This is a genomic window from Mycobacterium sp. 1274761.0, assembly GCF_001668615.1.
Lineage (GTDB): Bacteria > Actinomycetota > Actinomycetes > Mycobacteriales > Mycobacteriaceae > Mycobacterium.
The window spans coordinates 1-56,790 of sequence record NZ_LZMC01000112.1 but is presented as its reverse complement, the minus strand read 5'-3'; the positions used below and the strand labels follow the sequence as shown (position 1 = coordinate 56,790).

General features: G+C 66.7%; 56 protein-coding genes and 1 pseudogene (1 of these 57 only partly in view). 20 read left to right on the top strand and 37 right to left on the bottom strand.

Annotation, left to right across the window (positions count from 1 at the left end):
- The 4 genes from A5651_RS24065 to A5651_RS24050 all read right to left on the bottom strand — a co-directional run.
- Positions 1–18 carry the start of an amino acid adenylation domain-containing protein gene (locus A5651_RS24065; protein ID WP_231988809.1) on the bottom strand. The gene continues 2,829 nt to the left of window position 1, outside the view, so only the first 18 of its 2,847 coding nucleotides appear in the window; the start codon lies at positions 16–18; the stop codon falls past the left edge of the window.
- 269 nt (positions 19–287) lie between these two features.
- Entirely contained in the window at positions 288–845 is a 558-nt protein-coding gene (locus A5651_RS24060) for a hypothetical protein (RefSeq protein WP_066987171.1), read from the bottom strand.
- Between the two features lie 48 nt (positions 846–893).
- Complete coding sequence (locus tag A5651_RS24055) at positions 894–2,225, bottom strand: MFS transporter (protein WP_066987303.1); 1,332 nt, start codon at positions 2,223–2,225, stop codon at positions 894–896.
- 87 nt (positions 2,226–2,312) lie between these two features.
- Complete coding sequence (locus A5651_RS24050) at positions 2,313–3,125, bottom strand: class I SAM-dependent methyltransferase (RefSeq protein WP_082943949.1); 813 nt, start codon at positions 3,123–3,125, stop codon at positions 2,313–2,315.
- 91 nt (positions 3,126–3,216) lie between these two features.
- Here A5651_RS24050 and A5651_RS26485 point away from each other — a divergent pair.
- Positions 3,217–4,585: pseudogene (locus A5651_RS26485) on the top strand (DUF222 domain-containing protein).
- Positions 4,586–4,589: 4 nt separating this feature from the next.
- On the opposite strand, the gene A5651_RS24040 reads toward A5651_RS26485, so the two are convergent.
- Genes A5651_RS24040 through A5651_RS24010 form a run of 7 tightly spaced genes read right to left on the bottom strand, consistent with a single transcriptional unit; the run spans position 4,590 to position 10,810 of the window.
- Entirely contained in the window at positions 4,590–4,937 is a 348-nt protein-coding gene (locus A5651_RS24040) for a metal-sulfur cluster assembly factor (RefSeq protein WP_066987165.1), read from the bottom strand.
- Positions 4,915–5,409 (bottom strand): Fe-S cluster assembly sulfur transfer protein SufU, encoded by a 495-nt coding sequence (gene sufU, locus A5651_RS24035; RefSeq protein WP_369804000.1) that lies wholly within the window; start codon positions 5,407–5,409, stop codon positions 4,915–4,917. Before sufU ends, A5651_RS24040 begins: the two co-directional genes overlap by 23 nt.
- Before the next feature lie 16 nt (positions 5,410–5,425).
- Positions 5,426–6,679, bottom strand: a complete 1,254-nt coding sequence (locus tag A5651_RS24030) for a cysteine desulfurase (RefSeq protein ID WP_066987159.1) — start codon at positions 6,677–6,679, stop codon at positions 5,426–5,428.
- Positions 6,680–6,715: 36 nt separating this feature from the next.
- On the bottom strand, positions 6,716–7,495 hold the full coding sequence (gene sufC, locus A5651_RS24025; protein ID WP_066987156.1) for a Fe-S cluster assembly ATPase SufC: 780 nt from the start codon (positions 7,493–7,495) through the stop codon (positions 6,716–6,718).
- On the bottom strand, positions 7,492–8,670 hold the full coding sequence (gene sufD / locus A5651_RS24020; protein ID WP_066987153.1) for a Fe-S cluster assembly protein SufD: 1,179 nt from the start codon (positions 8,668–8,670) through the stop codon (positions 7,492–7,494). Before sufD ends, sufC begins: the two co-directional genes overlap by 4 nt.
- The gene (gene sufB / locus A5651_RS24015; RefSeq protein ID WP_066987150.1) at positions 8,670–10,097 is read right to left on the bottom strand and encodes a Fe-S cluster assembly protein SufB; all 1,428 of its coding nucleotides are present in this window, start codon (positions 10,095–10,097) and stop codon (positions 8,670–8,672) included. The genes sufD and sufB overlap by 1 nt, the downstream gene beginning before the upstream one ends.
- Positions 10,094–10,810, bottom strand: a complete 717-nt coding sequence (locus A5651_RS24010; RefSeq protein WP_066987147.1) for a metalloregulator ArsR/SmtB family transcription factor — start codon at positions 10,808–10,810, stop codon at positions 10,094–10,096. Before A5651_RS24010 ends, sufB begins: the two co-directional genes overlap by 4 nt.
- A gap of 179 nt (positions 10,811–10,989) precedes the next feature.
- On the opposite strand from A5651_RS24010, the gene A5651_RS24005 reads away from it, so the two are divergent.
- The 5 genes from A5651_RS24005 to A5651_RS23985 are packed head-to-tail and all read left to right on the top strand — an operon-like array spanning position 10,990 to position 16,441.
- Positions 10,990–11,997: an NADP-dependent oxidoreductase gene (locus A5651_RS24005; protein WP_066987144.1), complete on the top strand. Its 1,008-nt coding sequence runs from the start codon at positions 10,990–10,992 to the stop codon at positions 11,995–11,997.
- 17 nt (positions 11,998–12,014) lie between these two features.
- Entirely contained in the window at positions 12,015–13,736 is a 1,722-nt protein-coding gene (gene mptB / locus A5651_RS24000) for a polyprenol phosphomannose-dependent alpha 1,6 mannosyltransferase MptB (protein ID WP_066987141.1), read from the top strand.
- Positions 13,733–14,662, top strand: coding sequence for an ABC transporter ATP-binding protein (locus A5651_RS23995; RefSeq protein WP_066987138.1), 930 nt, complete (start codon positions 13,733–13,735; stop codon positions 14,660–14,662). The genes mptB and A5651_RS23995 overlap by 4 nt, the downstream gene beginning before the upstream one ends.
- A complete protein-coding gene (locus A5651_RS23990) occupies positions 14,659–15,435 on the top strand; it encodes an ABC transporter permease (protein ID WP_066987135.1) in 777 nt (258 codons plus the stop codon). The genes A5651_RS23995 and A5651_RS23990 overlap by 4 nt, the downstream gene beginning before the upstream one ends.
- A 49-nt stretch (positions 15,436–15,484) precedes the next feature.
- Complete coding sequence (locus tag A5651_RS23985; RefSeq protein ID WP_066987132.1) at positions 15,485–16,441, top strand: heme A synthase; 957 nt, start codon at positions 15,485–15,487, stop codon at positions 16,439–16,441.
- Here A5651_RS23985 and A5651_RS23980 read toward each other — a convergent pair.
- Positions 16,391–17,329 carry a RimK family alpha-L-glutamate ligase gene (locus A5651_RS23980; protein ID WP_066987299.1) on the bottom strand — a complete coding sequence of 313 codons (939 nt, stop codon included), beginning with the start codon at positions 17,327–17,329 and terminating at the stop codon, positions 16,391–16,393. The genes A5651_RS23985 and A5651_RS23980 overlap by 51 nt on opposite strands.
- A gap of 21 nt (positions 17,330–17,350) precedes the next feature.
- On the opposite strand from A5651_RS23980, the gene A5651_RS23975 reads away from it, so the two are divergent.
- The gene (locus A5651_RS23975; protein WP_066987129.1) at positions 17,351–18,322 is read left to right on the top strand and encodes a quinone oxidoreductase; all 972 of its coding nucleotides are present in this window, start codon (positions 17,351–17,353) and stop codon (positions 18,320–18,322) included.
- 69 nt (positions 18,323–18,391) lie between these two features.
- Here the strand turns inward: A5651_RS23975 and A5651_RS23970 are convergent, their stop codons facing one another.
- Positions 18,392–19,300 carry a heme o synthase gene (locus A5651_RS23970; protein WP_197496750.1) on the bottom strand — a complete coding sequence of 303 codons (909 nt, stop codon included), beginning with the start codon at positions 19,298–19,300 and terminating at the stop codon, positions 18,392–18,394.
- 232 nt (positions 19,301–19,532) lie between these two features.
- Between A5651_RS23970 and tkt the strand changes: the two genes are divergently transcribed.
- The 5 genes from tkt (at position 19,533) to pgl (ending at position 26,059) form a co-directional block, all read left to right on the top strand.
- Positions 19,533–21,626 carry a transketolase gene (gene tkt, locus A5651_RS23965; protein ID WP_066987124.1) on the top strand — a complete coding sequence of 698 codons (2,094 nt, stop codon included), beginning with the start codon at positions 19,533–19,535 and terminating at the stop codon, positions 21,624–21,626.
- Between the two features lie 18 nt (positions 21,627–21,644).
- Positions 21,645–22,763 (top strand): transaldolase, encoded by a 1,119-nt coding sequence (gene tal / locus A5651_RS23960; RefSeq protein WP_066987121.1) that lies wholly within the window; start codon positions 21,645–21,647, stop codon positions 22,761–22,763.
- The gene (gene zwf / locus A5651_RS23955) at positions 22,760–24,325 is read left to right on the top strand and encodes a glucose-6-phosphate dehydrogenase (RefSeq protein WP_066987119.1); all 1,566 of its coding nucleotides are present in this window, start codon (positions 22,760–22,762) and stop codon (positions 24,323–24,325) included. Before tal ends, zwf begins: the two co-directional genes overlap by 4 nt.
- Positions 24,326–24,407: 82 nt before the next feature.
- Positions 24,408–25,319, top strand: a complete 912-nt coding sequence (gene opcA, locus A5651_RS23950) for a glucose-6-phosphate dehydrogenase assembly protein OpcA (protein WP_066987116.1) — start codon at positions 24,408–24,410, stop codon at positions 25,317–25,319.
- A complete protein-coding gene (pgl, locus tag A5651_RS23945; RefSeq protein WP_066987113.1) occupies positions 25,316–26,059 on the top strand; it encodes a 6-phosphogluconolactonase in 744 nt (247 codons plus the stop codon). Before opcA ends, pgl begins: the two co-directional genes overlap by 4 nt.
- Before the next feature lie 3 nt (positions 26,060–26,062).
- On the opposite strand, the gene A5651_RS26270 is transcribed toward pgl, so the two are convergent.
- Positions 26,063–26,185, bottom strand: coding sequence for a hypothetical protein (locus A5651_RS26270; protein ID WP_255361849.1), 123 nt, complete (start codon positions 26,183–26,185; stop codon positions 26,063–26,065).
- A 58-nt stretch (positions 26,186–26,243) separates the two neighbouring features.
- Between A5651_RS26270 and A5651_RS23940 the strand changes: the two genes are divergently transcribed.
- Positions 26,244–26,621 carry an ATPase gene (locus A5651_RS23940; protein WP_066987296.1) on the top strand — a complete coding sequence of 126 codons (378 nt, stop codon included), beginning with the start codon at positions 26,244–26,246 and terminating at the stop codon, positions 26,619–26,621.
- Between the two features lie 3 nt (positions 26,622–26,624).
- Here A5651_RS23940 and ppc read toward each other — a convergent pair whose 3' ends face one another.
- The 12 genes from ppc to uvrC form a co-directional block, all read right to left on the bottom strand.
- On the bottom strand, positions 26,625–29,420 hold the full coding sequence (gene ppc / locus A5651_RS23935; RefSeq protein ID WP_066987110.1) for a phosphoenolpyruvate carboxylase: 2,796 nt from the start codon (positions 29,418–29,420) through the stop codon (positions 26,625–26,627).
- 52 nt (positions 29,421–29,472) lie between these two features.
- Entirely contained in the window at positions 29,473–30,003 is a 531-nt protein-coding gene (locus tag A5651_RS23930; protein WP_231988806.1) for a hypothetical protein, read from the bottom strand.
- A gap of 72 nt (positions 30,004–30,075) precedes the next feature.
- Positions 30,076–30,309 carry a preprotein translocase subunit SecG gene (gene secG, locus A5651_RS23925; protein ID WP_066987107.1) on the bottom strand — a complete coding sequence of 78 codons (234 nt, stop codon included), beginning with the start codon at positions 30,307–30,309 and terminating at the stop codon, positions 30,076–30,078.
- A gap of 30 nt (positions 30,310–30,339) precedes the next feature.
- Positions 30,340–31,125, bottom strand: coding sequence for a triose-phosphate isomerase (tpiA, locus tag A5651_RS23920; protein ID WP_066987104.1), 786 nt, complete (start codon positions 31,123–31,125; stop codon positions 30,340–30,342).
- A gap of 19 nt (positions 31,126–31,144) precedes the next feature.
- Positions 31,145–32,374, bottom strand: coding sequence for a phosphoglycerate kinase (gene pgk / locus A5651_RS23915; RefSeq protein ID WP_066987101.1), 1,230 nt, complete (start codon positions 32,372–32,374; stop codon positions 31,145–31,147).
- A gap of 4 nt (positions 32,375–32,378) precedes the next feature.
- The gene (gap, locus tag A5651_RS23910) at positions 32,379–33,401 is read right to left on the bottom strand and encodes a type I glyceraldehyde-3-phosphate dehydrogenase (RefSeq protein WP_066987098.1); all 1,023 of its coding nucleotides are present in this window, start codon (positions 33,399–33,401) and stop codon (positions 32,379–32,381) included.
- A 72-nt stretch (positions 33,402–33,473) separates the two neighbouring features.
- Positions 33,474–34,187 (bottom strand): ABC transporter substrate-binding protein, encoded by a 714-nt coding sequence (locus A5651_RS23905; protein WP_066987095.1) that lies wholly within the window; start codon positions 34,185–34,187, stop codon positions 33,474–33,476.
- Positions 34,188–34,191: 4 nt separating this feature from the next.
- Entirely contained in the window at positions 34,192–36,840 is a 2,649-nt protein-coding gene (locus tag A5651_RS23900) for an adenylate/guanylate cyclase domain-containing protein (RefSeq protein ID WP_231988805.1), read from the bottom strand.
- A 39-nt stretch (positions 36,841–36,879) separates the two neighbouring features.
- Entirely contained in the window at positions 36,880–37,857 is a 978-nt protein-coding gene (whiA, locus tag A5651_RS23895; protein ID WP_066987092.1) for a DNA-binding protein WhiA, read from the bottom strand.
- Entirely contained in the window at positions 37,854–38,885 is a 1,032-nt protein-coding gene (gene yvcK / locus A5651_RS23890) for a uridine diphosphate-N-acetylglucosamine-binding protein YvcK (protein WP_066987089.1), read from the bottom strand. Before yvcK ends, whiA begins: the two co-directional genes overlap by 4 nt.
- A gap of 113 nt (positions 38,886–38,998) precedes the next feature.
- Entirely contained in the window at positions 38,999–39,928 is a 930-nt protein-coding gene (rapZ, locus tag A5651_RS23885) for an RNase adapter RapZ (protein WP_066987086.1), read from the bottom strand.
- Positions 39,925–41,907, bottom strand: coding sequence for an excinuclease ABC subunit UvrC (gene uvrC, locus A5651_RS23880; protein ID WP_066987082.1), 1,983 nt, complete (start codon positions 41,905–41,907; stop codon positions 39,925–39,927). Before uvrC ends, rapZ begins: the two co-directional genes overlap by 4 nt.
- Positions 41,908–41,939: 32 nt before the next feature.
- Between uvrC and A5651_RS23875 the strand changes: the two genes are divergently transcribed.
- Positions 41,940–43,841, top strand: coding sequence for a gamma-glutamyltransferase family protein (locus tag A5651_RS23875; RefSeq protein ID WP_082943945.1), 1,902 nt, complete (start codon positions 41,940–41,942; stop codon positions 43,839–43,841).
- 2 nt (positions 43,842–43,843) lie between these two features.
- Positions 43,844–44,305 carry a GNAT family N-acetyltransferase gene (locus tag A5651_RS23870; protein ID WP_066987287.1) on the top strand — a complete coding sequence of 154 codons (462 nt, stop codon included), beginning with the start codon at positions 43,844–43,846 and terminating at the stop codon, positions 44,303–44,305.
- Here the strand turns inward: A5651_RS23870 and A5651_RS23865 are convergent.
- The 6 genes from A5651_RS23865 to A5651_RS23840 all read right to left on the bottom strand — a co-directional run bounded on the left by A5651_RS23865 (position 44,292) and on the right by A5651_RS23840 (position 47,901).
- Complete coding sequence (locus tag A5651_RS23865; RefSeq protein WP_066987079.1) at positions 44,292–44,747, bottom strand: PH domain-containing protein; 456 nt, start codon at positions 44,745–44,747, stop codon at positions 44,292–44,294. The two genes, A5651_RS23870 and A5651_RS23865, sit on opposite strands and share 14 nt — an antisense overlap.
- Complete coding sequence (gene ribH / locus A5651_RS23860) at positions 44,744–45,226, bottom strand: 6,7-dimethyl-8-ribityllumazine synthase (RefSeq protein WP_066987077.1); 483 nt, start codon at positions 45,224–45,226, stop codon at positions 44,744–44,746. The genes A5651_RS23865 and ribH overlap by 4 nt, the downstream gene beginning before the upstream one ends.
- A complete protein-coding gene (locus A5651_RS23855; protein ID WP_066987074.1) occupies positions 45,223–46,494 on the bottom strand; it encodes a bifunctional 3,4-dihydroxy-2-butanone-4-phosphate synthase/GTP cyclohydrolase II in 1,272 nt (423 codons plus the stop codon). Before A5651_RS23855 ends, ribH begins: the two co-directional genes overlap by 4 nt.
- Before the next feature lie 90 nt (positions 46,495–46,584).
- Entirely contained in the window at positions 46,585–46,857 is a 273-nt protein-coding gene (locus A5651_RS23850) for a hypothetical protein (protein WP_066987071.1), read from the bottom strand.
- A 77-nt stretch (positions 46,858–46,934) separates the two neighbouring features.
- A complete protein-coding gene (locus A5651_RS23845; RefSeq protein WP_066987068.1) occupies positions 46,935–47,243 on the bottom strand; it encodes a hypothetical protein in 309 nt (102 codons plus the stop codon).
- A gap of 67 nt (positions 47,244–47,310) precedes the next feature.
- On the bottom strand, positions 47,311–47,901 hold the full coding sequence (locus A5651_RS23840; RefSeq protein ID WP_066987281.1) for a riboflavin synthase: 591 nt from the start codon (positions 47,899–47,901) through the stop codon (positions 47,311–47,313).
- 40 nt (positions 47,902–47,941) lie between these two features.
- On the opposite strand from A5651_RS23840, the gene A5651_RS23835 reads away from it, so the two are divergent.
- Together A5651_RS23835 and A5651_RS23830 are read left to right on the top strand one after the other, a co-directional pair.
- Complete coding sequence (locus A5651_RS23835; protein ID WP_066987065.1) at positions 47,942–48,655, top strand: LppX_LprAFG lipoprotein; 714 nt, start codon at positions 47,942–47,944, stop codon at positions 48,653–48,655.
- Positions 48,655–50,256 carry an MFS transporter gene (locus A5651_RS23830; protein WP_066987062.1) on the top strand — a complete coding sequence of 534 codons (1,602 nt, stop codon included), beginning with the start codon at positions 48,655–48,657 and terminating at the stop codon, positions 50,254–50,256. The genes A5651_RS23835 and A5651_RS23830 overlap by 1 nt, the downstream gene beginning before the upstream one ends.
- Before the next feature lie 4 nt (positions 50,257–50,260).
- Here the strand turns inward: A5651_RS23830 and A5651_RS25585 are convergent, their stop codons facing one another.
- A complete protein-coding gene (locus A5651_RS25585) occupies positions 50,261–50,428 on the bottom strand; it encodes a hypothetical protein (protein ID WP_156663144.1) in 168 nt (55 codons plus the stop codon).
- A 236-nt stretch (positions 50,429–50,664) separates the two neighbouring features.
- Between A5651_RS25585 and A5651_RS23825 the strand changes: the two genes are divergently transcribed.
- From A5651_RS23825 to A5651_RS23815, 3 genes are all read left to right on the top strand, one after another.
- Positions 50,665–51,225, top strand: a complete 561-nt coding sequence (locus A5651_RS23825; RefSeq protein WP_197496745.1) for a type 1 glutamine amidotransferase domain-containing protein — start codon at positions 50,665–50,667, stop codon at positions 51,223–51,225.
- Positions 51,226–51,290: 65 nt separating this feature from the next.
- Positions 51,291–52,340, top strand: coding sequence for an ABC transporter permease (locus A5651_RS23820; protein ID WP_066987059.1), 1,050 nt, complete (start codon positions 51,291–51,293; stop codon positions 52,338–52,340).
- A 3-nt stretch (positions 52,341–52,343) separates the two neighbouring features.
- Positions 52,344–53,354 carry an ATP-binding cassette domain-containing protein gene (locus A5651_RS23815; RefSeq protein ID WP_066987056.1) on the top strand — a complete coding sequence of 337 codons (1,011 nt, stop codon included), beginning with the start codon at positions 52,344–52,346 and terminating at the stop codon, positions 53,352–53,354.
- Here the strand turns inward: A5651_RS23815 and ribD are convergent.
- The 4 genes from ribD to A5651_RS23795 form a co-directional block, all read right to left on the bottom strand.
- Positions 53,335–54,336, bottom strand: a complete 1,002-nt coding sequence (ribD, locus tag A5651_RS23810; RefSeq protein WP_066987053.1) for a bifunctional diaminohydroxyphosphoribosylaminopyrimidine deaminase/5-amino-6-(5-phosphoribosylamino)uracil reductase RibD — start codon at positions 54,334–54,336, stop codon at positions 53,335–53,337. The genes A5651_RS23815 and ribD overlap by 20 nt on opposite strands.
- Positions 54,333–55,010 carry a ribulose-phosphate 3-epimerase gene (gene rpe, locus A5651_RS23805; protein WP_066987276.1) on the bottom strand — a complete coding sequence of 226 codons (678 nt, stop codon included), beginning with the start codon at positions 55,008–55,010 and terminating at the stop codon, positions 54,333–54,335. The genes ribD and rpe overlap by 4 nt, the downstream gene beginning before the upstream one ends.
- A 5-nt stretch (positions 55,011–55,015) precedes the next feature.
- A complete protein-coding gene (locus tag A5651_RS23800) occupies positions 55,016–56,389 on the bottom strand; it encodes an RsmB/NOP family class I SAM-dependent RNA methyltransferase (protein WP_066987050.1) in 1,374 nt (457 codons plus the stop codon).
- Positions 56,386–56,790: methionyl-tRNA formyltransferase (locus tag A5651_RS23795; RefSeq protein WP_369803998.1), on the bottom strand; the 405-nt coding region annotated here is incomplete at its 5' end. The genes A5651_RS23795 and A5651_RS23800, both read right to left, overlap by 4 nt.

Here is a 56,790-nt window from a genome sequence, read left to right as displayed (position 1 = left end):
GCGCGCAGTCTCAGTCAAGTCCGAAGTCAGCCTTCCGGTGTCGTCCACGCAGTTCAGCGGCATACTAAGCCGGGGTTGTTAGCTCAGGCTGCCCTAACTTGCAGAGGTTACCGCACATCGCCGCAGCGGACATGCCCTACCTAGGATCGTCTGCGCGGATGATCCGATTACGGCGCGGCGTCGAGCAACACCGTCTTCGACTCGAGATACGGCAGGAGCCCTTCACAGCAGTCGGCCGGCTGCGCTGCGGCACAACAACTTCGATGTTTGCGCTCATGGTTGGATTCTCACTTACCTTCGGGTTCCCGATCGCGCGAGATCTCCACCGCGCGGTCGGCGTTGGCGAGCAGCTGCCGTTGCCGCCTCGGCCACCAGAACATGTCCAACACCAGCAGCGCCAGGTAGACGGCCGAGGCGACGGTGTTACCCCACGAACCGAAGGTGGCGTCCCATACCGCCGAGGCAATTGCGACGACGAGCACGAACCAGAACAGCCACCGCAGCGGGCGGGCCTCCTCCGCGGCCGTGTGCAAGCCGTCGCGGTACTCGCCGAGCGCAGGTGACAGCCTGGCATCGTCGACGGCGTGCCCGTTGCGGGCGGCCGCGACCACCCGCTCACGTTCGCTGCCGCTCAGACTCGCGGCGCTCGGCCAGTACCGCGCCATGCGTCGCGACATCCACACGCCGGAGGACACTGACAGCATCACGAACACGATGACGGTGGCCAACAGAAATCCCGAATCGAGCCACGCGAGGATGGCCAGGAACCCGCCGACGCCGACGCCGAGAATCAGCCCGCGAAGGGCTGGGCCGTATCGCCACACCGGCGCGGGCACCGTGACCATGACTCGATTGTGCGACGCCCGCCCCCGGGCCGATGTGTTATCGGCGCATTAGATTTCGTGTTGAGGCCTTGGCCGTAGCAACAGCGTCGCGACCACACTGATCAGCGCGGTGGCCACCAGGTAGCTGCACGCGAGCCAGGGCGCCTTGTTCGCCGCGGCGATCAAGGCGGTCAGGATCAGCGGGGTCAGGCCGGAAGCGTAGACACCAGAGAGCTGGTACACGGTGGACAGCCCGGTGTAGCGGATACGCGCCGGGTACAGCGACGCGTACAGCGTGCCCTGCGCGCCGTAGAACCATGCGTGAATCACGCCGAACACCAACAGCATTCCGATCGCATAGGCTGAGATGTTCTTGGTGTTGAACAGGGCAAAGACCGGAAACACCGCCACCGCGTAGGCCGCGATCCCGCTGGCGTACACCGCACGTGCTCCGAACCGGTCAGCCAAAAGACCCGACACCGGAAGCAGCGCCGCCATCACCAGCGCCGCCGCCGTCACTGCGGTCAGCACCGGCACGCGCTCGAGATGCAGTGTGCCTGTGGCATACGAGATCGCGAACACACCCCAGGTGTTGAACGCCGCCCCTTCACCCCAGCGCGACAGCAGACCCAGCACCGTAGCGCGCAAGTGCGGTGGCCGGAATACCTCTTTGAGCGGCACGGCCGCCCTGTCGCCGTCGGACTGGAGTTTCTCGAACGCGGGCGTCTCGGTGGCTTTCAGCCGGACGACGACGCCGAAGACGACCAGCAGAATGCTGATCAAGAATGCTATGCGCCAGCCGTAGGACTCGAAGGCGTCCTCGGGCAGCGCGATCTGCAGCAGAGCGAAGACACCGGTACCCAGCGCAAGCCCGAGGGCAAGGCCAACCTGCGGGATACTACCCGCGAAACCCCTTCTGCGCGAAGGGCTGTGCTCGACCGCAAGCAGGATGGCCCCGGCCCATTCGCCACCAAGCGCGAAGCCCTGAACGATGCGCAGCACCAGCAGCAGGATCGGGGCGAGCACGCCGATCTGGGCTGCGGTCGGCAGCAGACCCATCAGCGCGGTGGCCCCGCCCATCAGGAACATCGTCAGAGCAAGCGTCTTCTTGCGGCCGATCCGGTCGCCGACATGGCCGAAGACGAAGCCGCCGATCGGCCGAACGACGAAGCCGACGGCAAAGGTTGCGAACGACAGCAGCGTTCCCACATACGAACTCTGACTGGGAAAGAAGGCATGGCTGAAGACGAGGCTGGCGGCCGTCGCGTAGAGGAAGAAGTCGTACCACTCGATGGTGGTGCCGACGAGGCTCGCCAGCAGCGCCGTGCGGACCTTCGGATCGAAACGGGCGCCGCGGGTTTGGGCTGCCGGCTCGACTTCGCTCGAGGTGAGTTCGGGAATCGCCACGATGAGCCACCATCCCCGACGGTCGGGGCGCCGAATAGGTTTGCGCGCGTCATGAGCAGAACCGCGTGTCGGAACCCGGCGCTAGGGCTTGCGCGCCCACACAGCCGGATGCGGTCCGGATATCAGTACTGGATCTGGGCCGAGGTCACTCCTGACCCTTTCGGCGAACGCGTCGACATCGGTCTCTTCTTCGGTTGCGACGCCGTGGGCAACTAGCAATGGTGAGAGATTCGCGACCAAAGTCGTCTCGTGCTGCCATACGGTTTCGCCGGTGTACACCGCACCCGTCACCTCGTGCGGAGGTCGCGGTTCAAGGCCGATCGATCGCAGTAGCGACGGCAGGCGCGTCCCCATATGTGCTTGGTGTCCAAGCACATCGAAGGCCGCATCCATCCATCCCATGAGCGTGTCGACCGACGGGCTGCGGGGCCACATGAGCACCTGATTGGTCGGATTGTGTTCGTACTCCATGAAGGCCATGACACCGCCCGAGTTGAGGCGGGCGGCGAGCGCACGCAGCACGCTCTCGACGTCAAGCTGGTACATCAACACCAGCCGGCCGACGATCGCGTCGAAGGGCCCGTCGGGCGGGGACGAGAGGTCCGCGATTTCGAATCGGACGTGCGTCAGGCCAAGGTCCTCGACGCGGCGGTTGGCGGCTTCGACCTGAGCGGCATCCCGGTCGATACCCAGAACGCGACCAGACGAAGTAACCAGGTCGGCAACGATGATCGAAACATCACCTCCACCTGACCCGCAGTCGAGAACACGCATCCCCGGTCCGATACCTGCGGCTCGAAACATCCGTTCCGTGGCCGGGCGAAGCGCGTCACCCTGGCTTGCGAGCCGTTGGCGTTCGCGGTCGGTACTTCCCCAGGCATAGTCGTTGGCCACGAAACGGATGGTGGCACACCGGCCCTGAACAGCGCTGTCGTTCTGTCAGAGTCCCTGCGTAGTATTAGAACACCTGTTCGATACTTTGGGAGTGACGGTGCTCGACGTCGGAGATGTCCAGGACAGGCTGGCCGCCCTGCAGGCCGCGGTGGCCTGCCTTGCCGAGCTGTCGTGGGATCAGGCGCCGGCCGAGGCTGCCGATGCAGTGCTCGCCGGGGTGGAATCGGTGCAGCGGACGCTGTCGACGGTGGGCTATGGCGCTATCAACCGGCTGCGCAGCGATCCCGCCCTGGCCCGCGGCCGACGGCTGCGCGATCACCTGGCCAACTCCCTGCACTTGTCGGCCACCGAGGCCGGTCACCGAATCGCCTGCGCCGCCGACCTCGCCGGCGATCACCCGGCCCTGCTAGAGGCCGCCGCCGCGTCACGCTACGGGTTGATCGGCGCCGAACACGTACGCATCATCCGCGACACCATCGCCAAACTGCCCGACAACGCAGTAGAGGCCGACCGCGCCCGCTTCGACCTGGAACTCACCGGCATTGCCGTCGCCGAACGACCCGAAGTGCTGCGACGCCAAGCCGCCCTACTGCTGGCCGAGCACGACGCCACCCACGACGACCCCGTCACCCGCGCGCCGACGCGCTGCCCGAGCCGAACTCGTCCTGGGACCCCAGGACCCCGATGGCATGCGCCGCGGACGGTTCTGCCTGGACCCCGAGGCCGGCGCCTACCTGGAAATCCTGCTGGCCAAATTGGCCCGACCCGGCATGTGCAACGCCGACGACCCGTTGCCCGCCGTCGACGGTGACCCTGATCCCCTCGCCGCCGCCGGCGACACCCGCAGCACCGCCCGGCGCAACCACGACGCCCTCAAAGCCGCCATGCGTGCCCTGCTGGCCTCCGGCGAACTCGGCCTGCACCGCGGCCTCCCGGTCACCGCCATCATCACCATGACCCTCGACCAACTCGAAACGGCATCCGGGCTGGCCGTCACCGGCGGCGGATCAACTGTGCCGATGGAAGTCGCCATCGCCATGGCGGCCCACGCCCACCACTACCTCTACATCTACGACGAAAATTGCGGCCGACCCCTGTTTCTCGGCCGCAGCCAGCGGCTGGCCTCAGCCGACCAACGCATTGTGCTGCACGCCATCGACGCCGGCTGCACCGTCCCAGGCTGTGATCAATCGGCCTACTACTGCGAGGTCCACCATCTCCACGACTGGGCACTCGGCGGCACCACCGACATCGACCGGCTCACCCTCACCTGCCAAGACGGCAACCAATCCGCCGGCCCCAGCGATGAACAATGGCAAGCCCGCCGCCGCTACGACGAACAAACCCTCGGCCAGACCGTCTGGCACCCACCCAAATCCGTCGACCCAACCCGGCAACCCAGGACCAATTGGCTGCACCGACGACCCAAACGACCCAAACCGGAGCCGGACGCCGCGTGAGGAGTTAGACGGTGAAACCGAGTGCGCGCAGTTGCTCGCGGCCGTCTTCGGTGATCTTGTCCGGCCCCCACGGCGGATTCCACACCCAGTTGATCTTGATCTCGTTCACCAGCCCAGCGCCCACCAGCGCCTGCCGCGACTGATCCTCGATCACGTCGGTCAGCGGGCAGGCCGCCGATGTCAACGTCATGTCGATCAGGGCCACCTTGCCGGTGTCGGCCTCCTCGACGTTCAGGTCATAGACGAGGCCGAGGTCGACGACGTTGATGCCGAGCTCCGGGTCGACGACGTCGCGCATCGCCTCCTCGAGATCGGCGAGGAATTCCTCGTTAGGCACTGCGGTGTCGCTCATCTGGCGTCTCCTCACTGGCTTGCGCCACTGCTCCATTTGATGCGCTGGCCTCCGCCACCGCGGCCTTGAAAGCTGTCCAGCCCAGCAGCGCACATTTGATCCGCGCCGGATACTTGGCCACCCCGGCGAAGGCGATTCCGTCGCCGAGTACGTCCTCATCGCCCTCGACGTTTCCGCGGGACGAGATCATTTCGTTGAATGCCGCGACGGTCTTGAGCGCGTCGCCCACGGTCTGACCGATGACCAGGTCCGCGAGCACCGACGTCGCGGCCTGGCTGATCGAGCAGCCCTGCCCGTCATAGGACACGTCGACAACCTTCTCGCTGTCGTCGGACAGCGCGACCCGCAGCGTGACCTCGTCACCGCATGTCGGGTTGACGTGGTGCACCTCGGCGCCGAACGGCTCCCGCAGCCCGCGATGGTGCGGATGCTTGTAGTGGTCCAGGATCACCTCCTGGTACATCTGCTCCATTCTCACGGACGTCGCCTCAGTCCCTGCCGAAGAATTCGACTGCGCGCTGCACGCCTGCCACCAGCCGGTCGACCTCGTCGGGCGTGTTGTACACGGCGAACGAGGCGCGAGCCGTCGCCGCGATCCCGAACTTGCGGTGCAGCGGCCACGCGCAATGGTGTCCCACGCGGACCGCAACGCCTTCGTCGTCGAGGATCTGACCGACGTCGTGTGCGTGGATGCCGTCCACGACGAAGCTGACCGGCGAGCCGCGACCCGCCAAGGTCGTGGGGCCGACGATCCGGACACTAGGCACGGTGGCCAGACCCTCCAATGTGGCTCCAACCAGGTCGGCCTCGTGTGCTGCGACCGCCTCCATGCCGATGGCGCCCAGATATCGTGCTGCGGCGGCCAGTCCGACGACCTGCGACGTCATCGGCGTGCCGGCCTCGAACCGTTGCGGTGCGGGCGCGAACGTTGTCTCGTCCATCGTGACGGTTTCGATCATCGAACCGCCGGTGATGAACGGCGGCATCGCATCCAACAGCTCCTGGCGTCCGTACAGCACACCGATACCGTTGGGGCCCAACATCTTATGTCCTGAGAACGCGGCATAGTCGACGCCGAGGGCGTGGAAGTCGACAGCCTCATGCGGCACTGACTGGCAGGCGTCGAGAACGGTCAGCGCGCCGACTGCCTGCGCCCGGTCGACCAGCTGGGCCACCGGCGCAACGGCACCGGTGACATTGGAATGATGGCTAAACGCCACGACCTTGACGTGGGTGTCCAGCTCGAGCGAATCGAGGTCGATCCGCCCATCTGCGTCGACCGAATACCACTTCAGGGTCGCACCGGTGCGGCGGGCCAACTCCTGCCACGGCACCAGGTTGGCGTGATGTTCCAGCTCGGTGGTGACGATGACGTCGCCCGGACCGACCGCACGGTCAAACCGCTTGTCCCCCAACGTATACGCGACAAGGTTGATCGCCTCGGTGGCGTTCTTGGTGAACACCAACTCGGTCGCGTCGGCTCCGACGAAGGTGGCGATGTCGGCGCGGCCCATCTCGTAGGCGTCGGTGGACTCCTCCATCAGCTGATGCGCGCCGCGGTGCACCGCGCCGTTGGAGGTGACCAGGAAGTCGCGTTCGGCGTCGAGCACCTGCAGTGGACGCTGAGACGTCGCACCCGAATCGAGGTAGGCGAGCTGTTTGCCGCCGCGCATGACCCTCTTCAGGATCGGGAAGTCTGCCCGGATCCTGTCCAGGTCAAGCGGATTCACCGAGGTGGTCATACGATCACGCTCCCTCTCCGGCCTCCCCTACGACCCCTATGACGATGAAGCTGCCGCCTGCTGCTGGGTGAACCGCACGTAGCCGTTCTCTTCCAATTCGTCGGCCAACTCGGCTCCGCCCGACTCGACGATGCGGCCGTTGACGAAGACGTGCACGAACTGGGGCTGGATGTAGCGCAGGATGCGGGTGTAGTGCGTGATCAGCAGCACGCCGCCGTTCTCGGCTTCGGCGTAGCGGTTCACGCCCTCGCTGACGACGCGCAGTGCGTCGACGTCCAGACCCGAGTCGGTCTCGTCGAGAATCGCGATCTTCGGCTTCAGCAGCGACAGCTGCAGAATCTCGTGACGCTTCTTTTCGCCACCCGAGAAGCCTTCGTTGACACTGCGTTCGGAGAAGGAGGGTTCGATCTCGAGGTCTTCCATCGCGGACTTGACCTCTTTGACCCAGTGCCGCAGCTTCGGAGCCTCGCCCCGCACCGCCGTCGCGGCCGTGCGCAGGAAGTTCGACATCGAGACCCCCGGCACCTCGACGGGGTACTGCATCGCGAGGAACAAGCCGGCGCGGGCGCGCTCGTCGACCGTCATCTCCAGTACATCCTGGCCGTCGAGCGTGATAGAGCCCGAGGTGACCTTGTACTTCGGATGGCCCGCAATGGCATACGACAGCGTCGACTTGCCGGATCCGTTGGGGCCCATCAGAGCGTGGGTCTCTCCCGAGTTCACCGTCAGGTCGACACCCTTGAGGATCGGAATCTCTTCTGCGGCTTCGGTGGCTGCGACGCTGACGTGCAGGTCCCTGATTTCCAGTGTGGTCATTGTGTTCCTTGAAGGGTCTCGGTCAATTCGAGTTCGTGTTCGATGGCGTCGGTCAGCCGCTCGCGGACGGCGGGCACGGTGATCTTCTGGATGATCTCGCCGAAGAAGCCCCGCACGATGAGGCGACGGGCCTGGTCTTCCGGGATGCCGCGCGCCTGAAGGTAGAAAAGCTGCTCGTCATCGAATCGGCCGGTGGCACTGGCGTGTCCGGCCCCGGCGATCTCGCCGGTTTCGATCTCGAGGTTGGGCACCGAGTCGGCGCGCGCTCCGTCGGTGAGCACCAGATTGCGGTTGGTCTCAAAGGTGTCGGTGCCGGTTGCCGCCGCACGGATCAGCACGTCGCCGATCCACACCGTGTGCGTGTCCGGTCGCGAGGAATCCGGATCGCCTTGCAGCGCACCTTTGTACGTCACGTGCGATCGGCAGTTCGGCTCCGCGTGGTCGACCAGAAGCCGGGACTCGAAGTGCTGCCCGTCGTCGGCGAAATACAGCCCGAGCAGTTCGGCGTCACCGCCCGGCGCGCAGAAGCGGACCCGTCCCGTCATCCGCACGACGTCACCGCCGAGGGTGACCGCGGCGTGCCGAAACACCGCGTCCTTGCCGAGCGATGCGTGGTGCATGCTGACGTTGACCGTGTCATCGTCCCAGTCGGCGATCGACACCACCTTCAGCGTCGCCGCATCGCCGACGACGAATTCGATGTTGTCGGCGTAGGTTCCGCCACCGCGCTGGTCGATGACGACGATGGCCTCGCCGAGTTCTTCGACCCGCACCTGCAGGTGCCCGAAGGCCGTCACACCTGCGCCAGGCCCGGTCACGGCGATCTCGATCGGCGCCTCACAGGCGGCACCCTTGGCGACGGTGACGATGGTCGCGGTATCGAACGCTGAAAACGCCTGCGCGGCAATGCGGTCGGCGGGTGCACCGGCCTGGCCCAGCCGCTCGTCGCCTCGACCGACCGTCTCGGCGGTCACGCCGTCGCAGTTCGAAACCTCGATGCGCGCAGTTCCGGTAGCGGTCGCGGATCCGTCGTGCAGGCCCCGCAGCCGCTTCAGCGGCGTGAAGCGCCAGAGTTCGTCGCGGCCGCCAGGTACCTCGAAGGCGTCGACGTCAAAGGAAGTGAACAGCTCGCCCTTATTGGTGCCCTCGACGGCTGTTGTCAGGTTTTGAACCACTAGCCGACAGCACCTTCCATCTGCAGCTCGATCAGGCGGTTGAGCTCCAGGGCGTACTCCATCGGCAGTTCCTTGGCGATCGGCTCGACGAAGCCTCGCACCACCATCGCCATCGCCTCGTCTTCGCTGAGGCCGCGGCTCATCAGGTAGAACAGCTGGTCCTCGCTGACCTTGGAGACGGTGGCCTCGTGGCCCATCGTGACGTCGTCCTCGCGGATGTCGACGTAAGGGTAGGTGTCGCTGCGGCTGATCGTATCGACAAGCAGCGCATCACATTTCACGCTGGAGCGCGATCCGTGCGCACCCTTGTTGACCTGGACCAGGCCGCGGTAGGAGGCGCGACCACCGCCACGTGCCACCGACTTCGACACGATGTTGCTCGACGTGTTCGGCGCCAGGTGCAGCATCTTGGCGCCCGTGTCCTGGTGCTGACCCTCACCGGCGAACGCCACCGACAGCACCTCGCCCTTGGCGTGCTCACCGGTCATCCACACCGCGGGGTACTTCATCGTGACCTTCGACCCGATGTTGCCGTCGACCCACTCCATGGTGGCGCCGGCCTCGGCACGGGCCCGCTTGGTGACGAGGTTGTAGACGTTGTTCGACCAGTTCTGGATGGTCGTGTACCGGCAACGGCCGCCGGGCTTCACGATGATCTCGACGACTGCCGAGTGCAGCGAATCGCTCTTGTAGATGGGTGCTGTGCAGCCCTCGACGTAGTGCACGTAGGCGCCCTCGTCGACGATGATCAGCGTCCGCTCGAACTGGCCCATATTCTCGGTGTTGATCCGGAAGTAGGCCTGTAGCGGGATGTCGACGTGCACGCCCGGCGGCACGTAGATGAACGAACCCCCCGACCACACAGCGGTATTCAGCGCGGAGAACTTGTTGTCGCCGGCGGGGATCACCGTGCCGAAGTACTGCTTGAACAGCTCCGGATGCTCGCGCAGGCCGGAGTCGGTATCCAGGAAGATGACGCCCTGGCTCTCGAGGTCTTCGCGGATCTGGTGATAGACGACTTCGGACTCGTACTGGGCCGCCACGCCTGCGACCAGGCGCTGCTTTTCGGCTTCGGGGATGCCGAGCTTGTCGTAGGTGTTGCGGATGTCCTCGGGCAGATCCTCCCAGGAGGCGGCCTGCTTCTCCGTCGAGCGCACGAAGTACTTGATGTTGTCGAAGTCGATGCCTTCTAAGTTCGAGCCCCAGTTCGGCATCGGCTTCTTGGTGAAGGTGCGAAGAGCCCTCAGCCGGCTCTCGAGCATCCACTCCGGCTCGTTCTTCTTGGCGGAGATGTCGCGGACCACCGCTTCGGAGAGACCACGCTGCGCGCTGGCGCCGGCTTCGTCGGAATCGGCCCAGCCATAGCCGTACCGACCCAGCGACTCAATGGTCTGATCCTGGGTCAGGACTTCGGGCGTGGTCGTCATGTCGACGCTCCTTGCGTGCTCGTGGCGGCTTCGGCGCGCCGGGCTGTGCGCCGAATTCTTGGCATGTCGAGAGGCACGTGCGTCGTGCACGCACAGTCTCCGTTGACGATCGTGGCGAGGCGTTGCACGTGGGTGCCGAGCACCTCGGCGAAGGCTTCCCGTTCGGCCTCGCACAGCTCCGGGAATTCCTCGGCGACGTGCGACACCGGGCAGTGATGCTGGCACAGCTCAATGCCGTGGATGGGACCGCTCACCTGGGTGGTGGTAGCGGCGTAGCCAGCCTCGGTCAGCGCACCTGCGACGCGATCGACAGTGGATTCAACGTCATCGGATCCCTCGGTTACTCCCGACAGGATGGTGTCGATGCGGCGACGCGCGAAGGTCCGCACGGCGTCGTCGCCGCCGATTTCGCGCAGCTGCCGCATGGCCGCAGCGGCCAGGTCGTCATAGGCATGGCCCATCTTCGCGCGCCCTGCGGCGGTCAGCCGGTAGCGGCGGGCGGGCCTGCCTCGGCCGTTGTGCTGCCAGGTGGCGGCCGCGCTGGACTGGGCTTCACCGGCCTCCAGCAGCGCGTCGAGGTGCCTGCGTACGCCCGCGGCGGAGATGCCGAGGCGTTCGCCGATCTCACCTGCGGTGATGGGTCCGGATTCCAGCAGAAGCTGGACGATTGCGCCACGGGTGTGGCGATCGCTGGCTTCCGGACCGAATTTCACAACACTATTGTGACGGAATTAAGAAAGCGGGTAAAGCAAGGCCACCCTTATGTGGGCAACGTCCTACGGCCAGCGATTCGGCCGAAGCGCTCAGATTTGTACGGTTTTCCGGGCCGGATTCTGTACAGGGATGAGCGCTCGCGCTCGGCAAGCCTTGGCGAGAGTCCTACCATCAGCACGTGAGCGAGCAGAACCGGCGCATTGTCCTGGCCCAACGTCCCTCGGGACTCGTGGACGCCGACACGACCCGGCTGGAGACCGAGCAGGTGCCCGAGCTGAGCGACGGCGAAGCCCTGGTCAGGGTCCGATACCTGTCCATCGACCCGACGATCCGCACCTGGATGGACGACGTTCCGAGCTACCTGCCGCCGATCCAGATCGGCGAGGTCATCCGCAGCGGCGGCGTCGGCGAGGTCGTCGTGAGCCGCACCGACGCCTACCAACCGGGGCAGTTGGTGTTCGGCATGACGGGCTGGCAGGACTACGTGATCATCGACGCGGGCGCACAGGCGATGCAGGTGCTGCCGGAGGGCGTGTCGCCCGGTCTCGCCATCGGGATCCTCGGCGTCACAGGCATGACGGCCTACTTCGGAATGACCGACGTCGGACAGGTGAAGGACGGCGACGTCGTGGTGGTCTCCGGCGCGGCCGGGGCCACCGGTTCGGCCGCGGGCCAGATCGCCAAGATCAAGGGCGCCAAGAAGGTCGTCGGCATCGCCGGCGGACCGGAGAAGTGCCGCTACATCGTCGACGAACTCGGCTTCGACGAGGCGATCGACTACAAGAACGAGAACGTCGCCGCGCGGCTGCGCGAAGCCTGCCCCGGCGGCGTCGACCTGTATTTCGACAACGTCGGCGGGTCGATCCTCAACGACTGCCTGGCGAACCTCGCGATGCGCGGCCGAGTCGTGTTGTGCGGTGCCATCTCGACCTACACCAGCGACGCGCCGCCGCCGGGGCCCAGCAATTATCTCAACCTCCTGGTGCGCCGCGGACGTATGGAGGGCTTCATCATCCTCGACTACCTCGACCGGTTCCCCGCCGCGCAAACCGAGATGGCTGGCTGGATCGCCGAGGGCAAAATCAAGTCCGCCGAGCACGTCATCGAGGGCCTCGAGCAGGCGCCGGACGCGCTGAACCTGTTGTTCAGCGGCGGCAACACCGGCAAGCTGATCGTCGCGCTGTAGACCGTTACGCTGCAGTAATGGCTTCACGCCGATGGTCCCTGTCCACGTCGATCGCCGGCTGGCACGGCGATGAACGGACCGTCGGGTCGCCACTCAACGACGACGAGCTGATCGCGCTGCGGCGCACCCGGCTCTTCGGCGCGACGGGCACCGTGTTGATGGCCATCGGCGCGCTGGGCGTCGGGGCGCGTCCGGTCGTGCAGGATCCGACGTTCGGGGTGCGCCTGCTGAACCTGCCGTCGCGAATTCAGACCGTCTCGCTGACGATGACGACCACGGGCGCTGTGATGATGGCGCTGGCGTGGCTGATGCTCGGACGTTTCGCGCTCGGCGAGCGACGGATGACCCGCAGCCAACTCGACCGCCTGCTGCTGCTGTGGGTGCTCCCGCTGCTGATCGCGCCGCCGATGTACAGCCGCGACGTGTATTCCTATCTCGCGCAAAGCCAGATCGCGGTCAACGGCCTCGACCCCTACAAGGTCGGGCCGGCCACCGGCCTGGGCCTCGACCATGTGTTCACGCTGTCGGTGCCGACGATGTGGCGCGAGACGCCCGCGCCCTACGGTCCGCTATTTCTGTGGATCGGTCGGGGCATATCGGCCCTTACCGGCGAGAACATCGTGTTCGCCGTGCTGTGCCACCGGCTGGTGGTGCTGCTCGGTGTCGGGCTCATCGTGTGGGCGGTGCCGCGGCTCGCGCGCCGCTGCGGTGTGGCCGAGGTCAGCGCCCTATGGCTGGGCGCGGCCAACCCGCTGCTGCTGATGCATTTGGTGGCCGGCATCCACAACGAGTCGCTGATGCTCGGGTTGATGCTGGCGGGCACCGAATTCGCGTTGCGCGGCGTGTACGCCGACACCCCGCTGCTGCCTCGACCCCTGGCGTGGCCGCAGAGCCGCGGCGACTGGGTGCGGTGGCGACCAATGGCCATGCTGGTCTTCGGCGTCGTGCTGATCACGCTGTCCTCCCAGGTGAAGCTGCCGGGGTTGCTCGCTGTCGGGTTCGTCGCAATGGCCCTGGCTTGCCGGTGGGGCGGCACGTTCAAGGCATTCCTCATCGCGGGCGGATCGCTGGCGGCGGTGTCGGTCGCCGTGATGGCGATCATCGGCTGGGCCAGCGGACTCGGCTTCGGCTGGCTGTTCACGCTCGGCACCGCCAACGTGGTGCGTAGCTGGATGTCGCTGCCGACGCTGTTGGCGCTGGGCACCGGGCAGGTCGGCATCCTGCTCGGGCTCGGCGATCACACCACCGCCGTGCTGGGCCTGACCCGCGCCATCGGCGTCATCACCATCGCCGTCATCGTGACGTGGCTGTTGATGGCGGTGTTGCGAGGTCGTCTGCATCCGGTCGGCGGGCTCGGCGTAGCGCTCGGCATGACCGTGCTGCTCTTCCCCGTCGTCCAGCCGTGGTACCTGCTGTGGGCGGTCATCCCGCTGGCCGCATGGGCCACCAGGCGGTCGTTCCGCACCGCGACCATCGTCGTGACGTTCATCGTCGGAGTGTTCGGGCCTACCGCCAACGGCGACCGGTTCACCGTGTTCCAGATCCTGCTGGCGACCGCGGCCAGCACCGTGATCGTGGCCCTGCTCATCGCGATCACCGCTCAGCGGTTGCCGTGGCGCAAACTGCCGAACCTGGCCTTGGACCCCGACACCGCCCCGACCGCCGGGTCCGCCCCGGTGACGGCTTCGCTACCGCAGACACCGGCGGCCAAGGCTGACGCCTACGCTGAATCCCCGTGACCCGCGATCCTGTTCCCGTGCGCCTGCGCGGCGTGCGCAAGCGCTACGGATCGACGACCGCGGTCTCCGACCTCCACCTCGAGGTGCAGTCGGCCGAGGTGCTGGCGCTGCTCGGACCCAACGGCGCGGGCAAGACGACCACCGTCGAGATGTGCGAGGGCTTCATCAAACCCGACGCGGGCACGATCGAAATCCTCGGGCTCAACCCGATCACCGACAACGCGCGCCTGCGCGAACGCATCGGGGTCATGCTGCAGGGCGGCGGCGCGTATCCGGCCGCGCAGGCCGGCGAGATGCTCAACCTGGTCGCCTCCTACAGCGCCAATCCCCTTGACCCGCAATGGCTGATGGCGACCCTGGGCCTGACAGAGGCGGCGAAGACGACGTACCGGCGGCTGTCCGGGGGCCAGCAGCAGCGCCTGGCACTGGCATGTGCGGTGGTCGGCCGCCCCGAACTGGTGTTCCTCGACGAGCCCACCGCGGGCATGGATGCGCACGCGCGAATCGTGGTGTGGGAGTTGATCAATGCCCTGCGCACCGACGGCGTGACCGTCGTGTTGACCACCCATCAGCTGTCCGAGGCCGAGGAGCTGGCCGACCACCTGGTGATCATCGATCACGGGGTCGCGGTGGCCAGCGGGACACCCGCCGAGTTGATGCGCAGCGGCGCGGAGAACCAGCTGCGGTTCAAGGCCCCGCGGATGCTCGACCTGTCGCTGCTCGCCTCGGCGCTGCCCGAAAGCTATCGGGCGACCGAGACCGCGCCCGGTGAATACCTCGTGGAGGGACACATCGATCCGCAGGTGCTCGCGACAGTGACGGCATGGTGCGCGAGGCTCGACGTACTGGCCACCGACATGCGGGTGGAGCAGCGCAGCCTGGAGGACGTGTTCCTGGACCTGACCGGACGGGAACTGAGGTCATGACGACGAACCGCTTCGCTCCGGGCACCTTCACCCCCGACCCGCGTCCAGCAACGGTGCCGACGATGCTGGCTGCACAGTTCGCGCTCGAGCTGAAGCTGTTATTGCGCAACGGCGAACAGCTGCTGCTCACCCTGTTCATCCCGATCACACTGCTGATCGGGATGACGCTGCTCCCCTTCGGATCGTTCGGGTCCAACCGGGCAGCGACGTTCGTGCCCGCAATCATGTCGTTGGCGGTGATCTCGACGGCGTTCACCGGGCAGGCCATCGCGGTCGCCTTCGACCGCCGTTACGGCGCGCTCAAGCGGATCGGCGCGACGGCCCTGCCCGTATGGGGCATCATCGCGGGCAAGTCGCTGGCCGTCGTCACCGTGGTGTTCCTGCAATCAATAGTGTTGGGCGGCATTGGCATTGCGTTGGGCTGGCGGCCGAACATCCTGGGACTGGTGCTGGGGGCGGTGATCATCGCGCTCGGCACGGCGGGCTTCACGGCAATGGGGTTGTTGCTCGGTGGGACGCTGCGCGCCGAGATCGTGCTGGCCGTCGCCAACCTCCTGTGGTTCGTCTTCGCCGGGCTCGGGGCGCTGACCCTCGAAGGTCAGGCGGTCCCGGAGGCCGTGCAGTGGGCCGCGCGGCTCACACCGTCGGGTGCGCTGACCGAGGCTCTGACGCAGGCCATGTCGTTGTCGGTCGACTGGTTCGGCATCGCCGTGCTCGCCGCGTGGGGCGCAGTGTCGGCGTTGTGCGCGCTGCGCTGGTTCCGCTTCACCTGAGCCCCCCGCCCTACTACGAGCTGTAGTTGGGATCCTCTACGATCGGGCCGTGGCCGTCGGACGATTTCTGATGCGCTGGGTGGACGTTCTGCCGCTGCCGAGCGTGCGTGCCCAGCGGCTCATCGCCGCCGCGGTCATCCTGACCCAGGGAGGCATCGCGGTGACGGGCGCAATCGTCCGGGTCACCGCGTCCGGCCTCGGCTGCCCTACATGGCCCCAGTGCTTCCCGGGCAGTTTCGTCCCGGTGCCGCACGCCGAAGTGGCGGGCATCCACCAGGCCGTCGAGTTCGGCAACCGAATGATCACCTTCCTCGTCGTGCTGACCGCGGCGCTGGCCGTGCTGGCGGTCACCCGCGCCCGCCGCCGCCGCGAGGTCCTCGTCTACGCCTGGCTCATGCCGGCGTCGACGGTGATGCAGGCAATCATCGGCGGCATCACGGTACGGACGGGCCTGCTGTGGTGGACCGTGGCCGTCCACCTGCTGGTGTCGATGGCGATGGTGTGGCTGGCCGTGCTGCTCTATGTGAAGATCGGCCAACCCGACGACGGACACACTGCCCCCCTGGTGCCAAAGCCGTTGCGGCAGTTGACCGTTGCGACCGCCGTTGTGCTGGCCGCGCAGCTGGTATCCGGGACGCTGGTGACGGCGGCGGGGCCACACGCAGGCGACAAGAGCATCGAGGCTCCCGTTCCGCGGTTACAGATCGAGATCGTCACCCTGGTGGAAGTACACGCCACGATTCTGCTGGTGTATCTGGCACTCCTGCTCGGCCTGGGTGTCGCGCTGCGCAAGATCAGAGCTGACCGATCCATCATCAGGCGGCTGGTCGTTCTGCTGATTCTGGTCGCCGCGCAGGCCCTGGTCGGCCGTGTCCAGTACGCGATCGGTGTCCCTGCCGCGCTGGTGGCGATCCACGTCGCGGGGGCCGCCGCCAGCACGGCAGCGACCGCGGCGCTATGGGCGTCGATGCGACAGCGGACCGAGGCCGAGCCGGTCCAGGGCTGACTCGACGCCGACGGCGAATTTGCGCTGCTGCAGATCGCGGGCGGTGCGGTCCAGCTGACGCCAACCCAGTGACGGCTCGACCAATTCCAGTTCGAGCAGGAGCGGGTTGTCCGGACCGCCGATGACATCGACGCGCGCGTACAGCAGGTCGGTGGCGCTGATATTCACGCGTGCGGCCGCCGCGTCCAGCGCGGCGTGGCCGATGTCCCAGAGTTCGAAATCGGGGTCGGCGGGGGTCAGCGTCTCCTCGGCGTAGGTGCCCGAAGGGTCGAACACCGGCCGTTGACCGGCAGGCGGCAGCACCGGACCTTTCGTGAAGGCATGCGACTGTTCCCCGCTGAGAAACACCAACGCCGTTTCGCCGTCCTCGACCCTGCGGTCATAGGGCTGCACGAGAACCGTGCGTCCCTCGTTGTGCAGCGCCGCTGCATGCTCGCGGGCCGATTGCGCATCGGTGAAGCGTTGTGCCCCAACTGATCCGACACCGACGGCGGGTTTGACGACCACTTCCCCCTTCGGCAGCCGCAGCCGTTCGCCCGGTGCGAAGAACTGACTCGACACCGTCGGCACACCGGCCTCAGCGAGGTCGGCGAGGTAGCGCTTGTCGGTGTTCCACGCGACAACCGCCGGTGGGTTCAGCAGGTGAGCGACCCGATTGCTCCACGCCAGGAACTCGTCCAGCCGGTCGATGTAATCCCACGTCGCACGGAGGATGACGAGGTCGGCGCGCAGCGTCTCCGGGTCGTCCCACGACAGCCAGCGGGCATGCAGGCCGCGCTGGCGCAGGGCCGCGACGAGCTCGTCGTCGTCGCCGTCACCCTCGGGCAATGCGGGGCAGGCGGCCAGCACTATCCGCGGATGGCGGATGTCGGGGCGAGCAAGTTTCATCTCGTAGGGATGATAGACACCATGCACGCCATCGAAGTCGCCGAAACGGGCGGACCAGAAGTCCTGCGATACGTCGAGAAGCCCACCCCCGAGCCGGGGCCCGGCGAGGTGCTGATCAAAGCCGAAGCGATCGGCATCAACTTCATCGACACCTATTTCCGGTCGGGTCTCTACCAGCGCAAGCTGCCGTTCATCCTCGGCCTCGAGGTGTGCGGCACGGTCGAGGCCGTCGGTGACGATGTGGCCGCACTCGGTGTCGGCAACCGCGTGGTGACCGCACAAGCCAACGGCTCGTACGCCGAATACTGCACGGCCCCAGCCGATTTCTGCGCCTATGTGCCCGAGGGTGTGAACCCGGACGTGGCGGCGGCGTCGCTGCTCAAGGGCATGACCGCGCACTATCTGATCAAGTCGGTCTACCCGGTGCAGCAGGGCGACAGCGTGCTCGTGCACGCGGGCGCCGGTGGCGTCGGCCTCATCCTCACGCAGTGGGCGACCAGCCAGGCGGTGCGTGTGATCACCACGGTGTCGACGCCGGAGAAGGCCGAGCTGAGCCGGCAAGCCGGCGCCGTGCATGTCCTCGACTATCCCGAGGATCCGGTCGAATTCGGCGCCACCATCAAGGACCTCACCGACGGCGGCGTCGCGGCGGTGTACGACGGCGTGGGCGCGGCCACGTTCGACGCCAGCCTCGCCAGCCTGGCGGTCAGGGGCACACTGGCGCTGTTCGGCGCCTCCAGCGGGCCCGTCGCGGCGTTCGACCCTCAGCGACTCAACGCGGCGGGGTCGGTGTTCCTGACCCGGCCGACGCTGGCGCATTACACGCGCACGGCCGACGAATTCTCATGGCGGGCAGGCGAATTGCTGGATGCCATCGCCTCGGGCACGATCAGCGTGACGGTCAGCGAGCACTATCGCCTTCAAGATGTGGAGCGTGCGCACCGCGATCTGCAGGGACGCAAGACCGTCGGCTCGATCGTGCTGGTGCCCTAGAGACAGCCTGCATTGTGAATCTGACGACGACTTCGGGCAATCTGCGTCGTCAGATTCACAAATGACGCCTTACAGGCTGAACAGCGTCGGCAGGTTGAGTGCCGAATCGACGGCCAATGCGCAGAACACGACGGCCAGATAGTTGTTGGACTGCAGGAACAGTCGCAGCGGTTTGACGGGCTCTCCCCGTCGCACCCCGGCATAGAGCTGATGGGCCATTGCCAGGAACCAGGTGCCCGCGACGAGCGCCACCGACGCGTACAGCCAGGCAGTCGCCAGCGCCAGCACCAGCGTGGCCGCCACCGTCAGCCAGGTGTAGACCAGGATCTGCTTGGTGACCTGCCGCTCGGTCGCCACGACAGGCAGCATCGGCACGCCCGCGGCCTCGTAGTCGTCCTTGTAGCGCATGGCCAGTGCCCAGGTGTGCGGCGGCGTCCAGAAGAAGATGATCAGGAACATCACCAGCGCGGGCCAGCCGATCGAGCCGGTCACCGCGGACCAGCCGATCATCACCGGCATGCAGCCGGCAGCCCCGCCCCACACCACGTTCTGCGACGTCCGCCGCTTCAACAGCAGCGTGTAGACCAGCACGTAGAACGCGATCGTGGCGCCGGCCAGGTGCGCCGAGAGCATGTTCGTCGTCCACCACAGCCAGAAGAACGACGCAACCGACAGCGCCAGCCCGAAGATCAGCGCGTGGCTGCGGGGCACGCTGTCACGGGCCAGCGGGCGCCGCTCGGTGCGCTTCATCTTCTTGTCGATGTCGGCGTCGGCGACGCAGTTCAACGCGTTGGCACCGGCGGCCGCCAGCAGGCCGCCGACCAGGGTGTTGAAAATCAGCAGCGGATTCACAGTTCCGCGGCCGGCCAACAACATCGCAGGGATGGTGGTGACCAGGAGAAGCTCGATGACGCGCGGTTTGGTCAGCGCGAGGTAGCCGAGAAGCGTGCTGCGCGTTCGGCTGGCCACCCCGTCCATCAGGTGGCCTTCGCGAATGCTCACAGGCGGTAACTCCTCACAGGCGCGCCACGAGCGCGGCGTCTACTACAGACGATGGTAGACCGCGGGACGCCCAGGAACCTAGCTGGGTCGATTCGGTAAATGAACAGCTTATGACGCGCTTACAGATCACTATGCTGCCTGCGGCGATTGCGGCCACCGCACTAGGGTATGGGGTGTACCAGGCTTGCCGATCGTCAGGAGTCAACTGGTGACAACCGTTGAAGAGATTTCCGCCCTTACCCGCCCCAACCACCCGGACGACTGGACCGATATCGATTCGTTGGCCGTCGATACCGTTCGTGTACTGGCGGCGGATGCGGTGCAGAAGGTCGGCAACGGGCACCCGGGCACGGCGATGAGCCTGGCACCGCTGGCCTACACGCTGTTTCAGCGCCAGATGCGTCATGACCCCAGCGACGTGCACTGGCTGGGCCGTGACCGGTTCGTGCTGTCCTGCGGGCATTCCAGCCTGACCCTGTACATCCAGCTCTACCTGGGCGGATTCGGTCTGGAACTGTCTGATATCGAATCGCTGCGCACCTGGAAATCGAAGACACCGGGCCACCCGGAGTTCCGTCACACCAAGGGCGTGGAGATCACCACCGGTCCGCTGGGCCAGGGCCTGGCCTCGGCGGTCGGCATGGCGATGGCGTCGCGTTACGAGCGCGGCTTGTTCGACCCCGACACCCCGTGGGGCGAGAGCCCGTTCGACCACTACATCTACGTCATCGCCTCCGACGGTGACATGGAGGAGGGCGTCACCAGCGAGGCGTCGTCGCTGGCGGGCACGCAGCAGCTCGGCAACCTGATCGTGTTCTACGACAAGAACCAGATCTCGATCGAACACGACACCAACATCGCGCTGTCGGAGGACGTCGCCGCTCGCTACCGGGCTTACGGCTGGCACGTGCAGGAGGTGGAGGGCGGCGAGAACGTCGTCGGCATAGAAGAAGCAGTGCAGGCCGCAAAAGCCGTCACCGACAAACCGTCGTTCATCGCTTTGCGGACGATCATCGGCTATCCCGCGCCGACGAAGATGAACACCGGCGGCGTGCATGGCTCGGCGCTCGGCGACGAGGAGGTCGCCGCCACCAAGCGCGTCCTCGGCTTCGACCCGGACAAGACGTTCGAGGTGCGCGACGAAGTCATCGAGCACACCCGCAAGCTGGTCGGCCGCGGCCAGGAGGCGCACGAGAAGTGGCAGCCGCAGTTCGACGCGTGGGCCGAGCGGGAGCCGGAGCGCAAAAAGCTGCTCGATCGGCTGCTGGCGCAGGAAATGCCGGATGGGTGGGACGCCGATCTGACGTACTGGGAGCCGGGCTCCAAGGCGGTGGCGACCCGCGCAGCCTTCGGGCAGGTGCTCAATGACGTGGCGCCGAAGCTGCCCGAATTGTGGGGCGGCTCAGCCGATTTGGCCGGCAGTAACAACACCACGATAAAGGGCGTGAAATCGTTCGGTCCGCCGTCGATCTCGACGGAGGACTTCTCGGCCGACTGGTACGGCCGGGTGCTGCACTTCGGCATCCGCGAACACGCCATGGGCTCGATCCTGTCCGGCATCGTGCTGCACGGGCCCACCCGCGCGTTCGGCGGCACGTTCCTGCAGTTCTCCGATTACATGCGGCCCGCGGTGCGGTTGGCATCCCTGATGGACATCGACACCATCTACATCTGGACTCACGACTCGATCGGTCTCGGCGAGGACGGTCCCACCCATCAGCCGATCGAGCATCTCGCGGCGCTGCGGGCGATTCCGAACCTGTCGGTGGTTCGCCCCGGTGACCCGAACGAGACCGCGTATGCATGGCGCAGCATCCTGGCGCGTGGCAATGGCAGCGGCCCGGTCGGTTTCATCCTGACCCGCCAAGGGATTCCGGTGCTCGAAGGTACTGACAGCGAGGGCGTCGCCAAGGGTGGCTATGTGCTGGGCGGCGGAAAACCCGCCGATGACGCAGACGTGATCATCATCGCGACGGGCTCGGAGCTTCAGCTGGCGGTCGAAGCGCGTAAGCAGCTGGCGGAGAAGGACATCGTCGCCTACGTGGTGTCCATGCCGTGCGTCGAATGGTTCGAAAGCCAGCCCAAGGAGTACCGCGACAGCGTGCTGCCGCCCGAGGTGTCGGCGCGCGTCGCCGTGGAGGCCGCAGTCGCCCAGAGTTGGTACAAGCTCGTCGGCGATACCGGCGAAATCGTCTCGATCGAGCACTACGGCGAATCGGCGGACGACAAGACCCTGTTCCGCGAGTTCGGGTTCACCCCCGAGGCCGTCGTGGCGGCCGCGGAACGATCACTGGACAACTAGAGAAAGTAAGGACAAAGCATGGCTCAGAACGAAAATCTCGCCGCGCTGTCCGCCGCGGGCGTCTCCGTATGGCTGGACGACCTCTCCCGCGACCGCCTGCAGACCGGAAACCTGCAGGAGCTCATCGACACGAAAAGCGTTGTGGGCGTGACGACCAACCCGTCGATCTTTCAGGCGGCGCTGTCGAAGGGCCATGCCTACGACGACCAGGTCAAGGAGTTGGCCGAGCGCGGCGCCGACGTGGATGCCACCATTCGCACTGTCACCACCGACGACGTCCGTGACGCGTGCGATGTCCTCCGACCGCAGTGGGAAGCCTCCGACGGCGTTGACGGCAGGGTGTCGATCGAGGTCGATCCGCGACTGGCACACGAAGAGGAAAAGACCGTTCAGCAGGCGATCGAGCTGTGGAAGATCGTCGATCGGCCCAATCTCTTCATCAAGATACCCGCGATGGAGGAGGGCATTCCAGCGATCACATCCGTGCTCGCCGAGGGCATTTCGGTGAACGTGACGCTGATCTTCTCCGTCGAGCGCCACCGTGCGGTGATGGATGCGTATCTCGCCGGGCTCGAGGCCGCGAAGAAGGGCGGCCACGACATTTCAAAAATTCACTCCGTTGCGTCGTTCTTCGTATCACGCGTAGACACCGAGGTGGACAAGCGACTGGAGAAAATCGGCAGTGATGAGGCACTTGCGTTGCGAGGGCAGGCCGGTGTAGCCAACGCGCGGCTTGCGTACGCGGCGTACGAAGAGGTGTTCGTCGGCGGGGACCGCTTCGAGGCACTCAAGGCTGACGGCGCCCGTGTGCAACGGCCGCTGTGGGCCTCCACCGGCGTGAAGAACCCGGACTACTCGGACACGCTGTACGTCACTGAGCTGGTGGCGCCGAACACCGTGAACACCATGCCGGAGAAGACAATCGACGCTGTCGCCGACCACGGTGTCATCACCGGTGACACAGTCACCGGTAAGGCCGACGAAGCCCAACAGATCTTCGACAAGCTCGAGGCCATCGGAATCGACCTGCAGGACGTTTTTCTCACCCTGGAAAACGAGGGCGTCGAGAAATTCGAGAAATCGTGGCAGGAACTACTCGACGAGACCCAGACTCAGCTCGACGCCGCCAAGAAATGACGGCGGCGGGCAAGGCGGCGGTGAGCACCGCCGCGCCGTCGGGGTGGCGTAACCCGTTGCGGGACAAGCGTGACAAGCGCATGCCCCGCATACCGGGGCCGTGCGGGGTGGTGATTTTCGGCGTCACGGGTGACCTCGCCCGCAAGAAGCTGATGCCCGCGATTTACGACCTGGCCAACCGCGGCTTGCTGCCCGCCAACTTCGCCCTGGTCGGCTTCGCCAGAAGGGATTGGGCGGACGAGGATTTCGGCAAGCTCGTCTGCGACTCGGTGAGAGCGCACGCCCGCACTCCTTACCGGCAAGAGGTCTGGGACCGGCTGGCCGAAGGCATCCGGTTCGTGCAGGGCACCTTCGACGACGAGAAGGCCTTTCAGAAATTGGCCGAGACGCTGGAGAAACTCGACGCCGAGCGCGGCACCGGCGGCAACCACGCGTTCTATCTGTCCATCCCGCCGAAGGCCTTTCAGATGGTCTGCGAGCAGCTGCAGAAGTCCGGCCTGGCACGCCCGCAGCAGGGCCGATGGAGCCGGGTGGTGATCGAGAAGCCGTTCGGCCACGACCTGGCGAGTGCACAAGAGCTCAATGCCACTGTCAACAGCGTGTTTCCGGAGGAGTCGGTGTTCCGCATCGACCACTACCTCGGCAAGGAAACCGTTCAGAACATCCTCGCGTTGCGGTTCGCCAATGAGCTCTACGAACCCGTGTGGAACAACAACTACGTCGACAGCGTGCAGATCACGATGGCCGAAGACATCGGTCTCGGTGGCCGCGGCGGGTATTACGACGGCGTCGGCGCCGCCCGCGACGTCATCCAGAACCACCTCATTCAGCTGATGGCGCTCACCGCGATGGAGGAGCCGGTCAACTTCAGCCCGCATGAGTTGCAGGCCGAGAAGATCAAAGTGCTGTCGGCGACCCGGCCCATGCAGCCACTGGATGACACCACAGCGCGCGGCCAGTACACCGCGGGCTGGCAGGGCAGCGAGAGGGTGCCCGGCCTGCTCGAAGAAGACGGCTTCTCGAAGGACTCGAAGACCGAAACGTTTGCGGCGATGGCGCTCGAAATCGACACCCGCCGCTGGGCCGGTGTGCCGTTCTTCCTTCGCACCGGAAAGCGGTTGGGCCGCAGGGTGACCGAGATCGCGCTGCTGTTCAAGCGGGCACCGCATCTTCCGTTCGACACCACCATGACCGAAGAACTCGGCAAGAACGCGTTGGTGATCAGGGTGCAGCCGGACGAGGGCATAACGTTGCGCTTCGGGTCCAAGGTGCCGGGCAGCCAGATGGAAGTCCGCGATGTCAACATGGACTTCTCCTACGGCTCGGCGTTCGCCGAGGACTCCCCCGAAGCATACGAGCGGCTGATACTGGACATGCTGCTCGGCGAGCCATCGCTGTTTCCTCTCAACCAGGAAGTTGAATTGTCCTGGGAGATCCTCGATCCCGTCCTCGACCATTGGGCCGCGCACGGCAAGCCGGATCCGTACGAGTCGGGCACATGGGGCCCGGAGTCGGCGTTCGAGATGATTCGGCGCATGGGCCGGGAATGGAGGCGGCCTTAAATGGCGCGCACGCGTGGGGGTACCGCCCAGGCGAAGCCGAGGGGGAGAGCGCAACAATGACGCGCACGCGAGGAGCGCACAAATGATCGTCGATCTGCCCAACACAACCACCAACGACGTCAACAAGAAGATCACGGGACTGCGTGAAGAAGGCGGCGCGCTGACGCTGAGCCGGGTGCTCACGCTGGTCATCTCTCTCGACGACGAGGACGGTCTCGAAGACGCCGTGGAAGCCGCGAACTTCGCCAGCCGCGAACATCCCTGCCGTGTCATTGCGGTGCTGCCGGGTGACCGCGACGCGGCAGACCCGCGACTGGACGCCCAGATCCGGGTCGGCGCCGATGCGGGCGCCGGCGAGGTCGTGGTGTTGCGGCTGTCGGGCGAACTCGCCGGCCACGCCGGCAGCGTGGTGCTGCCGTTCCTGCTGCCCGACACACCGGTGGTGGCGTATTGGCCGGTGGGTGCGCCTGCGGTTCCGGCGCGGGATCCGCTCGGCCAGTTGGCGATTCACCGCATCACCGACGCGACCAGCAGCGCCGATCCGTTGGCGGCGATCAAGGGCAGGCTGCAGGGCTACACCGCCGGCGACACTGATTTGGCGTGGAGCCGGATCACCTACTGGCGGGCGCTGCTGGCGTCGGCGCTGGATCAGGCGCCCTACGAACCTATCGACTCGGCGCTGGTGTCGGGCCTGAAGGACGAGCCGGCGCTCGACATCCTGGCGGGCTGGCTGGCCAGCCGTATCGACGGTACGGTGCGGCGCGCCGTCGGCGACCTGAAGGTCGAGTTGCACCGCAAGAGCGAGACGGTGACGTTGAGCCGCCCGCAGACCGGTGTGACCGCCACGCTGACCCGCACCAGCAGGCCCGAGGCGCTGATTCCGTTGGCCCGCAGGGAGGCCAAGGAATGTCTGGCCGAGGAAATGCGACGGTTGGACGCCGACGAGATCTACTTCGAGGCGCTCGCCGGCATCGACAAGGTCCAGTACGGATGAGCACGGTCATCGAGAAGTACCCGGACAAGTCGGCGCTGGTGGCCGCCATCGGTGACCGGTTGATCGGTGCTATCACCGACGCCATCTCCGCGCGGGGCCAGGCGTTGATCGTACTGACCGGCGGCGGCACCGGCATCTCGTTGCTCGAACACGTCAGGGACAACGGCGTTGCAATCGACTGGTCGAAGGTCCGTCTGTTCTGGGGCGACGAACGGTATGTGCCGGAGGACGACGATGAGCGCAACGAGAAGCAGGCCCGCGAGGCGTTGATCGACCACGTCGACATCCCCCCAGCCAATGTGCACGCGATGGCCGCCAGCGACGGTGAGTTCGGCGACGACATCGATGCCGCCGCACTGGCATACGAGCACGTGCTGGCCGCGGTCGCCGGCGAAGGCCAATCGGTACCCGAATTCGACGTCCACCTGTTGGGAATGGGGGGTGAGGGTCACATCAATTCGTTGTTCCCGCACACCGCAGCGGTACGCGAAACCGCTCGGCAGGTGGTGGGGGTCACCGACTCCCCCAAACCCCCGCCGCAGCGAATCACGTTGACACTGCCCGCGGTTCGGCGCTCGCGCGAGGTGTGGCTGGTGGTGGCCGGTGCCGAGAAAGCCGACGCGGTCGCCGCCGCGGTCGGTGGTGCCGACCCGGTTGACCTGCCCGCCTCGGGCGCCAAGGGCCGTGAAGCCACGGTGTGGCTGCTCGATGAGGAAGCCGCAAGCAAGCTTCAGTCATAGGCATCAGTCGTAGGCGTCGGCCAACGCCTCGGCATAGCCCGCTGTGTAATCGGCGATGGCGCGGACGTCGTCACCGCACGGGCGGACGAGCTCTCGGGGATCGCATTGGCAGTATTGGCGCTGCATGCAGGTCAGACGTCGACTCGAACGCGACGGTTCCACGAGATGTGATCAAATGACGGTCATGGCAGAAAAGGGTGTCAGCAGATCCGGTGCCCGTTCCGGTCGGGAGCGGATCCAGAAACTCGCCCAGGCGGCGTTGAACGCCGACGTCACCGTCGAGCAGGTCGACTCCATCCTTGCCGGGCTGAGCGAGACGCTCGAGGATCTCAACCATTCCACGGGCAATCTGGACGCCACCCTGGAACGGTTCAACGACACGATCAGCCAGATCAATCAGTTGGCGCCGCGCCTCAACGCCGTCGTCGACCGGCTGGAGGGCATCGTCAGCCGCGTGGAACGCATGGTGGGCATCGGCGAGGCCGCGGTCGCGCCGCTGGCGGCGACGGAAACGGTGGTGCGAGGGGCCATCAACGCGGTGCGGCGAACCACAGGCCGCTGACCGTCAGCCGCTATTGCGAAGCGCGGTGGCCAGCCCGCTCATGGTGAGCAGAATGCCGCGCTGCACGAGCTCGTCGTCGTCGCCGGACCGGTAGCGCCGCAACAGCTCGACCTGGAGGTGGTTCAGCGGTTCGAGGTAGGGGAACCGGTTGAACACCGAGCGCGCCAGCGCCGGGTTGTCGGCCAGCAGGTCGTCCTGGCCGGTGATGGCCTCGTGCATCGCGATGGTGCGGGCGTGCTCGGCGACGATCTTGTCGAACACCCGCCGTCGCAGCGCCTCGTCGTCGACCAACTCCGCGTAGCGCGCCGCCAGCCCCATGTCCGACTTGGCCAGCACCTGAGCCATATTCGATAACACGGTGCGGAAGAACGGCCAGCGCCGGTACAGGTCCTGCAACACCTCCAGGCGGCCGTCGTCCTCCGCGATCCACTCCTCGAACGCGGTACCGGTGCCGTACCAGCCGGGCAACATGACGCGGGACTGGCTCCAAGCCAGCACCCACGGAATGGCCCGCAGATCGGCGATCGACGTCGTAGGTTTGCGGGAGGTCGGCCTGCTGCCGATGTTCAGCGCGCCGATTTCGCCGACCGGCGTAGATGCCGTGAAGTAGTCGACGAAACCCGGTGTCTCGTGGACTAATTCGGCATAGGCGCGGTGCGCGCGGGCGGCCAGATCGTCGAGCACTTCGTAGGCGGGGCCGGCCTCGTCGCCCAGCCCTTCGACGTCGAGCAGCGAGGCTTCCAGCGTCGCCGCCAACAGCGTCTCCAGATTGCGGTGCGCGATCCTCGGTTCGGCGTACTTGGCGGCGATCACCTCGCCCTGCTCGGTCAGCCGCAGCGAGCCGTTCACCGCCCCCGGCGGCTGCGCCAGGATGGCATCGTAGCTGGGGCCGCCACCACGGCCCACGGTGCCGCCGCGACCGTGGAAGAGCCGCAACCGGATTCCGGTCTTCCTGGCCGACTCCACAAGATCCAGCTCAGCTCGGTACAGCGCCCAGTTGGCTGCCAGATAGCCGCCGTCCTTGTTGGAGTCGGAGTAGCCCAGCATGATCTCCTGGCTGTCACCGCGTGCCGCCACCAACGACCGGTACATCGGAAGGTCAAGTGCCGCCTCCAGAATCGACGAGCCGCGCTGCAGGTCATCGATTGTCTCGAACAACGGAACGATGCTCACCGGACAATATGGCTTGTCACCGGAGGCGTCGAGCAAGCCTGCCTCCTTCAGCAGCACAGCCGCCTCGAGCATGTCGGACACCGATTGGCACATCGAGATGACGTAGTTCGGCACGGCCAACGGACCGAATACGGCGACCGCCCGCGCCGCCGCGAAACAGATGTCGAGTTCTTTGCGTGCGAGCTCCGACAGCTCGGCGTGCCCGCCGATCAGGGGGCGACGGGTGCCGAGCTCGGCGACCAGGAGTTCGACCCGGTCGGGTTCGGATAGCGACCGGTAGTCGGGATGCACACCGGCCCACTCCAGCAGCTCCGCGACTACCTCTTCGTGCACATCGGAGTTCTGCCGCATGTCCAGGCTGGACAGGTGAAAACCAAAGGTGCGCACCGCTTCCCGTAGCCGCGCCAGCCTCTCATCGGCCAGCACCGCGCTGCCGTGGGCCCGCAGCGACCCGTCGACGACGTCGAGGTCGGCCAGCAGTTCGACAGGTGTGCCGTAACGCTCGAGGCCGAGATCGAGCTCGTGCTCGGGCTGGTCGTCGAGGATCTCGTGCGCCGTTGCGGTGAGCCTGCCGTGGATCACGCGAAGCGCGCGCCGGTACGGCTCGTCGGCCCGTGCCGGCTCGTGGCAGGCGTCGGCCAGGTTTAGCAACTCGTCGCTGACCTTGACCAGCCGTGCCGACATCGACAGCTCTTCCTCCAGCGAGGTGATCTCGGAGAAATAGTGCGCGAGTGCGGTGTAGGCCGCACGCGAGGTGGCCAACCGAACCACGTCGGCGGTGACGTTCGGGTTGCCGTCCCGGTCCCCCCCAATCCACGAGCCCGGCCGCAGGATCGGCTCCTCGAGCAGCGTCGCATCAGGCCACCGGTCCTGCAGCGCCGCACGGACTTCCGCATTCACCTTCGGGATCACCTCGAGAAACGCGGCCGGATAATAACGCAGGCCGGTCTCGATCTCGTCCTGAATCTTCAGCCGGGACAGCCGAATCAGCGCCGTCTGCCAGAGCGTCAAGATGTTGCGCCGCAACTCGGTTTCGATATCACGGCCTTCGGCGGTTTCGTTGTGGCCATGCAGGCGCAACCGCATCAGCTCCGTGATGCGGTGCTGGGTGTCGAACACGGTGCGGCGACGAGTTTCGGTGGGGTGTGCGGTGATCACCGGTGACACCTGAGCGCCGGTCAGGGTCTCGACCACCGTCGCTGAGTCGAGCTCTGCGGCGTCGAGCTTGAGATAGGTGGCGGCCAGAGTGCTGTCTTGCGGCGGCTCCCCCGCCGCAATGTGAATGGCGCGTCGACGCTCGCGATGAATGTCCTCTGCGACATTGGCCAGCAGAGCGAAATGGGTGAAGGCGCGGATGACCGGAACCGCCTGCCGCACATCGATGCCGTCGAACAAGCCGGCAAGTTCTGCCCGGTCGATTTCCGATCGGCGCACCCGGAAGGACTCGACGCGGGCGCGCTCGACGAGATCGAAGACCTCTTCCCCGTTGTGCTCGCGCACGGTGTCGCCGAGGATGGCGCCGAGCAGTCGGATGTCTTCCCGCATCGGCTCGGTGGCTTCGCGGCCGATCTGTGTCCGGTGCACCGAGCCGATGGGCGCCAGCGCGGTGTCGGGTCCGTCAGCCATCACCCGATTATCGGCGACGCCTAATCCGTCCGCAGGGCGGGGACCGCGTGGGTCAGACCGCCGCCGCCACGATCGTGAGCAGAATCACGAGGAACATCAGCACGAACGGAAGCGCCACGACGGCGATCATGATCCCGACGCCGTTGTACTTCTGCGGACCGACGCCCAGCGAACCGGGGCTGAACGACCACACCGGCGCCTTGTACTCCAGCGCGGCCACCTGGCCCGGCCGCACATCGGCCGTCGCATCTGCCGGCCCGAGCTTCGGCGGAAGGAAGTACGGGACGTGCACATGCACATGGTGCTGACCGGGCCGGGCGGGCACATGCGTGCGTCCCCAGCCGGACACCGGCACCTCGTAGCCGTCGACGGCGATCTTGGGCTTGATGAAGAAGAAGAGCCAGGCCAGCGGAAAGAATTGGGTGTTGATCACGATGCCCTCGCCGGGGTGCCCGTACTGCGGCTGCGGGGGCTGCTGGAATTGATGGTACTGCTGCGGGGGCCGGTGCTGCGGCGGTGGCGGATAGCGATGCGGCGGCGGCTGATTGTGCCGGTATGGCTGCGGCCCCTGCGGAGTGCTCACAGTCCGTAACTGAAGCACACAAGTTGCCGTGCCGCTGGATTCGCGGCGAACGCGCTAGGCGTACTTGATCTGCTAGGCGTACTTGATCTGAAGGGCCACGCCGATGATGCAGACGAGCCAGATACCCGTGATGAACAGCGTCAACCGGTCGAGGTTCTTCTCCACCACCGTCGATCCCGAAAGGCTGGACTGAACGCCGCCGCCGAACAGCGTGGACAGGCCGCCGCCCTTGGCGCGGTGCAGCAGTACGAGCAGGATCACCAGGACACTGGTGATCACCAGCGTGATCTGCAGGGCCAATTGCATGGCCGCCAGACTACAGGCCGGCGTGCCGTGTTAGGGCAGCGGCCCGCCAGCGGCGATGGCAGAGAGGGTGGCGAACTGCTCGCCGTCGAGCGACGCGCCCCCGACCAGCGCGCCGTCGACGTCCTCCTGGGCGACGATCTCGCCCACATTCTTGGCGTTCACCGAGCCGCCGTAGAGCACTCGGACGCCGGCGGCCAGTTCTGGGTTTGCCAGCTTGCCGAGCTCGTCGCGGATGGCCTTGCAGACTTCCTGGGCGTCGGCCGCGCTCGCGACGCGGCCGGTGCCGATGGCCCACACCGGTTCGTAGGCGATGACGGCCTGGCCGATCTGTTCGGCCGACAGTCCGGCCAGCGAACCGCGCAGCATCTCGACGTTGTGCTCGACGTGATTACCGGCCTCGCGGACCTCGAGCTGCTCGCCGATGCAGATGATCGGCGTCAGCTCGTGCTTGAACGCAGCGGCGGCCTTCGCGGCGACCAGCGCATCATCCTCACCGTGGTAGGTGCGCCGTTCGGAGTGCCCGACGACGACGTAGGTGCAGCCGAGCTTGGCGAGGAACGCGCCGCTGATGTCACCGGTGTAGGCGCCGGAATCGTGCGGGGACAGATCCTGGGCGCCGTAGGTCAGCCGCAGCTTGTCGCCGTCGACGAGGGTCTGCACGCTGCGCAGGTCGGTGAACGGAGGGACTACCGCCACGTCGACCTTGTCGAAGTACTTGTCCGGCAGTGAGAAGGCGATCTTCTGCACCAGAGCGATCGCTTCGAAGTGGTTGAGGTTCATCTTCCAGTTGCCGGCGATCAGCGGCTTGCGGCTCATATCAACCCTTTCAGGATGGTCAGGACTTCTCCAGAACATCTATGCCGGGCAGCGTCTTGCCCTCAAGGTATTCCAGGGAAGCCCCGCCGCCGGTGGAAATGTGCGAGAAGCCGTCTTCGGGAAGGCCGAGTTGCCGCACCGCGGCGGCCGAGTCCCCACCACCGACGACGCTGAACGCGCCCTTCTCGGTGGCGCCGATGATGGCCTCGGCGACGCCCTTGGTGCCCTCGGCGAACGCGGGAAACTCGAACACGCCCATGGGGCCGTTCCAGAAGATCGTCTTGGCGTTGGACAGCAGGTTGGTGAACCTGTCCACCGACCCCGGACCGATGTCGAGGCCGATCTTGCCGTCCGGAATCTGGTCTGCGGCAACGCGTTCGGGCGGTGAATCGGCCGCGAACTTCTCGGCCACCACGATGTCCACCGGCAGGTGGATGACGTCGCCGTAGTCCTCGAGCAGCTTGCGGCAGGTGTCGATCATGCCCTCCTCCAGCAGCGAGGATCCGACCGAAACCCCTTGTGAGGCAAGGAAGGTGAAGCACATGCCGCCGCCGATCACCAGGCTGTCGGCCTTGGTGGCGAGGTTCTCGATGACCGCCAGCTTGTCGGAGACCTTGGAGCCGCCGAGCACTACCGCGTAAGGCCGGTCGGTGGAACTGGTCAGCTGTTCGAGCACTTTGATTTCGTCGGCCACCAGCGTGCCCGCGTAATGCGGAAGCAGCGTCGCGACGTCGTACACCGACGCCTGCTTGCGGTGCACGACACCGAAGCCGTCCGAGACGAAGACTCCGGCCGAGCCGTCGGGCGCGGCGACGAGTTCGGCCAACTGCCGGGCAAGTGCGAGCCGCTCGCCGTCGTCCTTGCTGGTTTCGCGCGGATCGAAGCGGATGTTCTCCAGCAGGAGGATGTCCCCGTCGGTAAGCCCTTCGGCGCGGGCCAGCGCGTCGGTGCCCACCACGTCGCCGGCGAGCTGGACATGCCGTTCCAGCCGCTGCCCCAGCGCCTTGGCGACCGGAGCGAGCGAAAGCTTGGGGTCGGGGCCGTCCTTGGGCCGGCCGAGATGGGCGGTGACGACGACCTTCGCGCCTGCATCGGAGAGCGCCTTCAGCGTAGGCACCGAGGCGATGATGCGGCCGGGATCGGTGATTTCGCGGTTGTCGTCGAGCGGAACGTTCAGGTCGGAACGGACCAGTACGCCCCGACCCGAGACCCCTTCTGACAGAAGGTCATCGAGTGTCTGAATAGCCACTGCGCTACAGCGACTTGCCGACCAGCGCGACGAGGTCTACGCACCGGTTGGAGTAGCCCCACTCGTTGTCATACCAGGCGACGACCTTGGCCTGGTTGTCGATCACCTTGGTCAGACCGGCGTCGAAGATCGAGCTGTGCGGGTCGGTGACGATGTCACTCGAAACGATGGGCGCGTCGTAGTACTTCAAGATCCCCTTCAGCGGCCCGTCGGCGGCGGCCTTGAACGCCGCGTTGATCTCGTCGGCGCTGGCCGACTTGGACAGCTCAGCGGTCAGGTCGGTGGCCGAACCCGTCGGGATCGGAACGCGCAGCGCGTAGCCGTCCAGCTTGCCCTTGAGTTCGGGCAGCACCAACCCGATGGCCTTTGCGGCACCGGTAGAGGTCGGCACGATGTTCAGCGCGGCGGCGCGGGCGCGACGCAGGTCCTTGTGGGGACCGTCCTGCAGGTTCTGGTCCTGGGTGTAGGCGTGCACAGTCGTCATCAGGCCCCTGACGATGCCGAACTCGTCATTGAGCACCTTCGCCACCGGGCCGAGGCAGTTCGTGGTGCACGAGGCGTTGGAGATGATGTTCTGGCTGCCGTCGTACTTGTCGTCATTCACGCCGAGCACGACGGTGAGGTCTTCGCCCTTCGCCGGTGCGGAGATGATCACCTTTTTGGCGCCGGCTTCGAGATGCCCCTTCGCCTTCGCGGCGTCGGTGAAGATACCGGTGGACTCGACAACCACGTCGACGCCGAGATCGCCCCACGGCAGGGCCGACGGCCCCTCCTTGACCTCGAGGGCCTTGATCTTGTTGGTGCCGACGACGATGGTGTCATCGCCCTCCAGGCTGATCTCGTCCGGGTAGCGGCCCAGGATCGAGTCGAACCGAAGTAGATGCGCCAGCGTGGCGTTGTCGGTCAGGTCGTTGACCGCCACCACCTCGATGTCGGTGCTCTTGCCCTCGGCCTTCTGCGCTTCGAGAGCCCGGTAGAAATTGCGCCCGATTCGGCCGAAGCCGTTGACGCCTACCCGAATGGTCACTGGTTTCTCCCTCTTTCGCCTTAATGCCCGCTGCCCAGCGTAGTGGTGTGAGAGCGGTCACGCGAAGCCTGGTCAGAGGACCGCCAGGCCCTGATCGGTATACGGATTGCCCAACCATTTCCGGCGAATCCGCTGCAGTGTGCCGTTCTCTTCGAGCTCGGCCTGGGCGACGCTGATCCTGGCCAGCAACTCCTGGTTCTCGAGGCCGACGGCGATGGCGATGTTCTCTGTCGAGATGGCCTGTTGTACGACCTCGACGTCGGCGAGCGCCTTGACGAGCTCAGTGAGCACCGGGACCAGCTTCATAAACGCGTCGCAGCCGCCGGTAGTCAGGTCGTCGAGGGCGGCGCGGATGTCGTTGTAGTCGTAGACCTGCACGCGGGCGGCTTTGCCGTCGGCGACAAGCTGGTCGGCGATGGGCTGGCTGGTATTGCCGTGCTGCACTCCGATCGTCAGACCGTGGAGGTCGTCGATCGAGTGCACGTTCGGCAGCCGGCGAGTGTTCACAGCCAATCCCTGGCCAGAGATGAGGTACGGCGGGAGGAAGGCCGCCTGCTTCTCCCGATCGGGTGTGACGGTCGTGCCGGCGGTGACGCAATCGAAGGCGCCGGAGTTCAGCGCGTCGAAGATGCCGTTGAAGTCGGACCCCTCGTACGGGACGAACTCGACCTGAGCGTCCAGCTTTTCGGCGATTGCGGTCATCAGGTCGATGTCGAGACCGCTGTCGTCGGCCATCCCGTTGAACGGCGGATCGGGGTAGGCGACGCCGACCCTCAGTGTCTGCATGGGCTCACGGTAGCGGTTGCAGCTCTCGCCGGATCCGGTCGATCTGGTCGCTGGCATAGGTGACCGCGGTCGCCATGTTCATTGCGGCGCCGTCCTGGGCGAGCGTTGCGTAGGTGTTGTCGCCGAGGACCTCACGAAGGTCTGCGATTGTCGTGTTGAACTCCTCCACGGCCGGCGCGGAGGTCGGGCTGATACACGCGAAACCGGCGATGGTGGCGGCCGGCTCGAGGTCGCCATGCCGGTAGAGGAACCTCATGAAGATGCCGAGCGCCGCCCGCAGCTGCGTGATGTTTCCGGATTCGTGGTAGTTGCGGATGGCCAGCGCGATGTTGTCGAGTGCGACCACGGGATCGCCTAATTCATCATCGATCCGGTTGAGCGTCATCGCCAGCGTCAGGACTATGTAACCCACATTCGCGCGATTGCCGCTCTGCTGGGCGATCTCGAGCCCCATGCGCAGTGTGTCCAGTGCGCCATCCGGGTCGACGGCGCTCTGCGCCATACCGCGGACGAGCAGGGCGAATGACCTGGCGTACGGGTTTCCGGTCGTCTGGGCAGCCTCAACGAGGCCCTCGACATCACGTAGGGCCTCCTGCACCCTGCCCGCGTTGATAAGCGCGATGGCCAAGCACCCTCTGGCGAACTGCAGAGGGTCGGGACCTCGTTGCCTCTGCTCCCGGAAGAACGCCACGTAGCGGTCGGGCACGTCGATCGCTGAGTACACCGCCCCGAGCCACAACTGCTCGGGGCTGAGCGGCACGTCGGCATGGCTGCCCGCCAAAGCCTGTTGTCCCGCTTCGCTGTACGCGAGCGCGTCATCGCCGCGGCCGAGCAGATAACATAGTGTGGCAACGCCGCACACCGAGACAAACTCGGGATGGTCTGCAGCACATGGGGACTCGAGAATCTCTTCTGCCCATGCCACGGGCTCGAAGTTGTCCACCAGAGCGCCGAACCAACCCGCACGCTTCACGATCGTCGCGGCAGTGTCGAGGTCGTCGCGGTCGGCCGCCCAGCGAAATGCCGTGCGCAGGTTCGGTAATTCGGTTGCGAACCAGACGTACGCCTCCTTCTGGCGCGGGCTGTCCCACACCGCGAACGTCTCGTCGGCCTTGGCCGCGAAGTGCCGGGAGTGCTCGCTTCGGACAGTGTCGGCCTCACCACGTGCGGCGAGTTGTTCCTCGGCGAACTGTCGGATGGTCTCCAGCATCGAGTAGCGGGTATGTCCCGATGACCGGTCGGCGGTCACCAATGACTTGCGCACCAGCGCGTCGAGCACATCGAGCGTCGTAAACTCGTCAGTAAAACTGCTGACCGCACAAGCGCTTTCGAGGTCGAACCCGCCGGCGAACACCGCGCACCGCTCCAGCAACGTCTTCTCGGGCTCATCGAGCAGGTCGTAGGACCACTGCACGGCGTGGCGCAGCGTTTGGTGACGCTCCAAGCCGCGACGCGCGCCGACGAGGAGACGGAATCGGTGGTCGAGCCTGTCGCGCATCTCAGTCGCGGTCATCGACGCCATGCGTGAGGCCGCCAACTCCACCGCCAGCGGAATGCCGTCGAGGCGACGGCAGATCTCCGAAATGGCTTCGGGGTCTCCGGCCGAAAATCCTTGCGCGACGTGGCGAGCACGCTCCATGAAGAGATCAACGGCCGTGTCGACATCCAGCGACCGCACCCGCCACACCTGCTCGTCGGGCATGCCGAGTGCTTCGCGGCTGGTCGCCAGAATTCGCGCCGTGGCCGAGTGCGTCAGGATGGCCTCCGTCACGTCGGCGACGGCGTCGAGAACATGCTCGCAGTTGTCGAGCAGCAATAGCCGTATCCTGCCATCCTGCGCGGTGGCGACGGACTCGGTCACCGTGATGCCGGGCTGCTGCGTGACGCCGAGTATGCATGCGATCGCATCGGGAACGGCCGCCGGGTCGCTGACCGTGGCTAGTTCGAAAAGCCATACCCCATCAGGGAATTCGTCAGCCACCTGGGTGGCGGCTTCGAGGGCGAGCCGGGTCTTGCCGACACCTCCGACGCCGGTGAGCGTAACCAACCGCTGGGTTCGCAACGCTTCTTTGATGTCGGGCAGCTCCGCATCACGGCCAACGAAACTCGTCGGCGGCGGGCGCAGATTTCCCGGGCTGGTATCGAGCGTGCGCAGCGGCGGGAATTCCTCGGTCAGACCCGGTGCGCGCACCTGGAACAGCGTGACCGGCGCGGGCACATCGCGAAGCCTCCGCGGTCCCAAATCCAGTAGGTCGAATCCATTGACCAGCGACGCCGTCGACTCAGCTACCAGAACCTGGCCGCCATGGCCAGCCGCCATCACCCGCGCCGCCCGGTTCAACACCGCGCCGAAATAGTCGCCGTCCTGAAGGGCCGCCTCCCCCGTCGCGACGCCCATTCGCACGGGCAATTCCAGCTTGCGTTGAGCTGCAACCGCGGCGTCGAGCGCAGACGTCGGCGAGGCGAACGCCGCGATCACACCGTCGCCGGTGTGCTTGACCAGAAAGCCATCGTGGCCCTCGATCGCGCCCCGCAACACCTCATCGTGCGCCCGCAGCGCGGTCCGCATCGCATCCGCGTCGGACTCCCACCGCCGGGTCGAACCCTCGATGTCGGTGAACAGAAACGTCACAACCCCCGATGGAGCCGACACGCACGCAGAATGCCACAGAACTGCGGGCACCGGGCGTGATCAGGCGTCGTCGAGCAGGTCCGGGGTGACGGCCGATTCGGTGTCGGGGATGCCCTCTTGTTTCGCCTTGCGGTCAGCCATCGACAGCAGCCGCCGAATACGGCCTGCGACAGCATCTTTCGTCATCGGCGGGTCAGCCAGCCGGCCGAGCTCCTCCAGCGACGCCTGCCGGTGTTCGACGCGCAGCTTGCCCGCGGCGGACAGATGGTCGGGGACACTGTCGCCGAGGATCTCCAGCGCCCGCTCCACCCGCGCGGCGGCGGCCACCGCGGCCCGTGCGGATCTGCGGAGGTTCGCGTCGTCGAAGTTGGCCAGCCGGTTGGCCGTCGCCCGCACCTCGCGGCGCATGCGCCGCTCTTCCCATGTCAACCGAGTGTCCTGGGCGCCCATCCGCGTCAGCAACGCCCCGATCGCCTCCCCGTCGCGTACCACGACGCGGTCAGCGCCGCGCACCTCGCGTGCCTTGGCGCTGACGCCCAACCGGCGGGCCGCACCGACCAGTGCCAGCGCCGCCTCCGGTCCGGGGCAGCTGACCTCCAGAGCCGATGACCTACCGGGTTCGGTCAGGGAACCGTGCGCGAGGAACGCGCCGCGCCAGGCCGCCTCGGCGTCGGCCACACTGCCGCCGACGACCTGTGCGGGCAGGCCCCGCACCGGGCGGCCTCGCAGATCGAGCAGACCGGTTTGACGCGCCAGCGCCTCACCATCATTGGCGACCCGCACCACATAGCGGGTGCTCTTGCGAATTCCGCTGGCGGACAAGACGTGAACGACGGCGTTGTACCCGTACAGGTCGAAGATGTCCTTACGTAGCCGACGCGCGATGATGCCCAGGTCCACCTCGGCCTCGACCACGACGCGGCCCGACACGATGTGCAGACCGCCCGCGAACCGGAGCAAGGAGGCCACCTCGGCACGGCGCGCGCTGACCGAATTGACGACCAGCCGGCTCAGTTCGTCCTTGACCTCGGCTGTCATTGCCACGGGTCGTCGCCTCTCGGTCCGTTCACTGTCCGGGCAGGTGCAGGAGTCGTCGGCTGTTGTCGGATTCCATCCGGTTGCGTTCCGCGCAAGCGCACCCCCTCCAACGCCGCGGCCAACCTCGCCGGGTCATGTAAAGGTGTACCAGGTCTAGACACCTCAGCAAACCAAACTGAGGCCCCCAATATCGTCGCCGTCCGACTGAGCTGCTCCCGCTCCCGCTCACTGGGCACCCGAGACGCGTCGACGATGATCTCGTTGACCGTGAACCCCGGCGCGTGCTGAGACAACACGTGGATGTGCCGCTCGACGGAGAACCCCGCAGTCTCGCCTGGCTCCGCCACGAGGTTCAGCACCAGGGCGCGGCGGGCGGAGGTGGCTTGCAGCGCCGCCGCCAGCTCCGGCACCAGAACGTGTGGGATCACGCTGGTAAACCACGAACCAGGACCGAGCACCACGAGGTCAGCGTTCATGATCGCGTCGACCGCCTGACGGGTCGCGGGCGGATCGCCGGGCAGCAGCCGAACCCTGCGCACCTTGCCCGGTGTGGTGGCGATCGCCACCTGGCCGCGGATCACCCGGCTCATCCGAGGATCCGATTCGAGCCCCGCCACGTCGGCCTCAATCTGCAGCGCGATCGGACACATCGGCAGCACCCGGCCCTTCACCCCGAGGATTCGGCCCAGTTCGTCGAGCGCCGCAACGGGATCGGCGAGTACCTCGTTGAGGCCCGCCATCAACAGATTGCCGATGGGATGGCCGGCCAGCGCGCCGCTGCCGCCGAACCGGTGCTGAAGGATCGTCGCCCACAGTCGGCCGTGCGGACTGTCCGAAGCCAAGGCCGCCAACGCCATTCGCAGATCACCGGGTGGCACCACATCGAGCTCGCTGCGCAGCCGGCCTGACGAGCCGCCGTCGTCGGCGACGGTCACGACGGCGGTGACGTGCGGTGTGAGCCTGCGCGCCGCGGACAGCGTGGCGTAGAGCCCGTGACCGCCGCCCAAGGCAACGATGCGGGAGCTCATTTGTCCTCCTCGCGTGCGGAGAAGCTCACTTGTCCTCCTCCCGTGCGGAGAAGCTCACTTGTCCTCCTCGCGTGCGGAGAAGCTCATCTGTCCTCCTCGCGTGCGGGAAAACCTCATTCGCGGCCCAGATCCCGGTGCAGTACCCGCACCGCGAGTTGGTCACCGCCCTGCAGTCGTCCCGCCAGCGCCTCGGCCATCGCAACGCTGCGGTGTTTGCCGCCGGTACAGCCGATGGCAACGGTCATGTAGCGCTTCCCTTCCCGGCGATACCCCTCGATGACGAGGTCCAGCAGACGATGGTAGGTGTCCAGGAACTCCCCGGCGCCCGGCTGACCCAGCACGTATTGCCGGACGGCGGGATGCTGCCCGGTATGCGGCCGCAGCTCGTCTACCCAGTGCGGGTTCGGTAGAAAACGGACGTCCATCACCGTGTCGGCGTCCATCGGCAACCCGTATTTGTAGCCGAAGGACTCGACCGTGACGCTGGTGTAGGCGACCGTTTCGCCCCCGAACGCGTTCTCGATGCTTTCCCGCAACGCGGGGACGGACAGCGTCGAGGTATCGATGATCAGGTCTGCGGTCGCGCGCACCGGCGCCAGCATGGCGCGCTCGGCGGCGATGCCCTCGGCGAGTGTCTGGTTGCCCTGCAGTGGGTGGCTGCGCCGGTTCTGTTCATAGCGTCGCACGAGAATGTCGTCCGAGGCTTCCAGGAACAACACTCGCGGCGTGATGTCGCGGGTCGCCAAATCCTTACGCACCCAATCCAAGTCACCGGTGAAGCCGCGGGACCGCACATCCATCACCACAGCCAGCTGCGTGATTCGCGAACCGGCCGCCAGACCGAAGTCGACCATCCGCGCGATCAGCTCGGGCGGCAGATTGTCGGCGACATACCAGCCGAGATCCTCGAGCACCTTGGCCGCCGTGCCGCGACCGGCACCCGACAGCCCGGTGACCAGCACGACGTCGATGCCGGATTGCGCGCCGGGACGGCGGGGCGCGCCCTGCCCCCGCAAATCCTCGCCTGTACCCTGATCCGTCATCCCGATGCCCTTGTCTGATCATCGCTGATCGCCGGGGCGGGCGCTGACGATTCGCCCGCGACGCCCAGCGCCTCGAGCACGGCCTTCGCCGTCGTGACGCCAATGCCCGGCACCGATATGATCTCCTCCACGCTGGCCTGCTTCAGCCGGGCGACCGAGCCGAAATGGGTGACCAGCGCCTTACGCCGGTGCTCCCCCAACCCCGGGATCGAGTCCAGCGCCGAGGCGGTCATCCGCTTGGACCGCTTGCTGCGGTGGTAGTTGATCGCAAACCGGTGGGCTTCGTCACGAACCCGCTGCAACAGGAACAGGCCTTCGCTGTTGCGCGGCATGATCACCGGGTCCGGTTCCGACGGCACCCAGACCTCCTCGAGCCGCTTGGCAAGCCCGATGACGGCCACATCGGTGACGCCGAGATCGTCGAGCACCGCCGCCGCGGCGTTCACCTGCGGGGCCCCGCCGTCGACGACATAGAGGTTCGGCGGATAGGCAAATTTGCGTGACTTCCCTTCCGCGGTAAACACATTGGTGTTCTGCAGATCCGACACGTGCCGCGCGAACCGACGGCGCGTCACCTCGGCGATCGACGCTACGTCGTCTGAGCGCCCGTCGCCCGCCGCCTCGCGAATGGCGTAGTGGCGGTAATCCGACTTGCGCGGCAACCCGTCCTCGAACACGACGAGCGACGCCACCACATCGGTGCCCTGCACATGGCTGATGTCGACGCATTCGATGCGAAGCGGTGCGTCGGCAAGCCCGAGCGCTTCCTGAACACTCTGCAGGGCAGCAGATCTCGCGGTGAAGTCACCGGCCCGCTTGAGTTTGTGCTGCGCCAGGGCGTCCTGCGCGTTGCGTTTGACCGTTTCGGCCAGCGCCCGCTTGTCGCCGCGCATCGGCACCCGCAACGCGACCCGCGATCCACGCAGGCCGCACAGCCACGTCTCGAGTTCCTCGGCGTTGGGCGGCAGCACCGGAACCAGGATCTGGCGTGGCACCGGGTTGGTCGCCTCGTCGGCCGCGCCGTCCAGCTCCGCCTGGTCGCCGTAGAACTGGGTGAGGAACTGCTCGACCAGATGGCCCTGACCGGAACCCTGCGGGTCGCCCGGCTTTTCGACGATCCAGCCGCGCTGGCCTCGCACCCGCCCACCGCGAACGTGGAACACCTGCACAGCGGCCTCGAGTTCGTCGTCGGCGAAGGCGACCACGTCGGCGTCGGTGCCGTCGCCGAAGACCACCGTCTGTTTCTCCAGCGCCCGTTTCAGCGCACCGATGTTGTCCCGGAGCCGCGCCGCCCGCTCGAAGTCGAGCTGCTCGGCGGCCTCGTTCATCTCGCGTTCCATGTCGCGGGCCAACCGGTCGGTCTTGCCGGCCAGGAAGTCGCAGAAGTCGCTCACGATCTTGCGGTGCTCGTCGGCCGACACCCGCCCGATGCACGGTGCCGAGCACTTGTCGATGTATCCCAGCAGGCACGGCCGGTCGATCTGCCTGTGCCGCTTGAAGACTCCCGCCGAACACGTCCTGGCCGGGAACACCCGGGTCAGCAGGTCCAGCGTCTCGCGGATCGCCCACGCATGTGAATACGGTCCGAAATAGCGGACGCCCTTGCGCCGCGGCCCGCGGTACACCATCAACCGGGGATATTCCTCGTTGAGCGTCACCGCCAGCACCGGATAAGACTTGTCGTCGCGGTAGCGGATGTTGAACCGCGGATCGAACTCCTTGATCCAGTTGTATTCCAGCTGCAGCGCCTCGACCTCGGTGCTGACCACCGTCCACTCGACGCTGCCTGCGGCCATCACCATCTGCCTGGTCCGCGGCGCCAAGCCCGAGATATCGGCGAAGTAGGAGTTCAGCCTGCTGCGCAGGCTCTTGGCCTTCCCGACGTAAATGACCCGGCCGTGGGGATCGCGGAACCGGTAGACGCCAGGTTCGACCGGAATCGACCCGGGCGCCGGCCGGTACGTCGCGGGATCGGGCACGGCTCCCAGGTTACTGCCGCAGTGAGACGCCGATGTTCTACCGTCGGGTGGTGCGGACTCCGTCATTGCGTACGCTGACGGCCCCGCTGGCGGGGGTCGTCATGATGCTGGCCGGATGCGGTGCGCCCGACGTACCGCCGCGCCCGGCGTCCGGTCCGTGCGCAATCGTGGAGAATGGCACACCCGCTCCGAACCCAACCGGCTACCGCAGGGACATGACCGCGGTGCATACGTCGCGCTACGCCGTCGCCACCGCCAACCCGCTGGCCACCCGCGAAGCCTGCGAAGTGCTGCGGGACGGCGGGACCGCGGCGGACGCGGTGGTCACCGCCCAGGCGGTGCTGGGGCTGGTGGAACCGCAGTCCTCCGGCATCGGCGGAGGCGGATTCCTGCTGTACTACGACGCCAAGGCCAATTCGGTGCAGGCCTACGACGGCCGCGAAACCGCGCCCGCGGCCGCAGATGAGAACTACCTGCGGTGGATCTCCGACGCCGACCGCACCGAGCCCAAACCCGATACCCGCGCCTCCGGCCGCTCGATCGGCGTGCCCGGCATCGTGCGACTGCTGACGGACGTCCATCACCAGCACGGCAAGACGCCGTGGCGCAACCTTTTCACCCCCGCGATGACCCTCGCCGACGACGGTTTCGACATCAGTCCGCGGCTGGCCGCCGCCGTCGCGAACTCCGCGCCACAGCTGAAGCTCGACCCGCTCGCCGCGGCCTATTTCCTCACCCCGGACGGCAGCCCCAAAGCCGCGGGTACCACACTGACCAACCCCGCCTATTCAAAGACGTTGAGCGTCATTGCATCCGACCCGGAATCGTTCTACAGCGGCGACATCGCCAAGGCCATTGTCGCCGCCGCGGCCGACACGTCGGGCGACCGCACACCCAGCCGGCTGACGGCCTCCGACCTCGCCGGCTACTCCGCCAAACAACGTCAACCGCTGTGCACCGCCTACCGCGACAGGGAGATCTGCGGCATGCCGCCGCCCTCGTCAGGCGGCATCGCGGTCGCGGCCACTCTGGGCGTCCTCGAGCACTTCCCGATGAGCGACCACAAGCCCACCGAGATTGACCTCAACGGCGGCAAGCCGTCGGTCATGGGCGTGCACCTGGTCGCCGAAGCCGAACGCCTGGCGTATGCCGACCGCGACGCCTACGTTGCCGACACCGATTTCGTGCCGCTGCCGGGCGGCTCCCCGGACACGCTGCTCAACAGCGACTACCTCGCCCAGCGCGCCGCTTCGATCTCCGGGCAGCACACGATGGGCACTGCCAAGCCGGGCGCGTTCGGGCCGCCGCCGTCGACCCAGCCGCCCGTGCCGGAACACGGCACCAGCCACATCAGCGTCGTCGACTCCCAGGGCAATGCCGCGTCACTGACCACGACTGTCGAGTCAGCGTTCGGTTCGTTCCACATGGTCGACGGCTTCATTCTGAACAACCAGTTGACCGACTTCTCCGCCGAGCCCGCCGGACCCGACGGGCCAGTGGCCAACCGCGTGCAGCCGGGTAAGCGGCCGCGCAGCACAATGGCGCCGACGCTGATATTCGAACGCTCCGGCACGGGACGCGGCCCGCTGGTCGCGACGCTCGGCTCTCCCGGCGGCGGCGTGATCATCCAGTTCGTCGTGAAAACTATTGTGGGACTTGTCGATTGGGGCATCGATCCGCAGCAAGCCGTCGGCATGGTGGACTTCGGGGCGGCCAACTCGCCGAAGACCAACGTCGGCGGCGAGCATCCCGACATCAAGGGCGACCATGACCCGCTGGTGCAAGGCCTGCGCGACCTCGGCCACCAGGTCGACCTCGCCGAGCAGTCCAGTGGACTGTCGGCGCTCGTGCGGGACGCACGCGGGTGGACGGGCGGGGCCGACCCGCGCCGGGAGGGCTTCGTCACCGGGGATGTCATGGACGCCCCTCGGTGATCATGCGTGTCACCCGGTTGACGGAATCGGACTGGCGGATGTTCGCCGGCGTTCGGCTGCGTGCGCTGGCGGACTCCCTCGGCGAGGACGACCCGCAGTACCGGCAGGAATCGACCTTCACCGCCGCCCAGTGGCGTCGGCGGTTACGCGACCACGCGCAGTTCGCGGGCCTGATGAACGAGCGGGCCGTCGGCTTGATCGGCGCGCAGCAGGAAAACGCCGAAACGGTCTACCTGTATTCGCTGTGGCTGGATCCGGTCGCCCGCGGCCACGGGCTGGCACGACCGCTCGTCGCCGCGGCGGTGGACTGGGCGCGCGACCGGCACGTGCGTGTCGTGACGCTGCGGGTGGCGATCGACAACGCCGTCGCCCGCAGCGTGTACGAAGGCCTGGGCTTCACTCCGGTGGCGGGAGAACGTCTCAACGGCCTCGACGAAGTCGCGATGTCGCTCAGCGTGCGGTGAGATCCGGCCGGTAGTGGTCGACGAGCACACGCACCTTGTCCATCGCGTCGACGGCGCGGTCCTTGTCGATGGCCTGGATCGCCATCACCGGCACGTACTCGTCGTCGGGCAGATCGACCCTGGCCCAGCGTGCGCCGACGGGAAACGTCACGCCGGCGACGTCAGACCACGGAATCACTCGGTAGCCGAACAAGTTTCGCACCGCCACACCCGCCGCGCCAATACGCAGTCGCGGTCGGGCGAATAACGTCACACAACCGGCGATGACGACGCCTAGCAACGCGATGGCGACCTGATCGGCAGTCTGGAAGACCACTCCGGTCGATGAAATCTTCAGCAGCGCACCGACAGTGACGTGGGCGGCCAGGATCAGCGCCGCCGCACCGTAGGCGAAATACGGTGTCAGATGAGGGCGTACTTCCAAGTCCCAGTCACTGCTCATGACCGCGCGCGCAGATCGCGCAGCGTCAACGCGGTCGACAGAGCGGCGGCGGCGGCCTGCGCACCCTTGTCCTCGGTGGAGTCGGGCAGCCCGGCACGGGCGAGCGCCTGCTCTTCGGTGTTGGTGGTCAGTACCCCGTTGGCAACGGGCGTGGAGGTATCCAGCGACACGCGGGTCAGTCCCTGGGTGACGGCGTCGCACACGTAATCGAAATGCGGTGTCTCGCCGCGGATCACCACGCCGAGCGCGACGACGGCGTCGTGGTCGACGGCCAATGCCTGTGCGACAACCGGGATCTCGATGGCACCAAGCACGCGGACCACCGTCGGGTTGTCGACGCCCGCCTCAGCGGCCGCCTTGCGGGCACCGTCGAGCAGCGCGTTGCAGATGGTCTCGTGCCAGGTGCTGGCCACGATCGCCAACGACACGTCGGAGGCATCGAGCCGGGGCAGCTGGGGCACGCCGGCCGCAGGGCTCATAAGACTCCGCCGAATTCGCCGGGCAGCACCTCGTCGTAGTCCTCGAGGCCCACCAGGTCGTGGCCCATCCGGTCGCGCTTGGTCATCAGATAGCGGATGTTCTCCGCATTGGCCCGCACCGGCAGCGGTACGCGTTCGATGATGTGCAAGCCGTAGCCGTCCAGCCCCACCCGCTTGGCGGGGTTGTTGGTGAGCAGCCGCATCGACCGCACCCCGAGGTCCACCAGTATCTGGGCGCCGATGCCGTAGTCGCGGGCGTCGGCGGGCAGCCCGAGCTTGAGGTTGGCGTCGACGGTATCGTCGCCCGCGTCCTGCAGCTGATAGGCCTGCAGCTTGTGCATCAGTCCGATACCGCGGCCCTCGTGGCCGCGCATGTAGAGCACCACGCCGCGGCCCTCGCGGGCCACCATCGCCAGCGCGGCGTCGAGCTGCGGGCCGCAGTCGCAGCGGCGGGATCCGAACACGTCGCCGGTCAGGCATTCGGAGTGCACGCGAACGAGCACGTCGTGGCCGTCGCCGTGCGGCCCTGCGATATCGCCGCGGACCAGCGCGACGTGCTCGACTTCTTCGTAGATGCTGGTGTAGCCGACCGCGCGGAACTCGCCGTATCTCGTCGGGATCCGCGCCTCGGCGACGCGCTCGATGTGCTTCTCGTGCTTGCGACGCCACTCGATGAGGTCGGCGATCGAGATCAGCGCGAGGTTGTGCTCGTCGGCGAAAACACGCAGTTCGTCGGTCTGCGCCATCGCGCCCTCGTCCTTCTGGCTGACGATCTCGCAGATCGCGCCCGCGGGCTGCAGGCCGGCCATCCTGGCCAGGTCGACGGCCGCCTCGGTGTGGCCGGGTCGGCGCAACACGCCGCCGTCCTTGGCGCGCAACGGAACGACATGGCCGGGGCGGGTGAAGTCGTCGGCGACGCTGGCCGGGTTGGCCAGCAGCCGCATCGTTGTGGCGCGATCCGACGCCGAAATACCCGTTCCCACACCCTCTTTGGCGTCGACGGTGACGGTGTAGGCGGTGCCGTGCTTGTCCTGGTTCACCGCATACATGGGCAGCAGTCCGAGCTTGTCGCAGACTGCGCCGTCGAGCGGCACGCACAGATAACCGGAGGTGTAGCGGACCATGAAAGCGACGAGTTCGGGGGTCGCCTTCTCGGCAGCGAAGATGAGGTCGCCCTCGTTCTCGCGGTCCTCGTCGTCGATGACGACGACGGCCTTACCCGCCGCGATGTCGGCAACCGCCCGTTCGACGGAGTCCAACCTCGTCATTCCTGCCACCCTTGCCGGTTCCGGTTCGGAACCATCGTCGCCGTTATCCAGTATGAACCACGGCGAGGTGGCGATGATTTCTCGCCCGGCTCAGCAGGGCTCGCCGGGAGGCGTGTAGTACGGCACGCCCTCGACCGTGTAGCACGGCACCTCGCCCGGGACGTACGGAGTGTCGGCCGACGCAATGGCCGCTCCGGTGGCCACGTCGCCGGCGACGTCGGTGCATCCGCCCACCGAAACGTGGCGTCCACCCGCGCCCGCGCAGATGTCGGCCTGTGCCACGGGTGCAACTGCTATCGGGACGGCTAACGGAGCTACCGCCGCTGCCCCCGCCGTCAAAAGCGCTGCTGCCAGCTTCTTCATTGAAAGCATCCTTCTGTTGGACCCCGCCCGCAGCAATTATCACGCGGGCCAATTATCGAAGGAGGCGAATTCGCCGATTACACCAGAGCGGCGATGAAAGCCAAAAGAGCCAGAACGATGACAATCAGGCCAACCATGACGAGGAACGCCCCCATAGCGGTCAACTTGTCCTTCCGGCCGGCTTCCTCGTCGGTCATTCCGCGGATCGACGTCCTCATCCGGGTGAACAAGTCTTTCCAGGAGATCCGCGTCAGACCGCGCCTGGTGGCCACCGGCTCGCGACCCACATCGTCGGGGACGGTGCCAACGCCATTTCCGTACAGGACCAGGCCCAGCCCGACCAGCACGACGGCCAGAACCAGCAGCACCACCGCGAATGTGATCATTTGACGCACTTTCCCTCGACGCGGTTATTGCGCGATGTGTGCCCGCTGCGATGAACGGCGAAACGAATTATCGCGCCAGCAGCCGCTCGACGTATTTGGCGATGACGTCGACCTCGAGGTTGACCGGGGTCCCCACCGACGCCCGTCCCAGCGTCGTCAACTGCAGCGTCGTCGGGATCAGCGACACCTCGAACCAGTCGTGCCCAAGCCCCGAGACGGTCAGCGAAACGCCGTCAACGGTGATCGACCCTTTCTCGACGACGTAGCGCGACAATGCTGTCGGCAGTGCGATCCGCACCACCTCCCAGTGCTCGGAAGGCGTGCGCGCAATCACGTATCCGGTGCCGTCGACATGGCCCTGCACAATGTGGCCGCCCAGCCTGCTGTTCACTGCGGCAGCGCGTTCGAGATTTACCAGGCTGCCGACGCCGACGCCGGCGAGGCTCGAGCGGTCCAACGTCTCCTTCATTACGTCGGCGCTGAACGCCCCGCCTGCCTGCACGTCCACCACCGTCAGACAGACACCGTTGACGGCGATGGAGTCGCCGTGGCGGGCGTCGGCGGTGACGACAGGTCCGCGGATGACGAACCGGGCCGCGTCCGCGAAGTCTTTCTTGTCGAGGACTTCGCCAAGCTCTTCGACGATTCCGGTGAACACGCCAATCAGGGTACGCAGCGCCACCCTCTACGATGCACTTATGCAGACGCGCCCAAAAAACGCAGTCCGATCTCTTTGGCCCATCCTCACCGCACTTTTCGCAGCAGTAGTTCTTATCGCCGGTTGTTCGTCGTCGGACAAGTCGAGCGAATCACTGCCCGACGCCGCCACGTTGCTCAAGGAGTCCAACGCCACGACGCGCGCGCTCAAGAGCGTTCACCTGGATTTGGCGGTCGGTGGAAACTTCGGAAACTTCCCGATCAAAACCCTCAGCGGCGACCTCACGCAGACCCCCGCCGTGGCTGCTGCAGGAACCGCCAAACTGACGTTCCAGGGCTCTGATGTGGATGCCAAGTTTGTCGTGATCGACGCGCAGCTGTATGTCGCTCTGTCCGGTGACAGCTTCATCGACATGGGCCCGGCCGCCGACGTGTACGACATCTCGGCAATCCTGAACCCCGACAAGGGGCTCGCCAACGTACTCGCCCACTTCAGCAATCCGAAGTCGGAGAGCACCGAAACCATCAACGGCGTCGAGACCGTGAAGGTCACGGGTCAGGTCACCGCCGATGCGGTGAACAGCATCGCGCCTTCCCTCGAGGCGAAGCAGCCGGCGCCGGGCACCGCCTGGATCGAGAAGGACGGCAACCACAAGCTCGTCCAAATCAAGCTGGAGCCATCGCCCGGTAACACCCTTCAGATGACACTGTCGAATTGGGACAAGCCGGTAACCGTCACCAAGCCCGCCGTTTGATGACCACCGCCGAACCCGTGGGTTCCAACCGCAGCCGCAGGATCGCCATCAGCGCAGGTGCGCTGGCGGTGTTGCTGGGCGCGCTCGACACGTATGTCGTCGTCACGATCATCCGCGACATCATGGCCGACGTCGGCATCGCGATTAACCAGATCCAGCGGGTGACACCGATCGTCACCGGCTACCTGCTCGGCTACATCGCCGCGATGCCACTGCTCGGTCGTGCGTCGGACCGGTTCGGTCGCAAAATGCTGCTGCAGGTGAGCCTCGCCGGGTTCGCCGTTGGTTCGGTGATCACCGCGCTCTCGACCGAACTTCCGATGCTGGTCATCGGCCGCGTCATTCAGGGCGCCGCAAGTGGCGCCCTGCTGCCGGTGACGCTGGCGCTCGCCGCCGACCTGTGGGCGGCCCGCAACCGAGCCGGTGTCCTCGGCGGTATCGGCGCCGCTCAGGAGCTCGGCAGCGTCCTCGGACCGATGTACGGCATCGCGCTGGTGTGGCTCTTCCATCACTGGCAATCCGTGTTCTGGGTCAACGTGCCATTGGCTGTGATCGCAATGGTGATGGTCCACTTCAGCCTGCCCAAGCGGATGAAGAGTGAACACCCGGAGAAGGTCGACGTCACGGGCGGCGCGCTGCTGGCGGTCACCCTCGGGCTGATTGTCGTCGGCATGTACAACCCCGCACCCGACGGGAAACATGTGCTGCCGCCCAACGGGGTGCCGCTGCTGATCGCCGCGGTGGTGGCCGCGGTGGCGTTCTTTGCATGGGAGCGGTTCGCCAAGACCCGGCTGATCAACCCGACGGGCGTGTATTTCCGGCCGTTCCTCGCCGCGCTCGGCGCATCCCTGACCGCGGGCGCTGCGCTGATGGTGACGCTGGTCAACGTCGAGCTGTTCGGGCAGGGCGTCCTGGGTCAAGACCAGAACGAGGCGGCGTTCCTGCTGCTCCGTTTCCTGATCGCATTGCCCATCGGCGCCCTGCTCGGCGGCTGGATCGCCACCAGGGTCGGCGACCGTGCGGTGGCCTGCGTCGGCCTGCTGATCGCCGCCGGAGGCTACTGGCTGATCGCGAAGTGGCCCGTGGATCTGCTGTCGGCCCGCCACGACCTCGGATTCGTCAAGCTGCCCCTGCTCGACACCGATCTCGCGATTGCCGGATTGGGCCTGGGCCTGGTGATCGGCCCACTTACGTCGGCGACCTTGCGGGTGGTGCCGGCGGTTCAGCACGGCATCGCGTCCGCGGCGGTGGTGGTGGCCCGAATGATCGGCATGCTGGTGGGCATCGCGGCGCTCAGCGCGTGGGGGTTGTACCGGTTCAACCAATTCCTGGCGGAGCGACTCGCGGCGTTACCCAAACCAGACAGCGAGAATCCGCTCGCGCGGGCCGCTGCGGCGGCTGCGCGGTTTAGGACAGCAAGTGTCGAGGCCTTCGCCATGCAGTACAGCGAGATGTTCACCATCACCGCAATCGTCTGCGTCGTCGGTGCAGTGCTGGGACTGTTCATCAGCGGGCGTGGTGAGCACGCCGATGAACCGGCCGGCGTCGAGTCCGAGCCGGTCGGCACCCAGGCCGCACGGAACATCGACGCTCCGAGCTAGCGCGTCAGCAGCGCTCGACGCCGGGCCGGATCAGAACCGGCTTAGCGGCGACCTCGCCGACAAGGTCGGACGCAGTCTCGATGTGGGCCCCACGCAATGCGCAGATGGCTGCCCACACGGGGCGGCGTGGGTCGAATGAGCGAATGTTGAGCCAGTCCTGCATTGCAGTCACGCTCGTGTTCCTTTGTCTCGTGCTCACCAGCCGCGCAACTCGTCGGTGAAAGCGCGATGTAGCAGGCTCAATGCCTGAACTCGAGGCCAGTCTAGCGGCCTGTACCGACGAATCCGCGGCTACGACAGCCGGTGATCGACAGTAGTTTCCGTCACACCATGACAACTCATCCTGATTGCGTCCCCATTCCCGTGGGTATGCGGCCGACGAGGCGAAAACGGATGGAAGAGGCTGCCATGACAACGAAACTGGACGGCAAACGCATCGCATTTCTGGTCGCGACCGAGGGCACCGAGCAGGTCGAGCTGACCGAGCCGTGGAAAGCGGTGGAGAACGCGGGCGGTACCCCGGAACTACTGTCGACAGAGGTCGGCAAGGTCCAGGCGTTCAACCATCTGACAGCGGCCGACACGTTCGAGGCGGACAAGGCCGTCGACTCCGTCGACGCATCCGACTACGACGGCCTGGTCCTGCCCGGCGGCGTCGCCAACCCCGACTTCCTGCGTCAGAACGACTCGGCGGTGCAGTTCGTCAAGAGTTTCTTCGACTCCGGGCGCCCTGTGGCGGCCATCTGCCACGCCCCGTGGACGCTGATCGAGGCCGACGTCGTGCGCGGCCGGATGATCACCTCGTGGCCGAGCGTGCGTACCGATCTGGTGAACGCGGGGGCAAACTGGGTCGATGAAGAAGTGGTCGTGTGCTCACGCGGCCCGAACACGCTGGTGTCCAGCCGCAAGCCCGATGATCTGCCGGCGTTCTGCAACACGCTGGTCGGCGCCTTTGCTGAAGGTCGTTGAGCCTGCCGAACGCTGCCACTGCCGAGTCGGCCCGCTATGGAGCAGGCCTGGGTAACGTCACCTATATGCTGCTCGCGGCGCTGCGCGACATGCAATGGCGAAAACGGCGTTTCGTCATCGCGATCCTGTCGACCGCGATCATCTTCGCGATGACGCTCGTGCTCACCGGCCTGGCGAATGGGTTCCGCGCCGAGGCGCAGCGCACCGTCGACTCCCTCGGCGTCGACGTGTTTCTGGTCAAGGACGGCGCGTCGGGTCCGTTCGTCGGGGCGACGCCGTTCGCGCCCGTCGACCTGCGCAGGATCGCCTCGCTACCCGGTGTCGAAGCGGCCGCGCCCCTGGTCTACGCGGGCGGGACGGTGACGTTGGGCGATTCCACGCGCAATGCCGATTTGTTCGGCGCGCCGCAAGGCGGCCCGGGCATGCCCCCGATCTCGGAAGGACGGGCGCCGACCAACCCCAATGAGGTTGCGGTGTCGAGCACGCTCGGACGCAACACGGGCGAGGACATCCAGATCGCATCGCGGCGGCTGCGCATCGTCGGCCTCGTGGAGAACTCGACGGCGCTGGCCAACCTGCCCAACATCTTCTTGACCACCGAGGGCGCACAACAGCTGGTGTACGGCGGGCAACCGTTGGTCGCGTCGATCGGCATCCGCGGCACGCTGAGTCAGCCGCCGCCGGGATATCAGGCCATTGACCGCGACGGCGCGGTCGCCGACCTGCTGCGCCCGCTGAAGGTCGCGGTCAACTCCATCACGATCGTGGCGGTGCTGCTGTGGGTCGTCGCCGCGCTGATCGTCGGGTCGATCATCTATCTGTCGGCACTGGAAAGGTTACGAGACTTTGCCGTGTACAAGGCAATTGGCGTGTCGACGGGTGCGGTCGCGGCCGGGCTGGCTCTGCAGGCAATCGTGGTGGCGCTTTCGGCCGTCGTCGTCGGCGTCGTGCTGTCCGCTCTGCTCGGTCCGATCTTTCCGATGCAGGTCATCGTTCCTCGCTATGCATACGCCATGCTGCCGGTGATCGCGGTCGTGTTCGGCCTGATCGCCAGCGGCACCGGTTTGCATCGCGCGGTGTCGGTCGATCCGGCGATAGCCTTCGGAGGTCCGTGAGCCATGGGCGATCTCAGTATTCAGAACCTGTGCGTCGAGTACTCCAGCGGCGGCTATGCGATCCGTCCGCTGGATGGCTTCAACCTAGACGTGGCAGCGGGTTCGCTAGCAATCCTCTTGGGCCCCAGCGGTTGCGGGAAGACCACGCTGCTGTCGTGTCTCGGCGGCATTCTGCGACCCAACTCCGGCGCCATCAAGTTCGGCGACGTCGACGTCACGACGTTGGACAGCAAGGCGCTGACGAAGTACCGGCGCGAGACGGTGGGCATCGTGTTCCAGGCATTCAACTTGGTGCCGAGCCTCACCGCGGTGGAGAACGTGATGGTGCCGCTGCGTGCGGCAGGCGTTCCGCGGCGGGCAGCCCGGGAGAAGGCTATGGCGCTGCTGGAACGCGTCGGGCTTGCCGACCGCGCCACCCATAAGCCGGGCGATCTCAGTGGCGGCCAGCAACAGCGCGTCGCGGTGGCCCGTGCCATCGCGCTCGACCCGCCGCTGATCCTCGCCGACGAGCCTACCGCGCATCTGGACTTCATCCAGGTCGAGGAGGTGCTGCGGCTGATCCGCGAACTGGCCTCCGGCGACCGCATGGTGGTCGTCGCCACACACGACAGCCGAATACTGCCGCTGGCCGACCGCGTCGTAAAAATGGTGCCGGACTTCGCCGGCAAGCCGGACCGTCCGCCCTCGACGACGAACCTCGCCGCCGGTGAGGTGCTGTTCGAGGAAGGCACCATGGGCGACTGCATATACGTGGTGGCCGAAGGCGAGGTGGAGATCGTGCGCGAATTAGTCGGCGGCGGTGAGGAATTGGTTTGGGTCGCCGAGCCGGGCGACTATTTCGGCGAGCTCGGGCCGCTGTTCCACATCCCGCGGTCGGCAACCGCTCGGGCGCGCACCGACGCAGCGGTCGTCGGCTATACCGTGGCGGCATTCCGGGAACGCCTCGGAACCAGCGGAATTCGCGACGTGATCGAACGCCGCCCGCTCGACATGGCTACTGAGGAACCAGACTGAGCAGCAGATCGGGCCCGATCGGCTCGATGCCGTCGAAGCGCCAGCGCTGCGCGTGGGCGATGGACAGCACGCCGACGTCATCGACGGCGGTTATAGGTCCCCCCAACAGGATTGGCGCGACATAGGCCAGGATCCGATCGATGACACCGGCCCGCAGGAACGCTCCGGCCAATGTCGGGCCGCCCTCCAGCAGGACATCCGTACGGTCCGCCAGTGCCCGCATCACCTCGTGCGGGTCCCGGGTGCGGATCACCATGGTGCGGGTGTCGTCGTTGAGAACGTTTGCATCGGAGGAGATTTCGCGCTCCCCCACCACGACGCGCAGCGGCTGCCGGTCGGCGAGGCTGCCATCGGGGAGGCGCGCCGTCAGCTTGGGATCGTCGACGAACACCGTCCCGGTGCCGACGACGATCGCGTCGCAGGCGGCGCGGCGGCGGTGCACGTCGGCGCGGGCGGCGTCGCTGGTGATCCACTGGCTGGTGCCGTCGGCGGCCGCGCTGCGGCCGTCGATGCTGGTCGCGAATTTCCACGTGACGTGCGGAACCCCGGTGCGCTGCTTGTGCAACCATTCCCGCAACGGCCCGCCGGCGACCTCGTCGGCCAGCACACCGCCCTGCACAGTGACACCCGATTCGGTGAGCCGGGCCGCTCCCCCGGCCGCGACCGCGTTGGGATCGTTGACGGCGTAGACGACCGTTGAAATGCCCGCAGCGACAAGGGCATCCACACACGGTGGCGTGCGGCCGTAATGGTTGCAGGGCTCCAGCGTGACGACGGCGGTGCCGCCCGCCGCGCGCTCACCCGCCTGCCGCAGCGCCACGATCTCGGCGTGCGCGCCTCCGGTGGGCTCGGTCGCGCCGACGCCTGCGACTTCGAAGTCGCGATCCAAGATGACTGCGCCTACAGGCGGATTGGGATAGGTACCGCCCTTGACCGACTCGGCCTGTTCGACAGCCAGCCGCATCGCGGCGTCGGAACTCATAACCGCAGATGGTGTGACGCGGTGGCCGCCTGTTTGCGCAGCGCCTCCACGGCGGCGGCTGGATCGTCGGCGCTGTACACCGCCGACCCCGCGACGAAGCAGTCCACGCCCGCCTCGGCGGCATCCTCGATCGTCTCGGCGTTGATGCCGCCGTCGATTTCGACGAGGATAGTCAGCTCACCGGCGTCGACCAGCCTGCGGGCGGTGGCGACCTTCGGCAGCACCTCCGGAATGAACTTCTGACCGCCGAAGCCCGGCTCGACGGACATGATCAGCAGCGTGTCGAACTCGGGCAGGATCTCCAGATACGGCTCCAGCGGAGTGCCCGGCTTGACGGACAGCCCCGCCTTGGCGCCCGCGGCGCGGATGTCGCGGGCCACCCCGACCGGGTTGTCGGTGGCCTCGGCGTGGAAGGTGACGTTGTAGGCGCCGGCCTCGGCGTATGGCGGCGCCCACTTGTCTGGGTTCTCGATCATCAGATGGCAGTCCATCGGGATGTCGGTGGTCGGCAGCAGCGCCTCCACCACGGGAAGCCCGATGGTCAGGTTCGGCACGAAGTGGTTGTCCATCACGTCGACGTGCACCCAGTCGGCGCCGCGTACTGCCGCCACCTCGTCGGCGAGCCGGGCGAAGTCGGCGGCGAGGATCGACGGCGCGATGAGGGGTCGTGACATGGGGTTCACCCTACTTTGAGGGAGGCAGCGAACATCGCATCGGTGCCGTGCCGATGCGGCCAGAGCTGCACGTAAGGGCCGTCGCCGAGGTCGTCAACGCCCGCGAACAACGGGCGCGTGTCCTGCGCCGTCACCGGCTGGCGGCGCAGCGCGTCGGCGACCACACCGACCGTCTCGGACAGGTGGGGCGAACACGTCGCGTACAGCACGACACCGCCGGGGCGGGTCAACGCGATCGCCGCGGCGAGCAGCTCCCGCTGCAGCCGGGCGAGCGCAGGCACGTCGCCGGGCTGGCGGCGCCAGCGCGCCTCGGGCCGCCGCCGCAGCGCGCCAAGACCCGTACACGGCGCATCGACCAGCACGCGATCGAATCCCGGGTCCAGCCCGGACTCGCGGCCGTCGACCCGCACTACCTCGACGGGCAGCCCTCTGGTGTTCTCGACGACCATGTCGGCGCGACGCTGGTTCGGCTCCACCGCGGTGACGCGGGCGCCACGGCCGGACGCGATCGCGGCCAGCAGGGCCGTCTTGCCGCCGGGCCCCGAACACAGATCGAGCCAGCGGCCGCCGTCGTCGTCGACCGGGGCAAGCGTGACCGCCCTGGCCACCAGCTGGCTGCCCTCGTCCTGAACCAGCGCCGCGCCGCTGCGGACGGCATCCAACTGCCCGGGGTCACCGCCGGTGAGGTACACCGCATACGGCGAATAGCGGCCGACGGTTCCGCCTGCGGCAGCGGCCAGCTCGTCGGCTGTGAGCACGCCGGGCCGGGCCGCGAGGTGCACGGCCGGCCGGTCGTCGTCGGCTTCGAGCAGCGCCTTCAGCTCGCCAGCCCGGCCGCCGAGTGCGTCGGCGAACGCCTGCGCGATCCACCGCGGGTGAGCGTGCACGAACCCCAGATGGCCGACGGGGTCGGCGTGGGAGGACGGGGCCAGCTCGTCGATCCACGACTGCGGCTCGCGGCCGGCGATGGTGCGCAGCACGCCATTGACGAAACCCGCGCGGGCCGAGTCGAATTCGATTCCCGCCTGTTCAACGGTTGTCGACACCGCGGCGTGTGCGTCCACCCGCGTGCGAAGCAACTGATACGTGCCGAGCCGAAGAAGGTCGAGCAGCACGGGGTTGATGCGGTCCGTCGGGCGGCCCGCAGCACGGGCGATAACCGCGTCGAGCAGGCCGCGGGTGCGACACGCGCCATAGGCCAGCTCGGTGGCGAACGCGGCGTCGCGGCCGGTGATTCCGCGTTCGGTCAGCAGCGCGGGCAGCACGAGGTTGGCGTAGGCGTCACGTTCGGTGACGGCGCGCAGGACGTCGAACGCGGCGCGACGCGCCGGGTCGAGCGGCTTGCGACGCGGGCGCCGCGGTTTGTGCGGCCGGGTCATGTCGCGGTCGCGGAGTCGTCGAGACGGGCGCCGCGCGCCCACGCGGCCGCATCCATCGGCTTCTTACCCGGCGGCTGGACGGTGCCGAGGCGCACCGGCTGCGACGCCGTCCCAATCCGCACCTCGCTCTTGTCGGCCCGAATCGTTCCCGGCGCAAGCGGATCCGAGGTGTCGATGGCCACGGGCCCCAGCTTGATGCGTAGATCACCGATGACGGTCCACGCGCCCGGATTCGGGGTGACGGCACGGATCCGCCTCTCTACGACGTTGGCGGGCAGGTCCCAGCGGACCCGAGCGTCTTCGACGGTGACCTTCGGTGCGACGGTGACGCCGTCGGCAGGTTGTGGCACCGGTGTCAGTGTCCCGTCGGCGATGCCGTCCATCGTCGTCTCCAGCAGCGC

Excerpts from the sequence above, each read along its gene's own strand:
- A5651_RS24060 (WP_066987171.1), bottom strand. The coding sequence starts at position 845 with ATGGTCACGGTGCCCGCGCCGGTGTGGCGATACGGCCCAGCCCTTCGC.
- A5651_RS24040 (WP_066987165.1), bottom strand. The coding sequence starts at position 4,937 with ATGAGCGACACCGCAGTGCCTAACGAGGAATTCCTCGCCGATCTCGAG.
- sufU (WP_369804000.1), bottom strand. The coding sequence starts at position 5,409 with ATGGAGCAGATGTACCAGGAGGTGATCCTGGACCACTACAAGCATCCG.
- A5651_RS24030 (WP_066987159.1), bottom strand. The coding sequence starts at position 6,679 with ATGACCACCTCGGTGAATCCGCTTGACCTGGACAGGATCCGGGCAGAC.
- sufC (WP_066987156.1), bottom strand. The coding sequence starts at position 7,495 with ATGACCACACTGGAAATCAGGGACCTGCACGTCAGCGTCGCAGCCACC.
- sufB (WP_066987150.1), bottom strand. The coding sequence starts at position 10,097 with ATGACGACCACGCCCGAAGTCCTGACCCAGGATCAGACCATTGAGTCG.
- mptB (WP_066987141.1), top strand. The coding sequence starts at position 12,015 with ATGGCTTCACGCCGATGGTCCCTGTCCACGTCGATCGCCGGCTGGCAC.
- A5651_RS23990 (WP_066987135.1), top strand. The coding sequence starts at position 14,659 with ATGACGACGAACCGCTTCGCTCCGGGCACCTTCACCCCCGACCCGCGT.
- A5651_RS23980 (WP_066987299.1), bottom strand. The coding sequence starts at position 17,329 with ATGAAACTTGCTCGCCCCGACATCCGCCATCCGCGGATAGTGCTGGCC.
- A5651_RS23975 (WP_066987129.1), top strand. The coding sequence starts at position 17,351 with ATGCACGCCATCGAAGTCGCCGAAACGGGCGGACCAGAAGTCCTGCGA.
- A5651_RS23970 (WP_197496750.1), bottom strand. The coding sequence starts at position 19,300 with ATGGACGGGGTGGCCAGCCGAACGCGCAGCACGCTTCTCGGCTACCTC.
- tal (WP_066987121.1), top strand. The coding sequence starts at position 21,645 with ATGGCTCAGAACGAAAATCTCGCCGCGCTGTCCGCCGCGGGCGTCTCC.
- zwf (WP_066987119.1), top strand. The coding sequence starts at position 22,760 with ATGACGGCGGCGGGCAAGGCGGCGGTGAGCACCGCCGCGCCGTCGGGG.
- opcA (WP_066987116.1), top strand. The coding sequence starts at position 24,408 with ATGATCGTCGATCTGCCCAACACAACCACCAACGACGTCAACAAGAAG.
- pgl (WP_066987113.1), top strand. The coding sequence starts at position 25,316 with ATGAGCACGGTCATCGAGAAGTACCCGGACAAGTCGGCGCTGGTGGCC.
- A5651_RS26270 (WP_255361849.1), bottom strand. The coding sequence starts at position 26,185 with ATGCAGCGCCAATACTGCCAATGCGATCCCCGAGAGCTCGTCCGCCCG.
- A5651_RS23940 (WP_066987296.1), top strand. The coding sequence starts at position 26,244 with ATGGCAGAAAAGGGTGTCAGCAGATCCGGTGCCCGTTCCGGTCGGGAG.
- ppc (WP_066987110.1), bottom strand. The coding sequence starts at position 29,420 with ATGGCTGACGGACCCGACACCGCGCTGGCGCCCATCGGCTCGGTGCAC.
- secG (WP_066987107.1), bottom strand. The coding sequence starts at position 30,309 with ATGCAATTGGCCCTGCAGATCACGCTGGTGATCACCAGTGTCCTGGTG.
- tpiA (WP_066987104.1), bottom strand. The coding sequence starts at position 31,125 with ATGAGCCGCAAGCCGCTGATCGCCGGCAACTGGAAGATGAACCTCAAC.
- A5651_RS23905 (WP_066987095.1), bottom strand. The coding sequence starts at position 34,187 with ATGCAGACACTGAGGGTCGGCGTCGCCTACCCCGATCCGCCGTTCAAC.
- whiA (WP_066987092.1), bottom strand. The coding sequence starts at position 37,857 with ATGACAGCCGAGGTCAAGGACGAACTGAGCCGGCTGGTCGTCAATTCG.
- yvcK (WP_066987089.1), bottom strand. The coding sequence starts at position 38,885 with ATGAGCTCCCGCATCGTTGCCTTGGGCGGCGGTCACGGGCTCTACGCC.
- rapZ (WP_066987086.1), bottom strand. The coding sequence starts at position 39,928 with ATGACGGATCAGGGTACAGGCGAGGATTTGCGGGGGCAGGGCGCGCCC.
- A5651_RS23875 (WP_082943945.1), top strand. The coding sequence starts at position 41,940 with ATGTTCTACCGTCGGGTGGTGCGGACTCCGTCATTGCGTACGCTGACG.
- A5651_RS23870 (WP_066987287.1), top strand. The coding sequence starts at position 43,844 with ATGCGTGTCACCCGGTTGACGGAATCGGACTGGCGGATGTTCGCCGGC.
- A5651_RS23865 (WP_066987079.1), bottom strand. The coding sequence starts at position 44,747 with ATGAGCAGTGACTGGGACTTGGAAGTACGCCCTCATCTGACACCGTAT.
- ribH (WP_066987077.1), bottom strand. The coding sequence starts at position 45,226 with ATGAGCCCTGCGGCCGGCGTGCCCCAGCTGCCCCGGCTCGATGCCTCC.
- A5651_RS23855 (WP_066987074.1), bottom strand. The coding sequence starts at position 46,494 with ATGACGAGGTTGGACTCCGTCGAACGGGCGGTTGCCGACATCGCGGCG.
- A5651_RS23850 (WP_066987071.1), bottom strand. The coding sequence starts at position 46,857 with ATGAAGAAGCTGGCAGCAGCGCTTTTGACGGCGGGGGCAGCGGCGGTA.
- A5651_RS23845 (WP_066987068.1), bottom strand. The coding sequence starts at position 47,243 with ATGATCACATTCGCGGTGGTGCTGCTGGTTCTGGCCGTCGTGCTGGTC.
- A5651_RS23835 (WP_066987065.1), top strand. The coding sequence starts at position 47,942 with ATGCAGACGCGCCCAAAAAACGCAGTCCGATCTCTTTGGCCCATCCTC.
- A5651_RS23830 (WP_066987062.1), top strand. The coding sequence starts at position 48,655 with ATGACCACCGCCGAACCCGTGGGTTCCAACCGCAGCCGCAGGATCGCC.
- A5651_RS23825 (WP_197496745.1), top strand. The coding sequence starts at position 50,665 with ATGACAACGAAACTGGACGGCAAACGCATCGCATTTCTGGTCGCGACC.
- A5651_RS23820 (WP_066987059.1), top strand. The coding sequence starts at position 51,291 with ATGCTGCTCGCGGCGCTGCGCGACATGCAATGGCGAAAACGGCGTTTC.
- A5651_RS23815 (WP_066987056.1), top strand. The coding sequence starts at position 52,344 with ATGGGCGATCTCAGTATTCAGAACCTGTGCGTCGAGTACTCCAGCGGC.
- ribD (WP_066987053.1), bottom strand. The coding sequence starts at position 54,336 with ATGAGTTCCGACGCCGCGATGCGGCTGGCTGTCGAACAGGCCGAGTCG.
- rpe (WP_066987276.1), bottom strand. The coding sequence starts at position 55,010 with ATGTCACGACCCCTCATCGCGCCGTCGATCCTCGCCGCCGACTTCGCC.
- A5651_RS23800 (WP_066987050.1), bottom strand. The coding sequence starts at position 56,389 with ATGACCCGGCCGCACAAACCGCGGCGCCCGCGTCGCAAGCCGCTCGAC.